This is a genomic window from Corynebacterium curieae, assembly GCF_027570035.1.
Taxonomy (GTDB): Bacteria; Actinomycetota; Actinomycetes; order Mycobacteriales; family Mycobacteriaceae; genus Corynebacterium; species Corynebacterium curieae.
Map to the genome: position 1 here is coordinate 864,451 of NZ_JAKMUU010000001.1, position 45,685 is coordinate 910,135.

The 45,685-nt window shown below is 59.0% G+C and carries 44 protein-coding genes and 2 tRNA genes; 13 read left to right on the forward strand and 33 right to left on the reverse strand.

From position 1 onward, the window contains the following. Nucleotides 1–88 precede the first annotated feature (88 nt). Genes L8V01_RS04000 through pflB form a run of 5 tightly spaced genes read right to left on the reverse strand, consistent with a single transcriptional unit; the run spans nucleotide 89 to nucleotide 5,756 of the window. Nucleotides 89–1,195: an SPFH domain-containing protein gene (locus tag L8V01_RS04000; RefSeq protein WP_269945834.1), complete on the reverse strand. Its 1,107-nt coding sequence runs from the start codon at nucleotides 1,193–1,195 to the stop codon at nucleotides 89–91. Nucleotides 1,196–1,254: 59 nt separating this feature from the next. Beyond that, on the reverse strand, nucleotides 1,255–2,493 hold the full coding sequence (locus tag L8V01_RS04005; protein ID WP_269945835.1) for an alpha/beta fold hydrolase: 1,239 nt from the start codon (nucleotides 2,491–2,493) through the stop codon (nucleotides 1,255–1,257). A gap of 11 nt (nucleotides 2,494–2,504) precedes the next feature. Next, nucleotides 2,505–3,374, reverse strand: a complete 870-nt coding sequence (gene pflA, locus L8V01_RS04010) for a pyruvate formate-lyase-activating protein (protein ID WP_269945836.1) — start codon at nucleotides 3,372–3,374, stop codon at nucleotides 2,505–2,507. A 2-nt stretch (nucleotides 3,375–3,376) separates the two neighbouring features. Next, entirely contained in the window at nucleotides 3,377–3,628 is a 252-nt protein-coding gene (grcA2, locus tag L8V01_RS04015) for an autonomous glycyl radical cofactor GrcA2 (protein WP_005323969.1), read from the reverse strand. 40 nt (nucleotides 3,629–3,668) lie between these two features. Continuing rightward, nucleotides 3,669–5,756 (reverse strand): formate C-acetyltransferase, encoded by a 2,088-nt coding sequence (pflB, locus tag L8V01_RS04020; protein ID WP_269945837.1) that lies wholly within the window; start codon nucleotides 5,754–5,756, stop codon nucleotides 3,669–3,671. Nucleotides 5,757–6,071: 315 nt separating this feature from the next. On the opposite strand from pflB, the gene L8V01_RS04025 reads away from it, so the two are divergent. Continuing rightward, the gene (locus tag L8V01_RS04025) at nucleotides 6,072–7,982 is read left to right on the forward strand and encodes a solute carrier family 23 protein (RefSeq protein ID WP_269945838.1); all 1,911 of its coding nucleotides are present in this window, start codon (nucleotides 6,072–6,074) and stop codon (nucleotides 7,980–7,982) included. Here the strand turns inward: L8V01_RS04025 and L8V01_RS04030 are convergent, their stop codons facing one another. Both L8V01_RS04030 and L8V01_RS04035 read right to left on the reverse strand, forming a co-directional pair. Beyond that, nucleotides 7,983–8,573: a hypothetical protein gene (locus L8V01_RS04030; RefSeq protein ID WP_259887675.1), complete on the reverse strand. Its 591-nt coding sequence runs from the start codon at nucleotides 8,571–8,573 to the stop codon at nucleotides 7,983–7,985. A 76-nt stretch (nucleotides 8,574–8,649) separates the two neighbouring features. Continuing rightward, nucleotides 8,650–8,731: transfer RNA gene (locus L8V01_RS04035), tRNA-Leu, on the reverse strand. A 91-nt stretch (nucleotides 8,732–8,822) separates the two neighbouring features. Here L8V01_RS04035 and L8V01_RS04040 point away from each other — a divergent pair. Then, nucleotides 8,823–9,245, forward strand: a complete 423-nt coding sequence (locus L8V01_RS04040; protein WP_269945839.1) for an SURF1 family protein — start codon at nucleotides 8,823–8,825, stop codon at nucleotides 9,243–9,245. A 2-nt stretch (nucleotides 9,246–9,247) separates the two neighbouring features. Next, nucleotides 9,248–9,592 (forward strand): DUF3817 domain-containing protein, encoded by a 345-nt coding sequence (locus L8V01_RS04045; RefSeq protein ID WP_269945840.1) that lies wholly within the window; start codon nucleotides 9,248–9,250, stop codon nucleotides 9,590–9,592. Here L8V01_RS04045 and rdgB read toward each other — a convergent pair. From rdgB to clpS, 8 genes are all read right to left on the reverse strand, one after another. Continuing rightward, entirely contained in the window at nucleotides 9,589–10,197 is a 609-nt protein-coding gene (gene rdgB, locus L8V01_RS04050) for an RdgB/HAM1 family non-canonical purine NTP pyrophosphatase (RefSeq protein ID WP_269945841.1), read from the reverse strand. The two genes, L8V01_RS04045 and rdgB, sit on opposite strands and share 4 nt — an antisense overlap. Then, nucleotides 10,191–10,919, reverse strand: a complete 729-nt coding sequence (gene rph / locus L8V01_RS04055) for a ribonuclease PH (RefSeq protein ID WP_269945842.1) — start codon at nucleotides 10,917–10,919, stop codon at nucleotides 10,191–10,193. Before rph ends, rdgB begins: the two co-directional genes overlap by 7 nt. A 15-nt stretch (nucleotides 10,920–10,934) precedes the next feature. Further along, nucleotides 10,935–11,696, reverse strand: coding sequence for an MBL fold metallo-hydrolase (locus tag L8V01_RS04060; RefSeq protein WP_269945843.1), 762 nt, complete (start codon nucleotides 11,694–11,696; stop codon nucleotides 10,935–10,937). Nucleotides 11,697–11,768: 72 nt separating this feature from the next. Continuing rightward, complete coding sequence (murI, locus tag L8V01_RS04065) at nucleotides 11,769–12,548, reverse strand: glutamate racemase (RefSeq protein ID WP_269945844.1); 780 nt, start codon at nucleotides 12,546–12,548, stop codon at nucleotides 11,769–11,771. Continuing rightward, complete coding sequence (locus L8V01_RS04070) at nucleotides 12,548–13,201, reverse strand: rhomboid family intramembrane serine protease (RefSeq protein ID WP_269945845.1); 654 nt, start codon at nucleotides 13,199–13,201, stop codon at nucleotides 12,548–12,550. The genes murI and L8V01_RS04070 overlap by 1 nt, the downstream gene beginning before the upstream one ends. 13 nt (nucleotides 13,202–13,214) lie before the next feature. Further along, nucleotides 13,215–14,141 (reverse strand): P1 family peptidase, encoded by a 927-nt coding sequence (locus L8V01_RS04075; RefSeq protein WP_269945846.1) that lies wholly within the window; start codon nucleotides 14,139–14,141, stop codon nucleotides 13,215–13,217. Further along, a complete protein-coding gene (locus L8V01_RS04080) occupies nucleotides 14,141–14,677 on the reverse strand; it encodes a DUF2017 domain-containing protein (RefSeq protein ID WP_269945847.1) in 537 nt (178 codons plus the stop codon). The genes L8V01_RS04075 and L8V01_RS04080 overlap by 1 nt, the downstream gene beginning before the upstream one ends. A 4-nt stretch (nucleotides 14,678–14,681) precedes the next feature. After that, nucleotides 14,682–15,008 carry an ATP-dependent Clp protease adapter ClpS gene (gene clpS, locus L8V01_RS04085; protein ID WP_005323948.1) on the reverse strand — a complete coding sequence of 109 codons (327 nt, stop codon included), beginning with the start codon at nucleotides 15,006–15,008 and terminating at the stop codon, nucleotides 14,682–14,684. Nucleotides 15,009–15,130: 122 nt separating this feature from the next. Between clpS and L8V01_RS04090 the strand changes: the two genes are divergently transcribed. Next, nucleotides 15,131–16,459: a nicotinate phosphoribosyltransferase gene (locus L8V01_RS04090; protein ID WP_269945848.1), complete on the forward strand. Its 1,329-nt coding sequence runs from the start codon at nucleotides 15,131–15,133 to the stop codon at nucleotides 16,457–16,459. An 18-nt stretch (nucleotides 16,460–16,477) separates the two neighbouring features. After that, complete coding sequence (locus L8V01_RS04095; RefSeq protein WP_269945849.1) at nucleotides 16,478–18,457, forward strand: ATP-dependent DNA helicase; 1,980 nt, start codon at nucleotides 16,478–16,480, stop codon at nucleotides 18,455–18,457. Here the strand turns inward: L8V01_RS04095 and L8V01_RS04100 are convergent. From L8V01_RS04100 to nrdF, 4 genes are all read right to left on the reverse strand, one after another. Further along, nucleotides 18,423–19,154: a peptidyl-tRNA hydrolase gene (locus L8V01_RS04100; protein WP_269945850.1), complete on the reverse strand. Its 732-nt coding sequence runs from the start codon at nucleotides 19,152–19,154 to the stop codon at nucleotides 18,423–18,425. The two genes, L8V01_RS04095 and L8V01_RS04100, sit on opposite strands and share 35 nt — an antisense overlap. Then, nucleotides 19,147–20,337 (reverse strand): phosphoserine phosphatase SerB, encoded by a 1,191-nt coding sequence (gene serB / locus L8V01_RS04105; RefSeq protein WP_269945851.1) that lies wholly within the window; start codon nucleotides 20,335–20,337, stop codon nucleotides 19,147–19,149. Before serB ends, L8V01_RS04100 begins: the two co-directional genes overlap by 8 nt. A gap of 101 nt (nucleotides 20,338–20,438) precedes the next feature. Further along, nucleotides 20,439–22,133 (reverse strand): aa3-type cytochrome oxidase subunit I, encoded by a 1,695-nt coding sequence (gene ctaD / locus L8V01_RS04110; protein WP_269945852.1) that lies wholly within the window; start codon nucleotides 22,131–22,133, stop codon nucleotides 20,439–20,441. A 342-nt stretch (nucleotides 22,134–22,475) separates the two neighbouring features. Continuing rightward, nucleotides 22,476–23,465 carry a class 1b ribonucleoside-diphosphate reductase subunit beta gene (gene nrdF / locus L8V01_RS04115; RefSeq protein ID WP_269945853.1) on the reverse strand — a complete coding sequence of 330 codons (990 nt, stop codon included), beginning with the start codon at nucleotides 23,463–23,465 and terminating at the stop codon, nucleotides 22,476–22,478. A 150-nt stretch (nucleotides 23,466–23,615) separates the two neighbouring features. Here nrdF and L8V01_RS04120 point away from each other — a divergent pair, with 150 nt between their 5' ends. After that, on the forward strand, nucleotides 23,616–24,311 hold the full coding sequence (locus L8V01_RS04120; protein ID WP_269945854.1) for a FadR/GntR family transcriptional regulator: 696 nt from the start codon (nucleotides 23,616–23,618) through the stop codon (nucleotides 24,309–24,311). A gap of 55 nt (nucleotides 24,312–24,366) precedes the next feature. Here L8V01_RS04120 and nrdE read toward each other — a convergent pair whose 3' ends face one another. From nrdE to L8V01_RS04150, 6 genes are all read right to left on the reverse strand, one after another. Beyond that, the gene (gene nrdE, locus L8V01_RS04125; protein WP_269945855.1) at nucleotides 24,367–26,529 is read right to left on the reverse strand and encodes a class 1b ribonucleoside-diphosphate reductase subunit alpha; all 2,163 of its coding nucleotides are present in this window, start codon (nucleotides 26,527–26,529) and stop codon (nucleotides 24,367–24,369) included. 54 nt (nucleotides 26,530–26,583) lie between these two features. Then, on the reverse strand, nucleotides 26,584–27,015 hold the full coding sequence (gene nrdI / locus L8V01_RS04130; RefSeq protein WP_269945856.1) for a class Ib ribonucleoside-diphosphate reductase assembly flavoprotein NrdI: 432 nt from the start codon (nucleotides 27,013–27,015) through the stop codon (nucleotides 26,584–26,586). A gap of 22 nt (nucleotides 27,016–27,037) precedes the next feature. Then, nucleotides 27,038–27,277 (reverse strand): glutaredoxin-like protein NrdH, encoded by a 240-nt coding sequence (gene nrdH / locus L8V01_RS04135; protein ID WP_198491999.1) that lies wholly within the window; start codon nucleotides 27,275–27,277, stop codon nucleotides 27,038–27,040. A 317-nt stretch (nucleotides 27,278–27,594) separates the two neighbouring features. Further along, the gene (locus L8V01_RS04140) at nucleotides 27,595–28,500 is read right to left on the reverse strand and encodes an esterase/lipase family protein (protein WP_269945857.1); all 906 of its coding nucleotides are present in this window, start codon (nucleotides 28,498–28,500) and stop codon (nucleotides 27,595–27,597) included. Nucleotides 28,501–28,669: 169 nt separating this feature from the next. Next, nucleotides 28,670–28,792: a type B 50S ribosomal protein L36 gene (ykgO, locus tag L8V01_RS04145; RefSeq protein ID WP_003847162.1), complete on the reverse strand. Its 123-nt coding sequence runs from the start codon at nucleotides 28,790–28,792 to the stop codon at nucleotides 28,670–28,672. Between the two features lie 120 nt (nucleotides 28,793–28,912). Then, complete coding sequence (locus tag L8V01_RS04150; RefSeq protein WP_269945858.1) at nucleotides 28,913–30,268, reverse strand: sugar porter family MFS transporter; 1,356 nt, start codon at nucleotides 30,266–30,268, stop codon at nucleotides 28,913–28,915. A 27-nt stretch (nucleotides 30,269–30,295) separates the two neighbouring features. Between L8V01_RS04150 and nadE the strand changes: the two genes are divergently transcribed. Continuing rightward, the gene (nadE, locus tag L8V01_RS04155; RefSeq protein WP_269945859.1) at nucleotides 30,296–31,117 is read left to right on the forward strand and encodes an ammonia-dependent NAD(+) synthetase; all 822 of its coding nucleotides are present in this window, start codon (nucleotides 30,296–30,298) and stop codon (nucleotides 31,115–31,117) included. On the opposite strand, the gene L8V01_RS04160 is transcribed toward nadE, so the two are convergent. Next, nucleotides 31,114–31,839: a fructosamine kinase family protein gene (locus tag L8V01_RS04160; protein WP_269945860.1), complete on the reverse strand. Its 726-nt coding sequence runs from the start codon at nucleotides 31,837–31,839 to the stop codon at nucleotides 31,114–31,116. The genes nadE and L8V01_RS04160 overlap by 4 nt on opposite strands. A 30-nt stretch (nucleotides 31,840–31,869) precedes the next feature. Continuing rightward, complete coding sequence (locus tag L8V01_RS04165) at nucleotides 31,870–32,244, reverse strand: DUF805 domain-containing protein (RefSeq protein ID WP_269945861.1); 375 nt, start codon at nucleotides 32,242–32,244, stop codon at nucleotides 31,870–31,872. An 80-nt stretch (nucleotides 32,245–32,324) separates the two neighbouring features. On the opposite strand from L8V01_RS04165, the gene L8V01_RS04170 reads away from it, so the two are divergent. Continuing rightward, complete coding sequence (locus L8V01_RS04170) at nucleotides 32,325–33,233, forward strand: NAD(P)/FAD-dependent oxidoreductase (protein ID WP_269945862.1); 909 nt, start codon at nucleotides 32,325–32,327, stop codon at nucleotides 33,231–33,233. Between the two features lie 53 nt (nucleotides 33,234–33,286). Here L8V01_RS04170 and L8V01_RS04175 read toward each other — a convergent pair. From L8V01_RS04175 to pgm, 4 genes are all read right to left on the reverse strand, one after another. Beyond that, a tRNA-Ala gene (locus tag L8V01_RS04175) sits at nucleotides 33,287–33,359 on the reverse strand. A 76-nt stretch (nucleotides 33,360–33,435) separates the two neighbouring features. Further along, nucleotides 33,436–34,185, reverse strand: a complete 750-nt coding sequence (locus tag L8V01_RS04180; protein ID WP_269945863.1) for a DsbA family protein — start codon at nucleotides 34,183–34,185, stop codon at nucleotides 33,436–33,438. Nucleotides 34,186–34,239: 54 nt separating this feature from the next. After that, a complete protein-coding gene (locus tag L8V01_RS04185; protein WP_269945906.1) occupies nucleotides 34,240–34,677 on the reverse strand; it encodes a MauE/DoxX family redox-associated membrane protein in 438 nt (145 codons plus the stop codon). A gap of 43 nt (nucleotides 34,678–34,720) precedes the next feature. Beyond that, nucleotides 34,721–36,337 carry a phosphoglucomutase (alpha-D-glucose-1,6-bisphosphate-dependent) gene (gene pgm / locus L8V01_RS04190; RefSeq protein WP_269945864.1) on the reverse strand — a complete coding sequence of 539 codons (1,617 nt, stop codon included), beginning with the start codon at nucleotides 36,335–36,337 and terminating at the stop codon, nucleotides 34,721–34,723. A 136-nt stretch (nucleotides 36,338–36,473) separates the two neighbouring features. On the opposite strand from pgm, the gene L8V01_RS04195 reads away from it, so the two are divergent. The 5 genes from L8V01_RS04195 to L8V01_RS04215 all read left to right on the forward strand — a co-directional run bounded on the left by L8V01_RS04195 (nucleotide 36,474) and on the right by L8V01_RS04215 (nucleotide 42,124). Continuing rightward, on the forward strand, nucleotides 36,474–37,895 hold the full coding sequence (locus tag L8V01_RS04195) for an alanine/glycine:cation symporter family protein (protein ID WP_269945865.1): 1,422 nt from the start codon (nucleotides 36,474–36,476) through the stop codon (nucleotides 37,893–37,895). A gap of 10 nt (nucleotides 37,896–37,905) precedes the next feature. Next, on the forward strand, nucleotides 37,906–38,208 hold the full coding sequence (locus L8V01_RS04200; protein WP_269945866.1) for a fluoride efflux transporter family protein: 303 nt from the start codon (nucleotides 37,906–37,908) through the stop codon (nucleotides 38,206–38,208). Then, entirely contained in the window at nucleotides 38,205–38,564 is a 360-nt protein-coding gene (locus L8V01_RS04205; protein ID WP_269945867.1) for a FluC/FEX family fluoride channel, read from the forward strand. Before L8V01_RS04200 ends, L8V01_RS04205 begins: the two co-directional genes overlap by 4 nt. A gap of 61 nt (nucleotides 38,565–38,625) precedes the next feature. Continuing rightward, nucleotides 38,626–39,828 carry an alpha/beta hydrolase gene (locus tag L8V01_RS04210; RefSeq protein ID WP_269945868.1) on the forward strand — a complete coding sequence of 401 codons (1,203 nt, stop codon included), beginning with the start codon at nucleotides 38,626–38,628 and terminating at the stop codon, nucleotides 39,826–39,828. Beyond that, nucleotides 39,815–42,124 carry a bifunctional lysylphosphatidylglycerol flippase/synthetase MprF gene (locus L8V01_RS04215; protein ID WP_269945869.1) on the forward strand — a complete coding sequence of 770 codons (2,310 nt, stop codon included), beginning with the start codon at nucleotides 39,815–39,817 and terminating at the stop codon, nucleotides 42,122–42,124. Before L8V01_RS04210 ends, L8V01_RS04215 begins: the two co-directional genes overlap by 14 nt. Nucleotides 42,125–42,179: 55 nt before the next feature. Here the strand turns inward: L8V01_RS04215 and L8V01_RS04220 are convergent, their stop codons facing one another. Both L8V01_RS04220 and L8V01_RS04225 read right to left on the reverse strand, forming a co-directional pair. After that, nucleotides 42,180–44,723 carry an ABC transporter permease gene (locus L8V01_RS04220; RefSeq protein ID WP_269945870.1) on the reverse strand — a complete coding sequence of 848 codons (2,544 nt, stop codon included), beginning with the start codon at nucleotides 44,721–44,723 and terminating at the stop codon, nucleotides 42,180–42,182. Next, nucleotides 44,724–45,452 carry an ABC transporter ATP-binding protein gene (locus L8V01_RS04225; protein WP_269945871.1) on the reverse strand — a complete coding sequence of 243 codons (729 nt, stop codon included), beginning with the start codon at nucleotides 45,450–45,452 and terminating at the stop codon, nucleotides 44,724–44,726. Nucleotides 45,453–45,685 lie beyond the last annotated feature (233 nt).

A 45,685-nucleotide genomic window follows, 5' to 3' on the forward strand; every position in this document is an offset into this window, starting at 1 on the left:
TGGCACTCGTGATCCGGCACAACTTCCGCGCTACGGGTAATGCCCCGCTGCGCGGTATAGGCATCAAAGAGGTTATCGATACTCAGGGCTAGTCCTCGCTTTTGAGCTGGTCGCGCAGCTGCTGGAAATACTCGCGGGCGGCCTGCGGCTGTGCGCTAGAGTCCGGTCCTTGTTGTGGCTGCTTTGACTGTTCGGAGCGTTGCTGCTCGGCGCGCTGAGAGGTCGCGGTGGCTTCGCGCTCGATTTCCTCCGCGCGGGAAGGCTTCTTTGGCTGCGGACGGCGACGCTGGCTCGACCCCTCGGCGGAATCGAGGGCGCGGTTAGCCATGAGCACGTCGCGCATTCCGCCGAAGAGATCGCCCATGCCCTGCGGATTGGAGGGCATGTAGAGCACGGAGGCTTGGCCATTGTGGGAGACGTCGACCATCGCGTCGAGGTACTGGGAGACCAGCATGAGAGCCTCTGGGGATTCTTCCACGCCGGCATCGCGCAGCATCTCGTACTGTTGGGCAATGCCTTCCACGATTTCCTTGCGCTGATCCGCAACGCCGCGGCCCTGGAGCTTCTTGGCCTCGGCGGCACCCTCGGCTTCCTTGACCACACGGATCTTTTCGGCTTCTGCCTGGGCGACGGCCGCCTCGCGCTCGCGCTGCGCTGCGTTGATGGAGTTCATAGACTCGCGCACGCGGGAATCGGGGCGGATATCGGTAACCAAGGTATTGACGAAGTTCCAGCCGTACTCGGCCATATTGTCACGCAGGGAAGCAGCAACATTGCGAGCGATGGTGTCCTTGGAAGAGAAGGAATCATCTAGGTCCATATTCGCCACGGAGGAGCGGACGTTATCCTGCACGTAGGCCACAATCTGCTGCTCATGGTTAGAAAGCATGTAGTAAGCCTCGCGCTCGCGGCCTTCGACTACCTCGTATTGCACCGCTACCGGGATTTGGACAAAGACATTATCCTTCGTCTTGGTCTCTACCATGACATCCAGCTGGCGCACCTGCAGCGAAATTTTATCGCGCACACGGTCCACCCACGGCAGCTTAAAGTGCAGGCCAGCATGCGCCACCTTCTGAAACTTGCCTAGGCGCTCCAAGATGGCGGCTTCCCGGGTGCGGACGATGAAATAGCCATCAAAAAGGGTGCCCAGGATAATCAGCACGATGAGGACTAAAACCATGGTTGCGATCATTGCTTCTCCCTAAAAATCGTATTGGTCACTAATATTTTCGCATAGGAAAAAGCGAAACGCTAGTGATCGTCGATAAGCGAAAAGAGCCTGCCCAAGATGGTTGCGCCGTCTTCTCTAATGCCGTTGTGCTGGAACTCATTGCTAATCCACGGGCGCAGGTCACCCAGGTGGGCGGCGGTGGCCAATGACTCCTCGAGTGGGACGAAAATATCATCGACGTAAATGGCTGCGGCCGTAGTCGGCACCTCGCCGAGCGCATAGGGCGGGGAGAATTCGTGGTGGGCAAGGCCGTGGGCGGCGTCGGCAAACGCGTGCAAAGCGGGGTCTTCGTCGAACTGCCAGGGAAAGATGTGCTCGCCGGTCAGCCACGTACCGGACTCGGCAAACTCGGGGAACTCCTCGCGCACGCGGTGCGCCGCCCAGTTTGTAGCGGCCTGGCCCTTGGTGCCGCCGTAGATGGATTCATGGATGGCGGCATACAGCGGGCCGTCTGCAAAGCTCACGCGCTGGCCGACGTCCGCCAAGAAATCGCCCCGCAGCCGCTTCTCCCCCGCCACGGTGCGGAAGGGCTCTTCCAGCAGATAGGCCAGCGAATCGAAGCCAGTGCCGCGGCCGAGCTCGATGCCGATGGTGCGAAAACGCAACGAGGACAGGCGCTCACCGGTGGGAAGGCGCTCGTCCGAGTTGTCTAGGTGGGAAATGATCTCCTCGATGCGACCTTGAGCCCATGGGAACTCGTGGTAGTAACGCTGCTGGCGGGACTTAAGCTTGCGAAAAGTGGCGCGGTAGAGATCGTCCGCGCCCTGCAGCGTGGGGATACCGCCGGTAAAGAAGGCATGCTCGACACGTTCAGGCGCTTGGGACAGGTAGGCGGTAATGCAAAAACCGCCGAAGGATTGGCCGAAAAGCGACCATTTCTCTACACCGAGGTGCTCGCGCAAGCGCTCGGCATCGCGGACGATATTGTCCTGACGCAGCAACGCTAGGTGAGCTGCTGTGCGCTCCGCGGCCGGGCTGAGTGCATCGATGCGGTGCGAGCGGCCGGTGCCGCGCTGGTCCATGAGGATAACGCGGTAGCGCTCTAGCGCCTTGCCGATCAGTCCCGTGGGCGCCAGCGGCCGGGGCGCTGGGAAACCGGGGCCGCCCTGCAGGTAAAGCAGCGCGGGCAAGTTTTCACCGCCCGGTGGAATGATTTCGCGTGCATAGAGCCCAAAAGTCCCGTGGGGATTGGAATAATCCCACGGGACTTCTAGGTGGTGCTGTTTAATTGTGTGGCCAAAGCGGCGGTAGTCGGTCATGCCCTCCCAGGCTAGTAGACCGTCAAGCCCTTCGAGCGGAAGACGTCGCGAATCTTTTCCACATCCTCCGGCTTTGGTGGCTTCGTATCTGCCAGCTGGTAGGTCATGTCCAGACCTTCCCACTTGTCCTTGCCCATATTGTGGAAGGGCAAGACCTCGACGCGTTCGACGTTTGACTTCCAACGCGCCACGATATTGGCCACATTTTCCACGTTCTCTGGCGAGTCCGTAAGGTCAGGCACCACAACGAAGCGGATCCACACCGGCTTGCCTATCTTGTTCAGCCTGTCGCCAAAGTCCAGCGTGGGCTGGAGCTGGCGGGAGGTGACCTTGCGATAGGTTTCCTCGTCGCCCGACTTGACGTCGAGAAGCACGAGGTCGATATTGTCCAAGTCCTCGTCCCGCAGGCGAGCTCCCAAGAACCCGGCCGTATCGATAGTGGTGTGAATACCCGCATCGTGGACTTCCTTGAGCACGCGGCGCGTGAAGGAAATCTGGAACAGGGGTTCACCACCGGAGATGGTCAGGCCGCCGCCGGAAGCTTGGAAGATGGGCTTGTAGCGCTTGATGCGCTTGACCACATCTTCAACTCGCTCCAGCGTACCGGTCTTCATTTCCCAGGTGTCTGGATTATGGCAGTACTGGCAGCGCAGTGGGCAACCGGACATGAACATCGTCATGCGGGTTCCCGGTCCGTCGACGGCGGTCACGAGCTCCCAAGAGTGCACGAGGGCGATATCGCCGGTGCGGCGCGCCTCCATGAGCTCCGGGCGGGTAATGTCATCGAGTTGTGCGTTATCCCCCAGGCCCGCAGCTACGCCGCGGACACGCTCTCCTTCTTCCGGAGAGAGGGTGACAACACCAGTAACGCCATCAGCCATGATTAAGAGCCCTGGTGGAAGGTGCGGGAGATAACGTCGAGCTGCTGCTCCTTGGTCAGCTTGACAAAGTTAACAGCGTAGCCGGAGACGCGAACGGTGAGGTTCGGGTACTTCTCTGGGTGCTCAACGGCGTCCTCGAGGGTGGACTTGTCCAGCACGTTGATGTTGGCGTGGTACAGACCAGAGTTCATCTGGTGTGCATCGCGGTTTGCCTTCATTGCTGACATGCGGTCTTCGAAAGTTGGGGTTGCCATGATTTTCTCCTTTTCGAGATGGTTGAGGGTTGAGTGGTTTTTACTTCTCCATGATGAAGCCGGCATCCAGAACGCCCACCAAGTTATTGATGCGCTCTTCTGGGGTGCGGCCCAATCCGGAAGGAGTAATGGTGTTGGTCAGCGAGATGCCGTCCAAGGCGTCCTTGTAATCCAGCTTGCCAACGGACAGCATGGAAGCAACCATGCCGTGGCTGTCGGCGCCGTTTTCAGGGTTAGCGCCTGGGGAGAACGGCGTGCCGGCCTTGTGGCCCGACGGGAAGGCACCTGTTGCCTTGCCGTAGACCACGTTCGAGGTAATGGTCAGCACGGACTGGGTCGGGATGGCATTACGGTACATCGGGATGGACTTAATCTTGTCCATCACGGTGTGGACGATGGTTGCGGCGATGTCATCGGCGCGGTCATCGTCATTGCCGTAGAACGGGAACTCGCCTTCGGTGATGTAGTCCGTAATCAGGCCGGTCTCGTCGCGTACTGGGGTGACCTTGGCGTACTTGATGGCGGACAGGGAGTCGGCAACGATGGACAGGCCAGCGATGCCGCAGCCCATGGAGCGGACGATATTGGAATCGTGCAGCGCCATCTCAACTGCCTCGTAGGCGTACTTATCGTGGGAGTAGTGGATGATGTTGAGGGCCTCAACGTAAGTGCCAACAACCCAGTCCAGCATCTCCTCGTACTTCTGCCAGACCTCATCGAAGTCCAGCGGGCCATCGCCCTTGATGGGCTCGTAGCCTTCCACGACCTGCTTGCCGGTGACCTCATCGCGGCCGCCGTTCATGGCGTAAAGCAGGGCCTTTGCGGCGTTGACGCGGGCGCCGAAGAACTGCATCTGCTTGCCCACTTCCATCGGGGAAACACAGCAGGCAATTGCGGCGTCATCGCCCCACTGCTCACGGATCTGGCGGTCAGACTCGTACTGAATGGACGAGGTCTCGATCGAGATGTGAGCGCAGAATTCCTTGTAGCCCTTTGGCAGCTTCGGATCCCAGAAGATGGTGATGTTGGGCTCCGGTGATGGGCCGAGGTTTACCAGGGTCTGCAGCAGACGGAAGGAGGTCTTGGTGACCATGTGGCGGCCGTCGTTGCCAAAGCCGGCATCGGACCAGGTTGCCCAGTACGGGTCACCAGAGAAGATCTGGTCGTAGTCGATGGTGCGCAGGAAGCGAACGATGCGCAGCTTCAGAACCAGGGAGTCGATGATTTCCTGGGCGTCTTCCTCGGTGATGATGCCAGCGGCGAGGTCGCGCTCGAAGTAGCAATCGAAGAAAGCGGACAGGCGGCCGATGGACATTGCGGCGCCATCCTGGGACTTAATGGATGCCAGGTAGCCGAAGTAGGTCCACTGTACGGCCTCGTGAGCGGTCTTGGCCGGCTGGGAGATGTCGAAGCCGTAGGACTCCGCCATCTTCTTGAGCTTCTTCAGGGCCTTAATCTGCTCGGAGTGCTCCTCGCGGAAGCGTGCCCAGTGCTCAGAGAAGCCAGCATCTGCGACGGAATCGCGGGAAGCCTGCTTTTCCTCGATCAGGTAATCCACACCATAAAGTGCGACACGGCGGTAGTCGCCGATGATGCGGCCACGGCCGTAAGCATCCGGCAGGCCGGTAATGATGTGTGATGAACGAGCAGCGCGGATGCGCGGGGTGTAGATATCGAAGACCGCATCGTTGTGGGTCTTGCGGTAACGGGTGAAGATCTTCTCCACCTCAGGGTCTACTTCCTTACCCGCTTCGCCAATGGCCTGCTTGACCATGCGCCAGCCACCGAACGGCATCATGGCGCGCTTCAGCGGGGTATCAGTCTGCAGACCGACGATAACGTCGTCGTCCTCTGAGATGTAACCGGCCGGGAAGGCGTCGATGTCGGTGGGGGTGTGAGTGTCAACGTCGTAGACGCGCTGCTTGCGCTCGACGGACAGGTAGTTCTTTTCCAGGGTGTCCCAGACGCGCTTGGTCTTTTCGGTCGGACCCGCCAGGAAGCTGGAATCGCCGTCGTACGGCGTGTAGTTACGCTGAATGAAGTCGCGAACGTTGATTCCTTCGGTCCATGGACCGGACTCAAATCCTTTCCACGCTTCAAACTGTTGAGGCTGCGTTGCGGTAGTCATAATTCCCTTCTCTCGGGCGAATTTCTAGCAGGGGATAAATGCCGCTTTTTCGAGCCACAGCACCAAGCCCCTCTGTCCCCAATTGTTGACCACTTTCGCGGGTTTAACAACTCTCGCAATCGTTTGAAACCCTAGTTATAAACCGGTCGTGTTGTTTAGCTGGTTAGTGATTTCATGCAGTACGCACGTACGTCTTTTATCGGGGGTGAACTAGCCCCGAACGTGTCCCTCATCACCTTAAGATTTTGGCCCCTACCTGCACGAACCTCTACTGTTATTCTCGTTCAGCTTCGCTTCCGCACAAAGGAGGACTTCGTGGCTTCCCAGCCCAAGCATCCAGTAGATACCGTCCCACCCACCCCCAAACTAGCTGCCCTAGGCTTGCAGCACGTGTTGGCGTTTTATGCCGGCGCGGTCATTGTCCCGCTACTTATCGCCAGCTCGCTCAACCTGGATGCGGAAACCACCATCCACCTCATCAATGCGGACCTATTGACCTGTGGCATTGCAACGATCATTCAGTCCATGGGCGTCGGCAAGCGCATTGGCGTGCGCCTGCCCATCGTGCAGGGCGTGACTACTACGGCGGTCTCCCCGATTATCGCCATTGGTCTAGGCGCGACCGACGGTGCAGGCGGGGTGGCCTCGCTGCCGACCATTTACGGCGCTATTATCGTCGCCGGCATTTTTACCTTCTTTGCCGCGCCAGTCTTTGGCAAGGTATTGCGCTTCTTCCCTCCGGTGGTCACCGGATCGGTCCTGCTGGTCATGGGCACTTCACTTTTGGGGGTTTCGGCCAATGACTTTGTCAATTACGCCGAGGGCCAGCCAGCCACCCGCGACCTGCTCTACGGCTTTGGCACGCTCGCCGTCATCATCTTGGTGCAGCGTTTTTCCTCTGGCTTCTTGGGAACCCTAGCCGTGCTCATCGGCTTGGTTTTGGGCACAGGCGTGGCGCTCGTGCTTGGCGACGCCTCCTTTAGCGAAGTCTCTTCCGCCCCCGCCCTTGGTATCACAACCCCGTTCTACTTCGGCATGCCAAAGTTCGACTTGGTGGCCATATTCTCGCTCATCATCGTCATGATTATCACCATGGTGGAAACCACCGGCGATGTCTTTGCCACCGGCGAGATTGTAAAAAAGCGCATCCGCCGCGATGACGTCGTACGCGCCATCCGCGCCGATGGCCTGTCGACCCTAGTGGGCGGCGTGATGAACTCCTTCCCCTATACCTGCTTTGCCCAAAACGTTGGCCTGGTGCGCCTGACCAGCGTGAAATCGCGCTGGGTGGCCGTTGCCGCCGCCGGGTTCATGATGGTGCTGGGAATTTTGCCCAAGGCCGGCGCGGTCGTGGCCTCCATCCCCTCCCCGGTTCTCGGCGGCGCGTCCTTGGCGCTTTTTGCCAACGTGGCGTGGGTGGGCCTGCAGACCATCGCCAAGTCCGATCTTTCCGATGGCCGCAACTCCGTCATCGTTACCTCCGCGCTGGGGCTGGCCATGCTGGTGACCTTCAAGCCAGATATCGCCACCGCCTTCCCGAAGTGGGCGCAAACCTTCGTCTCCTCTGGCATGTCCATCGGCGCGATTACCGCCATCGCGCTCAACCTGCTGTTCTTCCACACAGGGGGCAAGCAGGGAACGCAGGTGTCCAGGGTCGTCGGCAAGAGCGTGAGCTTGCAGCAGCTCAACGGCGCCTCCCGCGAAGAGTTTGTCTCCGCGCTGCGCCCGCTGTTTAATAACGAGACTTGGCCGCTGGAGCTGGCGTGGGAGTCGCGGCCCTTCGGCGATGTTAATGAGCTGCGCGCCGCCATTCAGGTAGCCGTGCTGACCGCGGATGATTCCCGCCGCGCCGCGCTCATCCACGACTACCCGGCCATGGATAAGCTGCTGCTTGCCGACGCCGACGAGGCCGCCACCATCTCCGCCGACCGCGGCTCCCTAGGGTTGACCGACTTGGATGATGTGCAAACCGAGCGCATCACCGAGCTTTCTGCCGCCTACCGCGAGCGTTTTGATATGCCGTTTGTGGCTTATTTGGATACCAATGACACCGTCGACCGCGTCATTGATGCCGGCGTGCGCCGCCTAGCCAACTCCCCGGAACAGGAATACCGCACGGCGCTGGGCGAAATCGTAGAAATTGCCAACGACCGCTTCGATATTTTGCTGGCAGATGCCAATCCGGTCCGCTCCTCATGGGACCGCAAGTTCACCGAGGTGGACTAGCTAGCGAAAGGAAAAGTCCACCTCGGCTTCTGGATCCACGCCGGAGATAATGCCGGTGTAGAACTGCTTGGCCTGGGATTGGAGGACATCGCGATTATCCGCGATGTCCTCTTTCTTTTTATCCTCATTGAGAATCTTGGTGATGGTTTCCGCCTTATCGATATCCGGGGTAATCCAGCTCAGCGCGCCATTATCTTCCACCGCGGTTTCGAAGTTCTCATCCGAGTGTCCGATGAAAATAAATTCCGGGATCTGCACGCGGAAATGGTGCGGAGATTCTTCTTCCACCTGAACCTGCGATCCCTCGATGCCCAGCTTCGCGCGGTAGGAGTACTTGATGTACTGGGTGCGCTCGCTGCCTGGGACCTGCCAATTCCACAGCTTGCTAGTAGCGGATTCCTCCGAAAGCCCCTCCATCCCCAGCGAGACGAGCACCACCTGTTCTTCCCGTTCTACGGCCTTGATGACCTTGGTATTGCTCGATTCCGTCTCCACGTCCACTGGATCTTTTACCTGCCAGACCACCACCGCGGTGGCAGCCACGGCGGCAATAAGAATGACGGCGATAAGGGTGGAAAGCAGCTTTTTCATGATGACCATCATAGGGCGGATATGAAGTGGGGTACGCGAAAGCGCCGCCGGCCACAAGGGCCGACGGCGCCGATTGTGCGCCCGGTGAGACTTGAACTCACACGTCCTAAGACACTAGAACCTAAATCTAGCGCGTCTGCCAATTCCGCCACGGGCGCGGGGGACTTGCCATAGTGTACACGGCGCACGAATAAACAAGAAACCAGGGGGTGTTCTGTTTTTCGGTGCCGGGTGGGTAGGGTGGAATTCGTGAGCACTCATGAGGAAAAGAAGAACAGGCGCGTACAGGTGCGATGGTGGCACATCCTCCTGATCGTGTTTTTCGTCGTGCTCTTCCTATTCCTAGCCTACTGGCAGTGGACGCGCTTCCGCTCCGGCTCGGGCACCTTCCAGAACTTGGGCTACGCCTTCCAGTGGCCATTGTTTGCCGTGTTCGTGGTCTATGCCTATCGCACCACGCTGCGCTATGAAAACGAGCGCCTCGCGGCCGAGGAAGAAGCCCGCGACATGGATGACAAGGACGCGAATGCCCCGGCCGAGTCTCGCGCGACGCCGCAGGAAGAAACCAAGATAGATGAGGACTTCCTGCCCCAGCGGCCGCAGATAGACGTGGAGACGTTCAACGCCATGAATACCCCGCGCCGCCGGCGCGGCGAGAATGAAGAAAGCTGATTATGCCCAATAAAGTTCACCCAGCCCGCCAGGCCCGCATCCGCGGACCCTTGAAGTTTTTCTCCATTGCGGCCACCGTCACCGGTATCTTCCTGATCATTCTGGTCATCCGCATGGTGTGCCAATACATCATTGGCATGGAAATCCCCGAGTGGGCCACCTATATCGCGATTGTCCACGGCATCGCGTACATGACCTACCTGCTGTCCATCCTCATCCTCGGCCCGCGCGCGCTGTGGCCGGTGGGCAAGCTCTTTACCACCGCCCTCGCCGGCGTTGTGCCCTTCTTGTCCTTCTGGATGGAGCACAAGCGCCGCAAGGAAATCGAGGAAGAGTTCCAACTTTAGGAACTGCGAACCAGCTCCGCGATGGCGGGGACAAGTTGAGTAAGAGCGCGGCCGCGATGCGAGACCGCGTTCTTTTCTTCTGGCGACATTTCGGCCGCGGAGCGGGACTCGCCTTCTGGTTGGAAGAGCGGGTCATAGCCAAAGCCGTTTTCCCCGCGCGGCTCGCGCAGGAATTGGCCTTCCCAGCGTCCTTCGGCCACATGCTCGGTACCGTCTGGGGTAACGAGCGCACAGACGGAAACGAAGGCTGCAGCGCGGCGTTCATCGGGAACATCGGCCATCTGCGCCAAGACTAGGTCATTATTGGCTTGGTCATTGCCGTGTTGGCCGGACCACCGGGCGGAAAGCACGCCGGGCATGCCGTTGAGCTCCTCGATTGCCAGGCCAGAGTCATCCGCGACGGTGGCAAAGCCGGTAGCGGCTACGCCGGCGCGGGCCTTAATGAGCGCGTTATCGGCAAAGGTGCGGCCATCTTCCACCGGCTCCGGGTAGGACTCCACGGCGGAAAGCGGGCGCAGCTCGACGCCTTCGATACCGGCATCAGACAGGATGCGCTCCAGCTCCGCGAGCTTCTTCGGGTTATTGGACGCGACGAGAATTACCACCCCAGCGCCGCCTTCTGTGCGGCGATGAGCTCGCGGCAGCCCTTCTGGGCTACGTCGAGCATCTCGTTGAGTTCCTCGCGGCCAAAAAGGCCGTGCTCGCCGGTGCCCTGGATTTCTACGAAGTCACCGGATTCCTGCATCACTACGTTGAAGTCAACCTCGGCGCGGGAGTCTTCCTCATAGGGCAAGTCGAGGCAGATTTCGCCATCAATAATGCCTACCGAGACCGCAGCGATGGGATCGAGCAGCGGCTCACCGGGGACTACGCCTTCGGCCTTGAGGTGTGCGATGGCGTCGGCAAGCGCAACATAGGCGCCGGTGATAGAAGCAGTGCGGGTGCCGCCATCGGCCTGGAGGACGTCGCAGTCGAGCTGGATGGTATTCTCCCCCAGCTCTTCCAGGTCCACAGCGGCGCGCAGGGAGCGGCCGACGAGGCGGGAAATCTCATGGGTACGCCCCTTGACCTTGCCCTTCATGGATTCGCGCGGCATGCGATCGTGGGTGGCAGAAGGCAACATGGCGTACTCGGCGGTAAGCCAGCCTTCACCGGAATCGCGCTTAAAACGCGGCACGCCATATTCCACCGATGCGGTGCACATGACGCGGGTATTGCCAAACTCCACCAGCACCGAACCAGCCGGGTTGGTGGTGAAATTGCGGGTAATACGAACGCTGCGTATCTGATCGAGCGCGCGCCCATCGGCACGAGTAAATTCAGTCATGCCGTCCAGCGTATCTTAGAACTCCATCCCCGCGGCGCCGAGGACGATCTCGCCATCAAATTCGGAGCGGGCGGCCTCCAAGGTCGCTTGGGCATCGCCCCAAGGCTGGATGTGGATGAGCACAAGCTTGCCTACACCTGCCTCGCGCGCCACCCTGCCGGCTTCCGCGCCCGACATGTGCATATCCGGGGCCTTATCCTCCGAGGTCTCGCCCCACGCGGCCTCGCAGAGGAAGATATCGGCGCCCCGTGCGGCGTCGACAAGCGTGGGCGTATAAGAAGAATCGCCGGAGTAGGTGATGGTCTGCCCAGTCTTGGTGTGCTCCACGCGCAAAGCATAGGCCTCTACCGGGTGGTTTACCGGGAAGGGAGTGATATACGCATCGTCTACCAGCTGACGCTCGCCCGGCTGCCAGGGGCTAAAGGCAAAGGTATCGGACATGTCATCGATGCCATCGACCTCATCGGACGACAGGCGCCCCAGGTGTGTGGGCGTAGCCTTCGGCCCGAAGCACATATTGCGCGAGGCTGCAGGCGCCGTGGGGTGAAAGCGGCGCCACACCATCAGGGAGGGAAAATCCAGGCAGTGATCGGCATGCAGATGGCTAAAGGCCACGTGCGCATCACAAGGATCCTGCTGCTGTTCCAGCTGCGCCAAGGTACCAGGGCCCATATCGAGGACGATGGACGGCGCATTATCGAAGGACAGCAAGTAGCCGGAGGCGGGATTTTGGGCGGTGGGGACGCTACCGGAGCAGCCTAGGATGGTCAGCTTCATGGGCTCAATAGTTCCATGAAATCACCCCGCGTGCGTACTCAACGTGCAAAACGGGGGAGAAATTATGCCTACTTAAACAATCTGCGGGCCGAGAAAGCGCGTGGCCAGCCGCGCAAAGACCTCCGGATCGCCCGTGGATTCAAAGGTGTGGGCGGGCTGATTATCCGCAGGCGCCAACATATCCATCTCCGTAAGAATCCGCATAACATCCTTAGTGGTCTCTTCTGAGGAGGTCACCAACGAAACATTTTCCCCCATTGCCAATTGGATAATGCCGGTCAAAAGCGGATAGTGCGTACAGCCCAAGACCAGCGTGTCTACCCCCTGGGCCTGCAACGGGGCTAGGTAGCCCTCGGCCACACCGAGAATTTGGCGGCCGGCGGTAATGCCGCGTTCGACAAAGGGAACAAAATCCGGGCAGGCGGTGGCAAAGGCCTGCACCTTGGGGTTGAGCGCGAATAAGTCTTGGTAGGCGCCAGACTTGATGGTGCCCTCAGTGCCGATGACGCCGATTTTTCCATTGCGCGTGGTGGACATGGCGCGGCGCACAGCGGGCCGGATGACCTCCACGATCGGGATATCGTAGCGTTCGCGTGCATCGTGCAGGAAGGCGGCGGTTGCGGTATTGCACGCAATCACCAGCATCTTGCAGCCACGCTCCACGAGCTTATCGGCTACGTCCTGGGAAAAAGCGCGCACCTCGGAGATAGGCCGCGGGCCGTATGGGCTATGGGCGGTATCGCCGGTATAGATGACGGATTCGTGCGGCAGCTGTTCCATCACCGCGCGTGCCACGGTGAGTCCGCCCACGCCGGAATCAAAGATGCCGATGGGAGAGGTTGCGGTAGGCATTAACGCTTCACTGCCTTGACTGGATCATCCGAGGTAATGGTCATGCCGGCGAGGACGCCGCCGATGGCGCCGAAAAGGTGGCCTTGCCAGCTCACGCCTTCATAGACGGGCAGCACACCCGACACCAAGCCGGAGTAGGCGAAGCCGAGCACGATGCCCAGGATGGTCTGAATGAGCGAGCGGTTAAATATGCCGCGCACAATCAGATACGCCAGCCATCCATAGACCAAGCTGGAAGCGCCGATATGGGAGGTGCCGGGGCCACCAAGGAACCAGGTACCGAGGCCGGCCACCAGCGTGGTAATCAGCGTGACCTCCCACCAAGCCTTTCTACCAGATAGGCCGATAAGAAAACAGAAGATGGCGCCAGGCACCGAGTTGGACATCAAGTGCTCAAAATTCGCATGCAGCAGCGGGGCGGTAAAAATCCCCCAAATGCCGTTGAAATCTAACGGGCGGATGCCGTAATTGGATAACTGGCCGCCAAAGAGGAAGGCGTTGACAATGTGGACTGCCCACTCCACGACGAGGAAACCAAAGGCTATGGAAAAGCCGGTGGTGATGCGGCCGCTGCGGGTGTAATTCTTGGAATCGCCGCGATTGACCGGCCCCGAAGGCGCCGGCCGGTAGTTTGATATTCCACCTGAATTCATAATGCGCTATATCTTAGTCCAGCAGATCGCGGTACGCGCTCAAGCCTAGGCCGGATTCGGCGGCGGTAACCGCGTTGGCGATAGCCTCCTCCACGGCATCGGCGGCCGCGGCGCATAACTGGGTGATCACCTGCGTACTGAGTTCAGCTGGGCGTTGCGCAGTGGACAAGGCAAAGATGGTGTCGCCGTCTAGCGGTGAATGGGCAGGTCGCACCGCACGAGCGATGCCATCGTGAGCAGTCATTGCTAAGCGCTGGGCTTGGGCGGTGGTTACGGGGGCGTCGGTAAGCACGGCGCCAATCGTGGTGTTGAGCTTTGCTTCTGCAGGATGCGGCAGGGCGCGGTAGGCGGCCGCATTGACCGGGGTGCGACCCGGCGCGCCGTACAGACGGCCGGACTGCGGATCGATGACCTCGCCCACAGGGTTGGCGACCATCGCGGCGGAAACCTCATACTCACCCACCCGGCGCGAAGCGAAACCAAACCCGCCGCGCAGCTTACCAGCGGTAGCCCCCACGCCGGCTCCCACCGAACCCATGGATTCATCGCTGCCGGCGAACGCGGCGCGAAGCGCCGCCGCGCCCTCTTCCGGCCCGGGGCGAGAAGGCCCGACCAAGAGGTCAAAAATGACGGCTCCGGGAACGATGGGCACGCGCGGACCGGGCTTATCCTCGCCAAAGACAGGGAAGCCAATCCCCTGCTGGGCCAGCTCATTCATCACGCCGTCGGCAGCCGCCAAGCCAAAGGCGGAGCCGCCTGCCAACACCACGGCGTGGACACGTTCGACCGTATTATGCGGCTGCAAAAGGTCTGTTTCGCGGGTGCCAGGGCCGCCGCCGCGCACGTCGACGCTGCCAAGCGCGCCGCCCGGCCCGCAGTAGAGCACCGTGACCCCGGTATCGGCACCGCTATAGTGCCCGATGCTAATGCCGTCTAGCATTAGTCCATCAGCACCTGCAGCAGCGAATCTTGGCAGAAAGCCAACCATTCCACGAGGCTGTCGCGGTCCAACATCAGGTTTTCATCGGAAACGTCGCCTGCCGCAACATAGAGGCGCAAATCATTAAGGCCGGCAACGAAGGCTTGGGCCTCCTGTTCACTAATGGTGACCTCTACCCCGCCGGTGGGGCCAAGGGCCGAACCGATGACCTGAAGGTTTTCTAGCTTGGCGCGCGCAATGTCGTTCTCGTGCAGCGAGCGCAGCAAAGAAGCATCGCCTTCGTATTCCTCGTCGCCGGGCATTTCAAAGTCCGGGAACAGGCGGGCCAGTGAAGGATCTTCTGGGGCTTCCGTATGCCCAGTAGGCATGTCCAGCATCTCTGCTAGCTCATCCTTGGGTGCGGACTGCGCGCGCCCGATGATCGCCTCGGAGACGGTAGCGGTGAGATCACCTAATACCTCGCGCTCCATTGGCTCAAAGACGGCCGTTATCTTCGGCGCGCGCATGAGGGACTTCTTTTTCTTCCACGGTTGCATATATTTAACCTGCCTGCTGCATCGTTGCCCACAGACCCGCGATCTGGAGCTTTTTCACGTCTGCCTCTATTTTGTCGCGCTCGCCGCTGGAGACGGCGGCCTTGCCCTCAGTATGGACCTGCATCATGAGTTCATTGGCTCGCTTCTTGTCATATCCCAAAACGGTTTGGAATACGTAGGACACGTAGCTCATTAGGTTGACTGGGTCATCCCACACGATGCACATCCACGGGAGGTTCTCACTCGTGGCCACATCTACGTCGAGTTCTTCATCCAATTCGGGCGTAGCCATAGGAGAGCTCATGCGGACTACGGGAAATTGCGCCTTCATGCTTTCTAGCCTAACCACTTTTGGGGATTTATTGTGGGCCAGCCCAATCTAGCTGCGGACAATCTAGTCCCAAAGAATCTAAACCTCTGAAAAACACCTAGTCAGTGGGTATTATCACTCCCGTGAATGACAAAGCTATCCCCAATGATCGCTCCACTGCTCTACTGACGGATAAATACGAGCTCACTATGCTCCAGGCCGCGCTGCGAGACGGCTCGGCAAACCGCCAGGTCACCTGCGAGGTATTCGGCCGCCGTCTGCCCAATGAGCGCCGCTACGGCGTGGTTGCCGGCACCGAGCGGGTCCTGCGTGCGGTGGAGGATTTTCGCTTTTCGGCCAATCAGCTAGCAGAGATGGACTTCCTGGATGACAAAACCAAGGAATACCTGCGCCACTACCGCTTTTCTGGGCAAATTGACGGCTACCGCGAGGGCGAGCTGTATTTCCCTAACTCCCCTATCCTGACGGTGCGCGGCACTTTTGGAGAATGCCTAGTCCTTGAGACCGTCATTTTGTCCATCATGAATGCCGATTCCGCGGTGGCCTCGGCCGCCTCCCGCATGGTCACGGCTGCCGATGGCCGCCCGATTATCGAGATGGGCTCGCGCCGCACCCACGAGTATGCGGCGGTAACCTCCGCCCGCGCGGCCTACCTGGCCGGCTTCGATGCCACCTCCAATCTGGAGGCGGGCTACTGCTACGGCATTCCGGTCTCCGGCACTGCCGCCCACTCCTGGACCTTGGCGCATACCAACCCGGATGGTACCCCGAACGAAGAAGCCGCCTTCCGCTCCCAGATCGACACCCTTGGCGTAGACACCACGCTGTTGGTTGATACCTATGACATCACCAAGGGCGTCGAGACCGCAGTGAAGGTAGGTGGCCCGAAGCTCGGCGGCGTTCGCATCGATTCCGGTGACTTGGGTGCGGTCACCCGCCGAGTGCGCAAGAAGCTGGATGATTTGGGCAATCACAACACCAATATCGTGGTCTCCTCCGACCTCGACGAGTTCGCCATCGCTGGCCTGCGCGGCGATCCGGTAGACGCCTACGGCGTCGGCACGTCCGTAGTAACCGGCTCCGGTGCGCCCACCGCCGGCATGGTCTACAAGGTCGTAGAGGTAGACGGCATCCCGGTGGCAAAGCGCTCTTCCTCCAAGCAATCCGTCGGCGGTGCCAAGCGTGCGCTGCGCACCTACCGTTCCTCGGGCGTGGCGGTAGAAGAGATCGTCTACCCCTTTGAGGCAGCAGCGCCGGATACCGGCCAGCTCGATACCCGCGAGATGACCATTCCGCTCATGCGCGATGGCCACATCGTCGACGGACTGCCGGATCTGCATGCCTCCCGCGAGTATTTAGCTAAGGCCCGCAAGACCCTGCCATGGGAAGGCCTAGCGCTCTCCCGCGATGAAGCGGCCGTGCCTACGCGGATGGTGGGCTTTAAAAAGTAGGCCGCTAGACTGTGTGGGGTGAGTGAGCACGCAGATGAGCCCTTAAACCTCGACACGGAAACGCTGCTGGGCAAGGCCGTTGACGCGCTGGGCGGCAGCCGGCGCGAAGGCCAGGTGCGCATGGCCACGGCCGTCTCAGCCGCGCTCGACAAGGAGCGCCACCTGGCAGTGCAGGCCGGTACCGGTACCGGTAAATCCCTGGCCTACTTGGTCCCGGCTATCCGGCATGCGATGAACTCGGGGTCCACCGTCATCGTCTCCACCGCGACGTTAGCCTTGCAGCGCCAGCTGGTGGAGCGCGATCTGCCGCGGCTTACTGAGGCGCTCGCCCCTGTCATGGAGCGTACGCCCACCTTCGCCATCATGAAGGGCCGCAATAACTACCTGTGCATGAATAAGATTGCGGCTACCCCGGATGACCCGGAAGCTCTTATCGACGAATCCGAGATCTCCCACCGCGGCAAAGCCGTGCGCCGTATCCACGAGTGGGCGCAGGAAACCGACACCGGCGACCGCGATGATCTAGAGCCGGGCGTGCCGGACTTGGTGTGGCGGGCGGTATCGGTAACCTCCAACGAGTGCTTGGGCGCGTCGCGCTGCCCGCACGGGCCGGATTGCTTTGCAGAAGAGGCTCGCAGGGCGGCTGCCGACGTTGACATCGTGGTCACCAACCACGCAATGCTCGCCATCGACGCGGTTTCTGAGGCAAATATCTTGCCGGAACACGACGTCGCCATTATCGATGAGGCCCACGAGCTCGACGGCCGCATCACCTCTGTATCTACCGCGGAGATTACTACCCGCGCTATCAAGATGGCCGCCAACCGCGCGAAGTCGCTGGGTAATGCCGGCAGCCTCTCGGACTTGGCCGAGGAATTCGATGACCTGATGAAAATCCAAGAGCCAGGCCGTTGGACCGACTTAGATGAAACCTCACAGGGCCACCTGCGCGCGCTTGCCGACGAATTCCTGCGCGTTAAGTCCCTCATTTCTCGCGCGCCAGAGGGCGAAGCCACCGACGACCCGGAGAAAAACGCCGAACGCCAAAACTTGAGCAACCACCTCTCTGACCTAGCGCAGGCCGTGGCGCGCATGCTGGAGGTTTTTGCCACCGATGACCCGGCCAAGCAAGACGACGTCGTCTGGCTCGAGCGCGATCCGCGCAGCGACGCCGAGACCCTCGCCGTGGCGCCCCTCTCCATCGCCCACATGCTGCGCGAGAACCTCTTTGGGGAGCAGACGGTGGTGCTGACCTCAGCCACCCTCGCCCTCGGCGGCCGCTTCGATGCCATGGCTGCCCAGTGGGGCATGCCGAGTGGTACCTATGACACCTTGGACGCGGGCACGCCTTTCGACCCAGCCAAATCCGGCATCCTGTACACCGCCAAACACCTGCCCGCGCCGGGCCGCGATGGCCTGCCCAAAGAAACCATCGATGAGATCTACGAGCTCATTATGGCCGCCGGCGGGCGCACGCTTGGCCTGTTTTCCTCTCGCCGCGCCGCGGAAGAGGCGGCCACCGCCCTCAAGCCGCGCATCCCCTTTGACCTCTTCGTGCAAGGCGAGGATTCCATCGGCGCGCTGGTAGAGAAATTCTCCCAGAAGGAAAACTCCTGTCTCTTCGGCACGCTTACCCTGTGGCAGGGCGTGGACGTGCCGGGGCCGGCGTGCTCGCTGGTCATCATCGACCGCATTCCGTTCCCCCGGCCGGACGATCCCCTGATGCAGGCGCGCGCCCAAGCGGCCGATGCTGCGGGCCGCTCGGGGTTCATGGAGGTTTCCGCCAACCACGCCGCCTTGCTCATGGCACAGGGCGCAGGCCGCCTCCTGCGCCACGTGACCGACCGCGGCGTGGTGGCCGTGCTCGATAACCGCTTAGAATATAAGCGCTACGGCAGCTTCCTCAAGGCCTCCATGCCGCGCTTTTGGCAAACCACCGACGCGGATACGGTGCGCGGCGCGCTTAAGCGATTGGTCGCCGCAGGGCGCACACGGTAGCCGAGTCCGGCGCAATCTCCGTGAACCCGGCGTCCACGATCACCACGGCGCCGTCCTGCGCACAGGCGGTGCGAAAATCTTCGCCGGACACCTCGCGCACCGACAGCTCAAAACCGGTATCGGCCCAGGCACGGGCCTCGTCCACCGACATCGCCGCGGCGAGCATCATCGAACCGTGGCCCACCTCTGCCGCGGCCTTGCCCGCAGACATGTTGAGGCTGCGGTCGACGTAGATAACGGGGGCATCGCCAAGCGGGGCTCCCGGCTCATCATAGGCAAGGTCGGTGTGACCGATTTGCAGCTTGGCAATGAGCGGATCCACCTCGCCCACTGCCGAGGGTGCGAAGGCACGGGCGCGGTCCGCAATAGTCACGCCAGGCAGGCTCTGCACATCGCGCCAGGCCTTATTGCGCGAACGGCGGGCAATCTTGCGGATGCGGTGGCCGTACCACTGGCCCAGCGCTTGGGCGAAGGCACCGTCTTCGCCCGCGCGCTCATCGAGGCACACTGCCACTACGGCGCGAGCGGCCGCCTCTAGCACCTCCGTGCGGGCCGGCGGCTCCTGCTTGGGCAGGTTAAGCGCAATCTGCATGGCTTGGATGGTGGCGGGCTCATCCGGGTTCTCTGGGTCATCACGCCAGGAGCGCGAATCACATGCCTCCACCAACCGCTGGTGGGCGGTCTCAAAGTTATCCACGAATAACCTCCTCGGCCGGAATTCCCAAGATTTGCAGTACCTCATCCAGCCGCCGGTGATTCACCGAGGTATCCGCCACTTCTTGCAGCGCCGGCTTTGCGTTAAAGGCAATGCCCAGCCCAGCAGCGGTAATCATATCGATGTCATTGGCGCCATCGCCCACGGCGACCGTCTGCCGCATGCCTACCCCGGAATCCGCGGCGAACTCCCGCAGGAATTCCTCCTTGGCCTTGCGGTCAACCACCTTGCCGGTTACCCGGCCGGTGAGCTTGCCGTCGGCGATTTCCAAGGTATTTGCGCGGACGTAGTCCAGCTCCATCTCTGCGGCGAGGCCCTCTAGAACTTGGATGAACCCGCCGGAGACCACAGCGGTGCGGTAGCCAATATGGTTCAAAGTGGCGATGGTTTCGCGGGCGCCAGGAGTCAATTGAATATCGCGGGCCACCTCATCGATGATGGCGGCATCCAACCCGGCCAGCACCGCGACGCGCTCGCGCAGGGACTCCTCAAAGTCCAATTCACCGCGCATTGCCCGGGCCGTCACTGCGGCAACCTCTTCCTCTTTGCCAGCATGGGCGGCCAGCATCTCGATGACCTCGCCTTGAATGAGGGTGCTATCGCAGTCGAAGCACACCAAACGCTTAGAACGCCGGCCGAGGCCCGCGCGCTCAATGGCAATATCGATTCCAATCTGCTTTGCTAGCTCCGCTAATGCCTGACGCACGGGCGCCGCTGGGCCGTCCAGAGTCAAAAAGAGCTCCAGCCCAGTCAACGGGGAGGTAGAAAGGCCACGGATGCGATCAATATTGGCATCAAAATTGGCCAATACGCGTGCCACTTCCTCTACGTGATGAGCCGTTACTTCGGCACCCATGAGACCCACCACATGCGTCGAGCGAGCACGTGCGGCAGATTCTTCCTCCCTCAAGTTCACGGAGACCTGCTGGCCATAAATGCTCAAGGTATTGCGCAGTCCCTGCTCGATCTGCTCGGCCCGCGCCTCGGGGATTCGGGTATGGGCGGCGAGGGTGATGCGGCCGGAAAAGATGGCCTGTTCGACGTCGACAAGCGTGGCGTTATAGGACGCCAGCACGCGGAAGAAGGCCGCCGAAACCCCAGGCTTGTCCGGCCCACTGGTGGTAATGACTGCGTTGGTATCAGCTTGAGTACTCACGCCGCCCATTATCGCACGCGGTCAAGTGAGATACGCCAAAGCCGCCCCCACGGCCCGAAATGGGCTGGGAGGCGGCTTAAGTCAGGAGTGCTTTAGCGAGTTAATTCGCTTTAGTGGCTACCCACGTGTGCTTCCTCGCGCATGCGCTGAACCATGTGCGGGTAGTGCAGCTCGAACGCTGGGCGCTCGGAGCGGATGCGCGGCAGGGACACGAAGTTGTGGCGTGGCGGCGGGCAGGAGGTTGCCCACTCGAGGGAGTTGCCGTAGCCCCATGGGTCATCCACGGTAACAATCTCGCCATAGCGCCAAGACTTGAAGACGTTCCAAATCAGCGGGATAACGGAAGCGCCCAAGACGAAGGAGAAGATGGTGGAAATCTGGTTGAAGACCGTGAAGCCATCGGACTCTAGGTAGTCAGCGTAGCGACGCGGCATACCCATGTTGCCTACCCAGTGCTGAACCAAGAAGGTGCCGTGGAAGCCGATGAAGGTCAGCCAGAAGTGAATCTTGCCCAGACGCTCATCCAGCATGCGGCCGGTCATCTTCGGGAACCAGAAGTACAGGCCAGCGAATGCGGAGAACACAACCGTACCGAACAGGGTGTAGTGGAAGTGCGCAATCAGGAAGTAGGACTCAGCCAAGTGGAAGTCCAGTGCCGGGGATGCCAGCATAACGCCGGTCATGCCGCCGAAGAGGAAGGTTGCCATGAAGCCCATAGCGAAGATCATCGGGGTGTCCCAGGTAATGTGGCCCTTCCACATGGTGCCGACCCAGTTGAAGAACTTAACGCCGGTAGGCACTGCAATCAGGAACGTCATGAAGGAGAAGAACGGCAGCAGGATAGCGCCGGTGACGAACATGTGGTGTGCCCACACAGCCATGGATAGGGCACCGATGGCCAACAGTGCGAAAACCAAGCCGATGTAGCCGAATACCGGCTTACGAGCGAATACCGGCACAACCTCAGAAACAACGCCGAAGAACGGCAGCGCCAAGACGTAGACCTCAGGGTGGCCGAAGAACCAGAACAGGTGCTGCCACAGGATGCCGCCACCATTAGCGGAATCGTAGATGTGGCCGCCCAGCTTGCGGTCATACAGCACGCCCAGTGCGGCAGCGGTCAGCAGCGGGAAAATCATCAGCACGATGGCGGATGCAGTGAATACTGCCCAGCTGAAGACCGGCAGGCGGAACATGGTCATGCCCGGTGCGCGCAGGGTCAAAATGGTGGTGATCATGTTGATAGCGGAGGCAATGGTGCCCACGCCGGTAGCGCCCACGCCAACGATCCACATATCCGCACCAATGCCCGGGGTGTGGATACCATCAGCCAGCGGCATGTACATGGTCCAACCGAAGTCGGCCGCGCCACCAGGGGTGACGAAGCCAAGCAGCATCACGATGCCGCCCAGCAGGGTAACCCAGAAGCCGAAAGCGTTTAGACGCGGGAAGGCCACGTCCGGTGCACCAATCTGCAGCGGCAGAATATAGTTACCAAAGCCCCACACGACTGGGGTAGCAAAGAGCAGCAGCATCACAGTGCCGTGCATGGTAAACAGCTGGTTGAACTGCTCGTTGGACAAGAACTGGAGACCCGGGGTGAACAGCTCCGCGCGGATCAACAGTGCCATAAAGCCACCGAGGAAGAAGAAGCTGAAGGACATGATCAAGTACATGATGCCCAGCTGCTTGTGGTCGGTGGTGGTTAGAAATACCCAAGCCTTTGAACCGGTCTTCGCGTTGCCGGTTGGCTCTGGACGTGTGGGGGCGACGTAATCGTCGACCCGTGGCGCCACAGCGGTCATAAAATCCTCCTGAATAACAAAGTGTCTGTGAACAGAGTCCACCTACACCTAGGTTTACTCGCCTTATATTAGGCCATTTTCCCCTGTTCTTTCCAGCTTGCCCCAATACTGGACCACTTAGCCTCCCCTGCGCGCTAACCTCATCTGTCACATACCCCCTGCACGTAGCGCAGCCACTATTTCCGACGAAATTTTTCGACCCAAAATTTACGTGCTATATGTCACACTAAACCCGCATTGTGCACCCCAAAAACGCGAAAACACACCCCCGCTCGTTATCAACCTTTCGGTTGAGTTTGAGCAGAAGGTGTGCCGCTAGACCACGCTGATCAGCGGGAATGCTTAGAAATCCCAGTCGTCATCCGTAGTGTCCTCGGCCTTGCCAATGACATAGGAAGAACCGGATCCGGAGAAGAAGTCATGGTTCTCATCCGCATTCGGCGACAACGAGGACAAGATAGCCGGGGAAACACGCGTCTCATCGGCTGGGAAGAGGCCTTCAAAGCCTAGGTTATTCAGCGCCTTATTCGCGTTATAGCGCAGGAAGCGCTTGACGTCCTCAGTCCACCCAAGTTCGTCATAGAGGTCCTCAGTGTAGTCAATCTCGTTGTCATAAAGATCGTAGACCAAGTCGAAGGTGTATTCCTTCAGCTCCGCCTGGCGTTCTTCATCTAGCTGCTTATATGCCTGCTGGAACTTATAGCCGATGTAGTAGCCATGCACCGCCTCATCGCGAATGATGAGACGAATGATATCGGCAGTATTGGTCAGCTTTGCGCGAGACGAGAAGTACATCGGCAGGTAGAAGCCGGAATAGAACAAGAAGGACTCCAGCAGCGTGGAGGCCACCTTCTTCTTCAGCGGATCCTCACCCTTGTAGTAGGACAAGATGATCTTGGCCTTCTTCTGCAGGTTCTCGTTTTCTTCAGACCAGCGGAAGGCATCATTGATCATCGGCGTGGACGCCAGAGTCATGAAGATATTGGAATAGGACTTGGCATGCACGGACTCCATGAAGGCGATATTGGTATACACCGCTTCTTCGTGCAGGGTCTGGGAATCCGGCAGGAGGGAAATCGCGCCGACGGTGCCTTGGATGGTATCCAGCAGGGTCAGGCCGGTAAAGACCCGCATGGTGGTTTCCTTTTCCTGCTCCGTCAGCGTCTTCCAGCTGGGAAGGTCATTGGAGACTGGTACCTTTTCCGGCAACCAGAAATTGCCGGTGAGACGGTCCCACACTTCAAGGTCCTTTTCATCCGGGATGCTATTCCAGTTAATGGCTTCAACTGGCTTTTCATGACTAGAAAGATAGTCATCGTACTCGTGCGACACGCGGCGTCACTCCAATACTAAAAACGGACAAATTCAGGTCTCCAGCATACCCAATTTGGCCCACCTTTAATCCATTGTGCCGTATACCTCACGCCTATACTGATCCCATCTGCACCGGAAGGAAAAGCAGTGCCAGAAGAAAGGATTTCCATGAGCGCGACCCCTCCCCTACTGGGCTCCGTGGTTGATAGGCTCGGCGCCGAAATCGTGTGCGGAGACATCGCGGAGGGCGAGCGGTTCCGATTGGGGGACATCGAAAAGCGCTTTGGCATCTCCCGCACCGTAGCCCGCGAGGCGATGCGCACCCTAGAGCACCTAGGCATGGTCACCTCTGGGCGTCGAGTGGGCATCACGGTGCTGCCCATGGAGAAGTGGGCGGTTTATGACCCAGCTATCATCGGTTGGCGTTTAGCCAGCGATAAAACCCGCGGACAGCAAGTTGCCCGCCTCAACGAGCTGCGGCTAGGCATCGAACCAGTGGCGGCTCGACTTGCCGCGCGCAATGCCAGTGCCCAACAGCGCTCGGAATTGCTCTGCCTTGCTGCTCGGCTGGCAGAGCTAGAGACTACCCCTTCTCCCCGCGTGGGAGAGGAATTGGAAACCGATTTGCACTTCCACACTTTGATCTTGCGCGCCTCTGGCAATGAGATGCTGGCCGCGCTCGCCCCTTCCTTGGTAGCCATGCTCAAGGGAAAATCCGTCTTTGGTTCTCGCAAGCGCAATCCCATCGGCGGCACGACGCAGCTGCACATGGAGTTGGCGCGCGCCATTGATGCCGGGCTTGCCGACGCCGCCGAAACCGCCTCCCGCACCATCCTCGACCGCACTAGGGCCGAAAACGGCTAAACGCCTCGATGCACGTCCTTCCCCGCGACGTGCATCGAGGCGCCCTAGCTACGGTTTAAAGCATGCAGGATACGCAGCCCTCGACCTCAGTGCCTTCCAGCGCCATCTGGCGCAAGCGGATGTAGTACAAGGTCTTAATGCCCTTGCGCCACGCATAAATCTGTGCGCGGTTGACCTCGCGGGTGGTCGCGGTGTCCTTAAAGAAGAGCGTGAGCGATAGACCCTGGTCCACGTATTTGGTAGCTACGGCGTAGGTATCAACAATCTTCTCGTAGCCGATCTCGTAGGCGTCCTTGAAGTACTCCAGGTTCTCGTTATCCATATGCGGCGCCGGGTAGTAGACGCGGCCGATCTTGCCTTCCTTGCGGATCTCAATCTTGGAGGCAATTGGGTGGATGGACGAGGTGGAGTTATTGATATAAGAAATCGAGCCCGTCGGTGGCACCGCCTGCAGGTTGCGGTTGTACAGGCCATACTTGGCCACGTCCTGTTTCAGATCCTCCCAATCTTGGGCGGACGGGGTGTGGATCGAAGAGGCGTCGAAAAGCGCCTGCACCTTCTTGGTCTTCGGCTTAAACTCTTCCGGATCGTAGCGGTCAAAGAATTCGCCCGAGGCATACTCGGACTGCGGGAATTCCTTGAAGTACTCCCCGCGCTCACGGGCAATCTTATTGGAAGCACGCAGCGCCGCATACAAAATTGCGGCAAAGTAAGCATTGGTAAAGTCCAAGCCCTCTTCCGAGCCGTACTCGATGTGCTCGCGGCCCAAATAACCATGCAGGTTCATCTGTCCCAAGCCGATGGCATGTGACTCATCATTGCCGCGGCGCACAGACGGTACGGAATCGATGGAGGTCTTATCCGCCACGGCGGTCAGGCCACGGATGGCCGTTTCCACCGTATTGGCAAAGTCCGGCGAATCCATGGTCATCGCAATATTCAGCGAGCCCAAGTTGCAAGAAATATCGCTGCCCAGCTCCTCGTAGGTCAGGTCCGCATTGAACTCGGATGGGGAGTTGACCTGCAAGATCTCCGAGCACAGGTTAGACATATTGATCCACGAGGTCTTTACCGGGTTGGCGCGATTCACGGTGTCCTCGAACATGATGTACGGGTAGCCGGATTCGAACTGCAGCTCTGCCACGGTTTGGAAGAAGTGACGGGCGTTGATCTTCTTTTTACGGATGCGTGGGTCTTCCACCATCTCTTCGTAGTGCTCGGTCACGGAGATGTCACCGAAAGCCTTGCCATAGACCCGCTCGACGTCGTACGGCGAGAAGAGGTACATATCGTCATTGCGCTTAGCCAGCTCGAAGGTAATATCCGGCACGACGATACCCAGCGAGAGGGTCTTAATGCGGATCTTTTCATCCGCATTCTCGCGCTTGGTATCTAGGAAGTTCATGATGTCCGGGTGGTGCGCGTTGAGGTAGACCGCACCGGCACCCTGGCGGGCGCCGAGCTGGTTAGCGTAGGAGAAAGAATCCTCCAAGAGCTTCATCACCGGAATAACGCCGGAGGACTGATTCTCAATGTGCTTAATCGGCGCACCGGACTCGCGGATATTAGACAGCAACAGCGCTACGCCGCCGCCGCGCTTGGATAGCTGCAATGCGGAGTTGATGGAGCGGCCGATGGACTCCATATTGTCCTCTATGCGCAGCAAGAAGCAGGAAACGAGCTCGCCGCGCTGGGCCTTGCCAGCATTGAGGAAGGTCGGGGTAGCCGGCTGGAAACGGCCGGTCATAATCTCATCGACAAGGTGCTCTGCGAGGCCGGTATCGCCATCCGCCAAAAATAGAGCCGTCATGGAGACCCGGTCTTCAAAACGCTCCAAGTAGCGGCGGCCATCAAAGGTCTTCAGCGTGTAGCTCGTGTAGTACTTATACGCGCCCAGGAAGGACTTGAAACGGAATTTATAGGCGTAGGCCCGCTTGAACAATTCCTTGATGAAGGAGAAATCGTACTGCTCAATGACCTGTGGGTCGTAATACTTGTTATTGATCAGGTAGTCGATCTTTTCTTCCAGATCGTGGAAGTAGACCGTGTTCTGGTTTACGTGCTGCAGGAAGAATTGGTTAGCGGCCTCGCGGTCTTTATCGAACTGAATCTTGCCATTTGCATCGTAGAGATTCAGCATCGCGTTCAGAGCGTGGTAATCCAACTGCTCCTCTGGCTTTACTGGCTCGGCGACGGTCTTCCCCAATTGCGTACTCACAGCTGACAAGGCCTTTCTTAAAAATCAGGATCTGTATTGAAGTCGCAGAAGGCGCTAGGCGGCAGCTTCGAGCCTGAGCTCGGCTGCGTTGGCCAATAAGCCTTCACGACAAATTTTTATATCGTCTTCGTTTCCCAGCAACTCGAAACGATAAACATAGGGCACCTTGCATTTGGCACTGATGACATCACCAGCTTTGCCAAAATCGGCACCGAAATTGCTATTACCACCAGAAATTACCGCGCGAATGAGGCTGCGGTTGTGCTCATCATTGAGGAACTTAATAACCTGCTTGGGCACGGGCCGGGAGTTTTGGTGGCTGATGGAAGCGCCCCCGCCATAGGTGGGGCACACCAAGACATAGGGTTCGTTTACTTGCAGTGGCTCTTCCGTGCGGCGCAGCGGGATGCGCGCACTGGGAAAGCCCAGTTTCTGCACGAACCGGTGCGTATTTTCCGTCGCGGAGGAAAAATACACGACCAACATGGCTACTGGCCTCCCTTACCCCTTAAGCGGATGCCGCTACGGAAGCCAAGCCCTTGATGCGGTCAGGGCGGAAACCGGACCAGTGCTCGCCATTAGCTTCAACTACTGGTGCCTGAACGTAGCCCAATGCCATGACATAGTCACGGGCTTCATCATCAACAGAAATATCAACCAAATTGTAATCGAGACCGGCGCGGTCGAGGGCCTTCTTGGTGGCGTTGCACTGAACACAAGCTGGCTTGGTGTAAACGGTGATAGACATATAGATCCTTTAAAGCTCCTTCATCGAGAATTCGTTAGAGCGGGGTGCAACGCGCGACGAAAATTCCGCCTAACCGGGCGCTTCCTGCGCCGCTCTGAACAACACCAACGACACTATACTTTGGGGGAAATGCCCGCAACCAACACAACATGTAGTAGTTACAGGCATGGTATTCCCAGGATGAGACACCCCCAGGCCCCACATGTTGACCACACCCAAGGACAGCCATGAAACTACACCAATGAGATTCCTGCAGGTTTACCTGGAGTTCACCATTTTGTGTGTCAAAGTTCACATTTCGCACCCGGTCCAGAACTTTAAGAGTTGATCACCAACGACTCCCCGGAAGCGCAGGTCGCAGGATCCGGCCCCTGCCCCGGGGCGCGCTTCAAACCGAAAATCGCCTGGCTCAACGCCGCCTTGTCGGCCGGCAACCTATCGTGCCGAGGAGCCACGCCGCAGACCTCGCCAAGGTCAAGGTTGACCACATCGGCGCCGTCGACAGCCACGAGCCGGGACGAACTATTCGGGGTCACCGTCTTATCTGCCGGCGAGTAAATGGAGGTATAGCTCACGCCAGGAGCGGTGTCCGGCAAGGCGTTAAGCCGCTGCATAAACTCCGAGCCCACCACCTGCTGTATGCCTGCCGTGCTAGCAAGGAATGCGGCAAGACGGGGCGCGGTGCCGATGAACTTGGAGAGGCCCTCACCTTGCCCATTAAGTGTGGTGCCATGGAAGTTACCACCCAAGGCAACAGCCCGTGCCACATGCTGAGCTCCACCGTGCATCTGGGTATAGGTCTTGATGTGGGTACCTCCTTGCGAGTGCCCCACCAGGTCCACCTTTTCCGCGCCGGTTACCGCGCGGACATAGTCCACCTGTTCTGCGATCTCATTGGCGGCAACATCTAAGTCCGCAATGGCCTTAGTGGAAGGAGAGGCATTCTGCAGGGAAACGTCCTCCGCCCCATAGTCAAAGGCCCAGACACACGCACCCTCTTCCTGAAGGAGTGGTATCAAGTCTTTCCACACGCCGGCATTGTTATAGGTGCCGTGTAGAAGCACCACAGGCTCGGCAATCTCACCAGAAGGAACGCAGGATTGGTCATTGATACCAAAGGACGCCGGAACCGAGGATTCCCACTGTGGTTCGCCTGCATGAGCAACTGGGATAGAAAATCCTAGGGCGGCAGCAACAAGTGCAGTCACAATTCGCTTAGACACTTTTTCTTCTTTCTTACGGCATTGACAGATAATATAATTATATTCATATATTAAGATTGTCGCTTACCTAAGCTTAGAAATTATTATATTTGTGCCAAAACTCACGCACTTGTGCATAAAAAATCCGCCCCGCCCGGAAACCGGGGAGGCGGATGGAATAGCGCTTCAATTAGCCCTGACGAGCCTTGAAACGGGGATCCTTCTTGTTGATCACGAAGACCTTACCGTGGCGGCGAATAACCTGGGCGCCCGGCTTCTTCTTCAGCGACCGAAGGGACTTACGGACCTTCATCGGGCGCTCCTTTCGTTATGCGCAATCTACATGCGGTTGAATAAGTAAAGCACGGACTGGGAATCCCCAGCCATGACACGAGGAAAAATGTTACCTCACACGGCCGTCAATACCAAAACACTAAGGCTCAACAGCTGCGGACTCGCGCCCAAAGCGCGACTTCATCTCCTCGCCTACCTCATCCAGGCTACGTCCCATAGTCTCTGGAACCAAAACCTTGGTGTAGCCGATGGCGATGAGACCAAAGACTCCAAAGACGATAAACGCCACTGGGCCGGTCAGCCACTCCACCAATGGCAGGAAGTACTGTGCCACAGCCCAGTTGGTAGCCCATAGCGAGAGCCCCGCAATGCCCATACCTAGGCCTCGCACCTGCAGCGGCACCAGCTCGGAGATGAGCAGCCACGTGGTGGGTGAGACCGCCGCCTGTTGGAAGGCGATAAATAGCGCCATAAATACCAACGAGACCATCGCCATGGCAGTGGAGTCCTGCGCGTGGGAATAGGCAAAGGAGAGGATAAAGAGCGAGACCACGTTGCCGGTCAGGCCGATCAGCAACAAACGCTTGCGCCCGATGCGGTCCACAACCTTCAGCCCCACCCAGCAGGCCAGCACGGAAACTGCGCCAATGACGATGGAGGTATAGACCGAATTGGCCGTAGAAATCCCCACCTGGTTCATCATGGTCGGTGCAAAATACACGATTGCATTGACGCCGGTAATCTGCTGCGTCAGGCCCATCAGCATGGCAAGTAGCACCGTAATTTGCATCCACCGATTAGCTTTCAGGGCCTTCCACTCAGATCCGCTGGACTTTCGCGCGGTCTCCTGCGAGGTCAGCTCCGAGATATCCATCCCGGCGCGCCCGGCAATCTCCTGGGCGCGGGGCATGCGCCCGTTGGTTGCCAGCCATACTGGCGTCTCTGGCAGGAAAGCCATTCCGAGAGCCAACGCTAGGCCCGGCACGGCGGCTAGGCCCAGCATCCACTCCCAGCTGCCGGTAGAGGCCAGAGCAGAGTTGACCAGATAAGCCATCAACTGGCCCACCACAATTGCGAGGGTATTGAGCGAGACCATGCGCCCGCGCACCTTTGCGGGCACTATCTCCGCGATGTACATGGGGGACACGATGGAGACTGCACCCACGGCAAAGCCCAAGAAGGTACGCGCGGTGGCCAACATCCCCACTGAACCGGACAGGGCACACCAGATGGAGCCCACCACGAAAATAATGCCGCCTGCAATCAGCGTGAAGCGGCGCCCATACCTATCGGCGATGCGCCCAGCCGTCAGCGCACCAACGGTCGCGCCCACCAGCAGCATCGAGGTCACCCAGCCTTCCTGGTGGGCGCTCATATCGAATGCAGGGCTAATAAAAAGCAAGGCACCGGACATCACTCCGGTGTCGTATCCAAATAGCAGCCCGCCTAGGGCCGCTATGCCAGCTACTACCTTGACATAACCTTCCTTATTCACAGCACAATATTGTGTCAGGCGGCTACCATGAACGTCATGTCGAATGATGCCGAAAACTTGCAGCAAACCATCATAAAAGCCCTGGGTGTGCGCCCCTTTATCGATCCAGAAGCCGAAGTGCGACGCCGCGTGGATTTCCTTGTTGATTACCTGCGCACCACCGGCGCTAAAGGCTACGTGCTGGGTATCTCTGGCGGCCAAGATTCCACCTTGGCGGGAAAGCTTGCGCAGCTGGCGGTGGAGCGCGTCGACGGCGCGGAGTTTTGGGCCGTGCGCTTACCCCACGGCGTGCAGGCCGATGAGGACGATGCCCAGATTGCCTTGGATTTCATCCAGCCCGATCACCGCCCCACCGTCGATATCAAGCCGGCCACCTTGGCCCTCAACGAACAGGTGGCGGATGCGCTGCAGCTTGCCGACGTCACCGATTTCAACCGCGGCAATACCAAAGCGCGCCTGCGCATGACCACCCAATACGCCATCGCCGGCGAGGTCGGCGCGCTAGTAATCGGCACTGATCATGCGGCAGAGAACGTTACCGCCTTCTTTACCAAGTGGGGCGATGGCGCGGCAGACCTACTCCCCCTAGCCGGGCTCAATAAGCGCCAAGGTGCCGCCCTCCTAGAGCACCTCGGTGCCCCGCGCTCTACCTGGGAGAAGGTCCCCACCGCGGACTTGGAGGACGATAAGCCACAGCTGCCGGACGAAGAGGCTCTCGGCGTCACCTACGCCCACATCGATGACTATCTGGAGGGCAAGGCGGTTCCCGACGCCGCCCGCGAGCGCATCGAAACCTTATGGCACCGCGGTGCTCACAAGCGCATCATGCCGCAGGGACCGAACCTTTAGCCCAGGGCCTCCAAGGTAGCGGCCGCCGCGCGCTCCAGCGGTCGGTTATAGCTGGCACCGTGCGTAAGCGCATGCACCGCCAACGGGTGTAGCTGGTGCATGGGAATCCACTTCTCAATGTCCTTCGGCGCACCATAACCCTGAAAGATTTCCTCGAGGTATGGCGCCCCGAAAAGCGCCAACATTCCCAAATCCGTATGCGGGTGCCCACCATGGGCGGCAGGGTCAATCATGATGCCGCCGTCGGACCCAAAAAGCAGGTTGCCCGCCCACAGATCACCGTGGATGCGAGCCGGTGTCACATCCCAACTGCGCGCGGCGATGGCGTCGCAGGCACGCCTTACCAAGTCCAGCTGCGCCGCACTTATCCCCGCCAGTTCCGCGAAGGGCAGCACGCGCTGGTTAACGTAGAACTCGCCCCAATTATCCGTCGGGATGCAGTCTTGCTCGATGCTGCCGATGAAGTTCTTTCCCTCCCAACCGGTAGGAGGCGCGCCAAACGCCTCAGCTCCGGCGCGGTGCATGCGCGCCAGCTCCGCACCAAACTTGCGGGCCGCCTCCGGCGTGGGCATGACCTCGTCCACGCGCTCGGTAACTATTTCCTGTTCGTCGGCGCTTACGACATTGACTACCGCGTCGGTGGCTTCCCCGAGCCACCGCAATCCAGCCGCCTCGGCTCCTGCTTGATCCGTGTCGCGTACTCGCTTTGAAAAAGTCTGCATGCCGCCCAGCCTAATCAAGCAAGGAAATTCTTAAAGCGCCGCGCAGTCCCTCGTGGGCAGGGCCATCATAAAGAGCAACGCGATTCCACCAAACACGGGAATGAACCCGATCAGGCATAACAACCCCGTCCGCCCGGAATCGTGCAGCCGCCGGCACATCAAGGAAACGACTGGAATTACCAGTACCGCCTCTGCAATAGTCTCAATATCCACGCCAAAGTGCCGGTCAATAATGCCAATTGACACAGAAATCAGCACGAGGAAGCCAAAGACCCACCAAAACTCACTCATGGACGCCCGGCCACGAAAGTTGAAGTATTTCGCGAAGAACCTGCCCACCGCCTGCACAGGAGACGCCCCATAAAGCGCTTCGCGTGTAAAGAACCCTGTGGCTTCATCAGTCATTCTGCGCGCGAGACCCTTCGACGTTGACTGCATATACTCGGCTGCGAACCATGCTACCCACTTCCTATAAAGGAGGAGCAATGCAACCAGACGTCATCATTATCGGCGGTGGCTTTGCCGGCACCGCTGCGGCCATCACGTTAGCCCGCGCCAACCGCAATGTTCAGGTTATCGATTCCGGTGCTCCCCGCAATCGTTTCAGCGAACATTCCCATGGCATCCTTGGCCTCGACGGCGCGGCCCCTACCGAACTGCTCCAGCGCGGTCACGCGGAGGTGAAGAAATTCGGCGGTGCCATTTCCCACGGCTCGGTGGATAAACTCACCCGCACTTCCGAGCACGGGCCTTGGCAGGTAAAACTTGCCGGCGGCGAGGTTCTCGAGTCCCGCCACGTTCTCGTCGCTACAGGGCTCAAAGATAAGCTTCCCGCGGTCCCTGGACTCAACGACTTGTGGGGCACACGGGTCTTTCACTGCCCGTACTGCCACGGCTACGAGGTCACTGGGAAGAAGGTTGCGCTCATCGGCGGAGTGAACCTGCCTTTTACCATCCGCATTAGCAAACTGCTGTCCAAGTGGTCAGACACACTGACCTTCTACCCCAACGGCCTTGAGCTCACCGATCTTGATCACTCTCAACTCACCAGATTGGGCGTAGAGGTAAACGATGCGCAAGTGACACAAGTCCGTCCAGAGGAGACATCTCCGACCGGCGTAGTAGTGCAAAGCTCCACTGAAGAAGACACCTACGAAGCATGCTTTACGGGGCCTGATTTTCTGCCCAACGACGCACTGCTGCGGGATGTCGGCTGCGAATTGGCCAATGGGTGGGTCAGCGTAGAGCATGGCCAGACCTCGGTATCGCGCCTGTGGGCAGCAGGCAATGTGGTCAGCTCGCCAGACCAAGTCTCGCAAGCGATGGGAAGTGGTGCGGCTGTCGGTATCGCCATCGATCAGCGCATGCTCGATGAGGATCTCGCGGAGCTCTAGCCCACCGCAACAAAGAAAAAGGAGAGGAACTAATGTTCCTCTCCTTTATATTGTGGAGCTAACGGGATTCGAACCCGTGACCCCCACACTGCCAGTGTGGTGCGCTACCAGCTGCGCCATAGCCCCTCAAACGAGGTGCAACCCTGTGGGCTGCAACTCGCTTAAATATACATGGAGGGTATTTAACTCTCCAAATCGCCTGCTACTTGGTGACGATCTCTACCCAGTCACCCAGGTTCTTGCCCGCCTTCTTATCCTTTTCGGATGGAACATCCTTGCCATCCTTGACAATACGCGGCGAGGAGACAGAGCCGGTTTCCTTATCCAGCTTGTCGTAGTTGATTTTCGCCACCTTATTGCCCTGCTTGATGTCCACGTCCTTCATGGACTTGACGACATCATCGTCGGCACGAAGTTCCTTGGCCGCGTCCGCAATGTCCTCAATCTCCCAAGAAGTAGCCACCTTCTGCTGATTCTGCAGCATGTAATCGCGCAGGTTCCAGTAGGTCTTAACGTCGCCCGACTTAGACAGCTCGGACATAGCGGCTACCGCCTTAGTGGAGTAGCCTTCCTGGGTTTCGATTTCTTTGCCATCCAGGAAGTTGAGGGTACGCACGTGGACGATGAGCTTGCCGTCTTCGATGGCCTTCTTCATGTCCCCGTCCGTAGCCTGAGCCAACTCAGCACAGTGAGGGCAGGAGAAGTCCTCATATAGATCCACCTCAGGGGTACCCTTCTTGGCGCTCTCGGACTTGAGGGTGATGGCACCGTCGTTGTATTCCATGGACATATTTACGTCCTGGACATCAACATCACCAAGAGTATTAGGGGAAGACTGCTTACCGTTCCACACGATGTAGCCAATGACAACGGCAATGATGACGAGGAGTACGCCGACTCCCCAAATAAATCCGTTGCCACCCTTGGCGTTCGGGTCAGTTACTTTGCTCATTTGAACCTTGCCTTCGAAAATTTCCGGACTAATTCAGCCTACCTTGCCCACCTATTAGGGGTGAAGGGCAAACTTGGTGAAAGGGCGTTTGATAGTCCATACAGTGAAGAATAAATATGCGGCATCGCGCAACAGCGTCTTCGCATAGTCCATTCCTCGGTCAGGGTTTTGGGCGTCATAGCCAAAGCAGCCGCAGTCAATATCCAGTCCACGGACCCAGGCTTGTGCGATGCCCACCATAAATAGCAGCAACACGATGGTGGCCACGATGGAGGACTTTCGCAAAAACAGCCCGAGCAGCAAGAGCACGCCACCAATAACCTCTAGCGGGCCAATGATAGTGGCGAGGTAGCCAGCCCAATCAGGCGTAAAAATGTCATAGCCCTTAATGGCCTGGGTCATGTCTAGGGTTTTGCCGAGCTTGTGCACGCCGGCGTCAATCCACACCCAGGCCATGCCAAAGCGGGCGATGAAGCTGATGACATCAAGCATCAGCTTCCCATTAATCTTGCTACTCACGAGGATGAGTTTAGCGTTAACCCTTTAAAACATTGGCAACAACTGCCTGTGCTTCTGCTTGCACCTGTCTGAGATGTTCCTCACCCAAGAAAGACTCGGCATAGATTTTGTACTTATCTTCCGTGCCGGAAGGTCGGGCGGCAAACCAGGCATTTTCCGTCGCTACCTTCAGGCCGCCAATGGCCGCACCGTTGCCGGGCGCCTCCGTCAGCTTGGCCACGATTTCCTCGCCCGCCAGCTCCGTGGCGGATACTTTTTCAGGAGACAGCTTCTTAAGGATGGCCTTCTGCTCGCGGTTAGCGGGGGCGTCGGTGCGGGCATAGGCTGAGGCGCCGAATTTCTGCGCCAGTTCTGCGTAGCGCTGGGACGGAGTCTTGCCGGTGACGGCGGTGATCTCCGCGGCGAGGAGATCCATAATGATGCCATCCTTATCGGTGGACCACACGGAGCCATCGAGGCGCAGGAAGGATGCGCCGGCGGATTCTTCACCACCGAAGCCAATAGTGCCTTCGAGCAGCCCCGGGACAAACCACTTGAAGCCGACGGGAACCTCCACCAGGTCGCGACCCAGGCTTTCTACCACGCGGTCGATCATGGAGGAGGACACCAAAGTCTTGCCCACACCGGCGCTCCCCCACTGCGGGCGGTGACTAAAGAGGTACTCGATGGCCACTGCGAGGTAGTGATTGGGGTTCATCAGGCCGGCATCGGGCGTAACTATGCCATGGCGGTCTGCATCGGCATCGTTGCCGGTGGCAAGTTCGAAGTTAGAGCGGGCGTCGATAAGCGAGGCCATGGCATCCGGCGAGGAACAATCCATGCGGATCTTGCCATCCGTATCCAAGGTCATAAAGCGGAACGTGGAATCCACCTCTGGGTTTACCACGGTCATATTGAGCTCATAATGGTCCGCGATGGCCTGCCAATAATCCACGGAGGCACCGCCCATGGGATCGGCACCGATGCGCAGACTGGAATCTTTAATGGCCTGCATATCCACCACATTCTTAAGGTCAGCCACGTAGTTTTGCACGTAGTCGTGCTTCACGCAGCGCTCGTCCAGCACGCCCGCGACAGACGTCCGCTTCACGCCCTCCAACCCGGCGCGCAGGTATTCGTTCGCGCGGCCCGCAATCCAATCGGTGGCCTGAGCGTCGGCCGGTCCACCGGTAGGCGGGTTGTATTTGAAACCGCCATCGCGGGGAGGATTATGGGACGGGGTAATCACGATGCCATCGGTGCCGGGGTTAGTCAGGATGGCGTGGGAAACCGCTGGGGTCGGCGTGTAGCGGCCGCGCTCGTCGACGCGAACCTCCACCCCATTGGCCAGCAGCACCTCGAGGGCGGAGACCATGGCAGGCTCGGACAACGCGTGGGTATCGCGGCCGATGAAAATCGCCCCAGCAACGCCTTGTTCCGCGCGGTAATCCACAATGGCTTGGGTAATCGCTAGGATATGAGCCTCATTAAAGGCGCAATCGAGCGCTGAGCCGCGGTGGCCTGAGGTACCGAAGGACACCTGCTGATCCGGGTCCTCCGCATCCGGGGTGCGGGTGTAGTAGGCGGTGACCAATTCTGCAATATCAATAAGATCCGTGGGCTGTGCCAGCGTGCCGGCGCGCTCGTGGGCCATGGCGTGCTCCTTGAAGGGTTGGGGTGGTATGCCATTCCAGCTTGCCTGCTCTCCCGTGGTTGCGCAGGACGAACATTCCCCCGGCTGGGGGTATGGACGAATTTACTCTATTTCTATAGTTCGCTAGGTTTGCAGAATGGACTCGCTTAATTCCATCCTCTCCGCCATCAGCACCGTGGTCTGGGGGCCATTCATCCTCATTCCCCTCCTGCTGGGAACCGGCCTATGGCTGACAATTCGTTTGGGCGGAATCCAATTCCGCGCGCTGGGCCGCGCAACGCGCCACGTCTTTGCCAAAGATTCTGATAATGAGTCCACCGCAGGCGATATTTCCAATTACCAGGCGCTGACCACCGCACTTGCCGCCACCGTGGGCGTGGGAAATATCGTGGGCGTGGCCACCGCGCTGTCCATCGGCGGTCCTGGCGCGCTGGTATGGATTTGGATTACCGGCCTAGTGGGCATGGCTTCCAAGTACACCGAGGCCTACCTGGGCGTGCGTTTCCGAACCACGGATTCCAAGGGCGAGATGTCCGGCGGACCGCAGCAGTACCTGAAGCGTGGCCTCCCCGGACCGCTCGGCTCGGTACTCGCAGTTTTCTTTGCCATCTTTGCAATCTGCGCGTCCTTTGGCATCGGCAACCTCGCCCAAGCTAATGCTGTGGCCACCAATATGGAATCGACCTTCGGTATCGCCCCGGCGGCCACCGGTGCGATCCTGTTCGTCTTGGTGGGCTCCGTGCTCCTTGGTGGAATCCAGGCCATCGGCCGCATTACCGCCGCCTTCGTGCCGTTGATGATCATCGTCTACGTATTGGGCGGACTGTATGTGATCTTCTCGCATGCCACGGAGATCCCCGCAGCCTTCGCCATGATCTTCAGCGATGCCTTTACCGGTACCGCCGCCGGCGGCGGGTTCGTGGGCTCTACCATCATGATGGCCATTCAATACGGCGTCGCCCGCGGCATCTTCTCCAATGAATCCGGCATGGGCTCCGCCGCCATCGCCGCTGCGGCCGCCAAGACCCCGCACCCGGCGCGCCAGGGGTTGGTGTCGATGACACAGACCTTCATCGATACCATCATCGTGGTCACCATCACCGGCTTGGTCATCGTAGTGGGCGGTACCTGGGATATGGGCCGCGATGAAGCTGGAATCATGACGGCCGAGGCCTTCTCCCGCGTACTGCCGGGAGACTGGGGCGGCACTATCGTTTCCCTCTCCATTATTTTCTTCGCCTTTTCCACCATCATGGCCTGGGCGTATTACGGCGAGCGCTCTTTGGAGTCCCTCTGCGGCCGCAAGGCCTCTATCCCCTACCGCATGTTCTTTGCCTGTCTCCTTTTTGTCGGTTCCGTCTCGGAGCTCGAGCTCGCCTGGACATTCTCCGACCTGGCCAATGGCCTTATCGCTATCCCGAACCTCATTGGGTTGCTCCTTCTTTCGGGCCTCGTAGCGCGCGAGACCAAGGCGTACCTAGCCTTCGACCCCAAGCTCAATAAACCGGTAGAAGAGGTCCGCGCGTTCGTAGAGTCCCAGGGGATGGACTGGAAGTAACATAGGCCGCATGCCTCAATTCCTCGTCGTGGGTGCTGGCGCTGCGCTCGGCGCGGCGGCCCGGTACTTGCTTTCCGCAGCGCTCGGCGGCGGCATGATCCCGTTGCTCGTCATCAATATCCTTGGCAGCGCGCTCATGGGCTACTTCCGCCCCGGCCCCTTTTGGGGCACCGGCGTGCTCGGCGGTTTCACCAGCTTTGCCACCTTCGCCTTCCTGACTTCCGAGGCCCATTGGACTACCGCCCTAGCCTATGTCCTGGCCACCATCGTCGGCTGCGTGGGCGGCTACCTGGCAGGTGACAAACTGCGATGAATCTTATCTGGGTCCTTCTCGGCGGCTTCGTTGGTGGCAGCCTGCGCTATGGCTTTACCCGGCTTGTACCCGCCCCCTATTGCACCTTCGTAGCGAATATCTTGGGCTCCCTTGCTTTAGGCTTGGCCTATGGTTTTGCCCAGCTTACCGACGCCTCCCTTATTCACCCCTTCCTCGCCCTCGGCCTAGCCGGCGGCCTATCCACCTGGTCCACGTTGGCGAAGGAACTGGGAGAAATGATCAAACGCAAGCGGTGGTGGCGGCTTAGCAAATATCTCTTCTGGACCATCGGCCTCGGCATCGTTCTAGCCTGGCGCGGCACCATCTGGGCGGCACGCATTTATCACGGGGTTTAAGGGGCAAACTCCCAGCTAACTAGCAGTTACTTTTGTCCTGCACAGGCCTAATGTTTTCCGCGTGAGTTTCCTTTTGAATCTGCCTTTGGCGGATCCCATCAACGGCGTGATCTTCTACGCCATCCTCGCGATTGCAGGAATCATCGTTCTCCTTCAACGCAAGGTGTGGCCGCTGGTTATCGCGGCCCTGCTGTGCGTCATCACTTGGTACTTTCTCCGACACTGGCAAGTGCCGTGGTATATCTTCCTCGCAGCTTTCGTTCCCGTAGCGGCAATGGTTCGCAAACCCAAGATTATTACGGTTACCGCCGGAATCTTCTCCCTTTTGGCCACGGTTGGCATCATCAACATGGAGTACCAAACCTATCCAGATATTGCCTCCCTGGACCCACGCCCCGTGGCAAAAGAGATGAGCTACGAGGAGTTTTCCCACACCAATTCCGGTGCGGCGATCGTCCACGTCGATCTTCCAGGCACCACCTCCCATTTCTCCGCCCGCCAAGCTACGGCGTATATCCCGCCTGCCTACTGGACGGACCACACCCTGCCCGTCATCGTCCTCCTGCACGGCAACCCAGGTGGCCCGGAGCAGTGGTTCGGTTCTGGAGAGGCGGCTGAAACCGCGGACCAGTTCCAGGCGGCGAATGGAGGCCGCAGCCCCATCGTCGTTGCCGTAGACGCCACCGGCTCTGAAACTGCCAATCCCATCTGCGCCGATAGTACCCAGGCCAAGGTCATGACCTACCTCAGCCAAGACGTGCCGCAGGCTATCAAGCAGAAGTTCAAGGTTAACCCGGATCAGCGCACTTGGACCGTCGGTGGACTAAGCTACGGCGGCACCTGCTCCCTGCAGATCGCCACCAACCGCCCCGAAGCCTATGGCTCTATCATCGACATTTCCGGCGAGGCCGAACCCACCATTGGCAACCACGCGGCCACGGTGAAGAAATTCTTCGCTGGCGACGAGTCCGCCTTCAATGACCAGGACCCCGCCCACTTGCTTGCCCGCAAGCGCAACTCCGCCCAAGCCATCTTCATCGCTGGCGATAAGGACACAGCTTCCGTCAATGCCCTGCGCTCGCTTTCCGACGCCGCCCGCAACGCCGGCATGAAAACCTACTTCGGCACCCGCCCTGGCGGCCACTCCTTTCAAGTGTGGCGCCCAGCCCTGCGCGAATCTTTCGCTTGGGCTGCCCGTCGCGGTGGCATGAACGCGATTAAAGATCCCTTCGACGGAATTGGAGCCAATGATGTCCGTTCTTAAAACCATCCTGACCAGGTTTCCTGTTTCCCTAGCCGTCTTAGTCGTTATGTGGGCGCTCCACCTAGTGGACTTCCCCACCTCTCACTGGTTGGCGCTGACTACCGCTCACCCTGGCGGCGCCATCATCTTGTCGGTCCTTATCCTGTTCTGGCTCGTACCCGCAGAATGGCGCTTGGGCTCCCTGCGCACGTTGGCGGTGGGAATTATCTCCCAGCTCATTTCTGTGCCCCTATCCATCGTCCTTGCCCGCGGCATCGAGACCGTAGGCCTGAACCGGTGGGGCAATGATCTCCTTAGCGATACCTTCCTCACTCCAATCGGGTTTATCGCCGGTACCGCCGGTTTTGCTTCCGCCCTCCTACCCCGCCTGTGGCGCCGCCGGCTACGCATCTCGCTTATCGTGCTTACCGCTACTTTTGTGCTCTATTCCGGCACCATGTCCGATGTCCTCGGCATCGTTGCCGCCGCACTTTCCATTACGGCGGGCCAACTTCTCTTTAAACCCGAACCCGCACCGCCTTCCATCAGGGAGCGCCGCGTACTCCTCGCCGTTGGCGTCGCCTGCGTAGCCATCGGGCCCGCCTTCGTGGCGCTCGACCCCATGGCAGAGGGCCCCTTTTCCCAGATTACGCAGCTCCTTTGGGCCCCACATCTTTCCGCTTTGGAGGCCACCCAATCCTGCGCGGATTCGGTCACTTCTGCCAACTGCACCGCGGCAGTCGACCTCGCCCGCGCCCAAGGCATCGGTGCCGTGGTAGCCAATATCCTGCCATTTATCATCCAACTAGTGGTGTGCTTTGGCCTTACCCGCGGCCGCGTGCTCGCGTGGTGGATGGCGGTTATTACCCAGATACTTGCCATCGCCCTGTTGACCTACCAGCTTTGGGATGACGCCCGCCTGAGCTATCTCCTGCCCAACCTCGTGCTCGTCCTCTTGCCTTGGCTGCTGGCACTGTTCATGCTGCTAATTAATCGATCGCTGTTTCACACCCACGAAAACCACGCATTTTTCATCCGCACGGTCGCCTTTGCCGGACTCGCCGGCGTCTTTGGCGCAGGCCTGTGGGTCTTGACCGCCTCGCTGCACAACACCGTACCTCCAGCGAACCTAGCAGCGATCCTTGCAGAAACCCCACTGCGCTTCGTACCGGCCGTCGTCGCGCTCATCCTCCCCCACCACGTCGCACCAGCAACCATGATTTCTTGGTTCATCTACGAGTGGGTAGGAAATGCTTTCTGGATCCTTGTAGCTATTCGGCTCTACCTCGGTTTTTCCCGTCCTGTTGACCCGGCCCAAGAGTCCGACCGCGACACCGCGCGCCGCTTACTCGAAGCCGGTACCGGCGATCACCTATCTTTTATGACCCTGTGGAAATCGAACCGGTATTTCTTCCACGGTGATTCCTACGTGGCTTATCGCGTTTCCAATGGCATTGCCCTCACGCTGGGCGCCCCCGTCGGCCGCGATATAAGTTCCGAATTTGAACAATTCGCCGCCGAGCAAGGCTGGGCCGTCGCGTGGTATTCCGTCAATGCACAATTCGCCGACGCGCACCCGCAGCTAAAGCGCCTCCAAGTCGCAGAAGAAGCCGTACTCAACTGCGAATCCGTAGAGTTCAAGGGAAAGAAATTCCAAAACGTGCGCACCGCGCGCAATAAAGCCGCGAAGGATGGCGTTAGCACTCGTTGGACCACGTGGGGCGAGCTGGATATCGCCTCCATCGCCCGCATCACCGCGCTGAGCGAGGACTGGGTCTCTGACAAAGCCCTCCCTGAAATGGGCTTTACCCTCGGCGGTCTTGAGGAAATGATGGTGGATGGCACCCGGCTCTTGCTGGCTGAGTCCGCCGACGGCACTCTACACGGTGTCACCAGCTGGATGCCGGTATACGAAAATGGTGCCATTGTCGGCTACGTTCTCGACGTCATGCGCCGCAATGAGCACGGCTTCAAAGGCGTCATCGAGCTCCTCATCTCAGAAGCGATGCTCATCGCTCATGACGAAGGCCTCGCCTGGATCTCCCTTTCCGGCGCCCCATTGGCCGGACAACCAGACGAACCTAATTGGCTCGACGTCGCCCTCAACCGCATTGGCGAGGAAGTCGAACCGCTCTATGGCTTCCGCACCCTAGCGGCCAGCAAGCGCAAATTCCAGCCCGAGGAGCACCCGTGGTACCTCTGTTACCACGATGAACTGAAACTTCCTTCCATCGCGCTGGCCACCATGCATGCCTACCTGCCGGATATGAAAACAAAGGATGCGGTATCGGCGGTCGGGGCTTGGATGGCCGCGTAAATACAATAAGGTCTCCCTTCTTTGTGCGAAGAAGGGAGACCTTAGGCTTATAAGGCTAGTCCGCGATTGCTTCCAATGGCGGCGTCTTCGCCGCGCGTTGCGACGGCCATACTGCCGCAATAATGCCCACGATGGCCGAGCCCACCAGCATGATGAGCACCATCGCCCACGGAATCTGCGCAGAGTCCAGTCCCTCATCACCAAGGATCTCGATGAAGGACCAACCGAGGCCCAAGCCAATGAGGATGCCCATGACCGCGCCGAAGAGCGCGATTTGCACCGACTCCAGCGTAATCATCGTGCGGATCTGGCGGCGCTGCGTACCCACCGCACGCAACATGCCGATCTCCTGGCGGCGCTCAATGACACCCAAGGTCAGGGTATTGACAATGCCCAGCACGGCAATAATCACTGCTAGGGCAAGCAGGCCATACAGGATGGAAAGCATCTGGTCGATGAATCCGGCGGCTTGGCCCGCATATTCCTCGCCAGAATTAACCTGAACCACGACCAAATCCTTGACCGCATCCTCCAGATTATGGCGCAGTTCTTCCTTGTCATAGCCTTCTTGTCCCAAGACACCTACCATCTGCACGGTAAAGGACCTCTCCGGTGCAACCTTCTCAGCCACATCCTGCGAGAGCACCATGTTCTGCACCACTTCAGTCGGCTTAAAGGTGCCCACAAGCTTGGCTTCGGCTTTCTTATCATTTGCGGCAGAAGCCACCTTGTAGGTCTCTCCTACCTTCCAACCGTGTTCCTTGGCAAACTCATCGGTAGCAATAAAGCCCTTATCCAAGTTGGCGTCGCCCTCGACCATGTCGAGCGCAATCATCGAGGATGGATCACTATCCGCAGTCATTGTCTGCTTGTATTGCGGGCCATAATCCATCGAAGCCTGATCATCCACAGTTACCGGAGCCATACCGATGGTAATGACCTTATCGACGCCCTCGGCTTCGGCCGCACGCTTACCAGTGTCCTTCGGCGTCGGGAACTCACCGGAGCTAGGGCCGGAAAGCAGGTAATCAGAGGTGATGTTTTGCTCGACGGTATCGGCCACGGAGGACTTCATCGTTGCGCCAAGCATGCCAATGGCGGTCACTAGGGCCACGCCCAAAGTCAGCGCGAAGGCAGTGGCGGCGGTGCGGCGCGGATTGCGTCGCGAGTTCGTCGCCGCCAGTGAACCAATAGCGCCAAACGGTGCACCGATTGCCTTGCCCACCGTGGGAACCAGAGGTAGCGACAGGGCCGGACCGGCCAAGAAGAATCCAACGATTACGCCGAACGCGCCGATGCCAACGAGGATGGCGCGGATGTTCGTCTCGGCGTCGGAAAGCACGCCTGCCAACGCCGCCGCAATGCCCACCAGCAGGATAATGGTGCCGAAAATCGTGCGTACCTTTAGCGAAGTAGCCGAGGCAGACTCGGTGGTGCGCATAGCCTCTACCGGCTGGACGCGACCCGCGCGCCGTGCTGGGGCCCACGCAGAAACCACCGTGACGATGGTGCCCAAAATAATCGGGACCACAATGGCCGACACACTCAAGCCCAAGCCGCCATCGAACGGCATGCCTTTCGCGCTCATAACCGCCTTGATAATGGCAACCAAGCCCATGCCTGCAACCACGCCAACGATAGAGCCCAAAAGGCCCACAATGGCGGATTCCACTACCACCGAGTTCGTAATCTGGCGGCGAGAAGCACCCAGGGCACGCAGGAGCGCAAATTCCTTGGTGCGCTGCGCGACAATCATCGAGAAAGTATTGGCGATGATAAACGTGCCCACCAGCAGCGCGATAAGGCCGAATGCAATGAGGAAATAATTGATGAACTTCAGGGCAGAAGACATCATCTCGGAGGTTTCCTCCGCCAGGCGCTCGCCCGACTCCGCCTTGACCTCGTACTTCTCATTGAGGTGATCCACCAAAGAATTTGCATCTACACCATCGGCCGCAGAAACTTTAAGCTGGCTCGGATCGCCGTAGCGCTCAAGGTAGTCCTTTTCAGCCATGCTCAGCACGATGCTATCGCCCTGGTCCACGGCCAACTCAGAAATACCGGAAACGGTCACTGTGTCTTGTTCATCTGGGTGAACCACAATGAGCTTCTGCCCCACGGAGATGTCATACTTCTCCGCGGCGGTCGAATTGATGAGGACCTCGTCCTTGCCGCTCGGCTCTTCACCTTCCTTCAGCTCGTCGGCTCCACCAACGACCTTATCCTCGGGGTAGAAAGGAACGACATTGGCGGTGCCGCCCTGCGTCTGATAAGCCTCCGAATTCTCGTTTGCGGCGACGACGGTTTCCGAATCCGCGATGTTGATATTCTTTACATCTTCATCGTCGGCCAACTGCTGGCGAAGCTTCTCATCAAGCTTCGGGCCGTTGTCGTCCTTTTGGCTCACCACCGCGTCCACACCGCGGAACTGATTATCCACCGCGGAGTCAAAAGTAGACTTCAGAGAATTGGTGAACATGAAAGAACCGGCAATAAACGCGGTGCCCAAAACCACCGCAAGAATCGTCAGCCCTAGGCGCAGTTTATGCGCCACGATATTGCGCAGGGACACCCTACGCATTGCGCTTCCGCGTGCCATTTAGCCCTCAATCTCCGCCATTACTTGGTGAATGGCCTCCATCGTTGGATTGTGCAACTCGTTCACAAGCTTTCCATCAGCAAGGAAAACCACACGGTCAGCGTACGACGCTGCCTTGGCATCATGCGTCACGATGACCACAGTCTGATCGTCCTTATCTACAGCGGTGCGAAGAATATCAAGCACCTCAGCCGAAGAGTTGGAGTCCAGATTGCCGGTGGGCTCATCGCCAAAAATGATTTCCGGACGAGAAACCAAAGCGCGAGCACAGGCCACGCGCTGCTGCTGACCGCCGGACAGTTCAGCCGGGCGGTGCTCCAAGCGCTCCGCTAGGCCCAGCCTGCGAGTAACCTCTTCAAACCATTGCTTGTCGACATCCTTGCCCGCAATGTCCGTTGGCAGCGTAATGTTTTCCGCGGCGGTCAGGGTCGGCACTAGATTAAAAGACTGGAAAATGAATCCTAGGCGATCACGACGAAGCGCCGTAATATCTTTGTCATTAAGCGCAGACATATCGGTTTCGCCGATAAATGCCGAGCCGGAAGTCGCCGAATCCAGACCAGCCATGGTGTGCATCAGCGTCGACTTACCAGAGCCCGATGGGCCCATAATCGCAGTGAATTCGTTCTTTCCGAATTCAATGGATACGTGGTCCAAGGCAATAACGGCTGTGTCATCGCTTCCGTATTGCTTAAACAAGTCAACGGCGCGTGCCGCAGCATTAGTCATGAGACAAATTCTCCTTGTAAATGGGAAATTACCTCTTTTAGTCTAGCGACCGTAATCTCAGGCCAACATCATCCCAGAGGAGGAAACCGGCATGCCAGAGCGCGGCATGACCGTTTGCTCGGTCATGCTTCGTAGGTTCAGGCCACTCCCTAGCCCTACCTTCTATCAGCCCGCTTTTTAGAAAGCTCGAGGTATTGTGCCCAGGTGTGGTTCCAGTGGGTTTGGTGTGTGGT

Excerpts from the sequence above, each read along its gene's own strand:
- L8V01_RS04000 (WP_269945834.1), bottom strand. The coding sequence starts at position 1,195 with ATGATCGCAACCATGGTTTTAGTCCTCATCGTGCTGATTATCCTGGGC.
- L8V01_RS04005 (WP_269945835.1), bottom strand. The coding sequence starts at position 2,493 with ATGACCGACTACCGCCGCTTTGGCCACACAATTAAACAGCACCACCTA.
- pflA (WP_269945836.1), bottom strand. The coding sequence starts at position 3,374 with ATGGCTGATGGCGTTACTGGTGTTGTCACCCTCTCTCCGGAAGAAGGA.
- grcA2 (WP_005323969.1), bottom strand. The coding sequence starts at position 3,628 with ATGGCAACCCCAACTTTCGAAGACCGCATGTCAGCAATGAAGGCAAAC.
- pflB (WP_269945837.1), bottom strand. The coding sequence starts at position 5,756 with ATGACTACCGCAACGCAGCCTCAACAGTTTGAAGCGTGGAAAGGATTT.
- L8V01_RS04030 (WP_259887675.1), bottom strand. The coding sequence starts at position 8,573 with ATGAAAAAGCTGCTTTCCACCCTTATCGCCGTCATTCTTATTGCCGCC.
- L8V01_RS04045 (WP_269945840.1), top strand. The coding sequence starts at position 9,248 with ATGCCCAATAAAGTTCACCCAGCCCGCCAGGCCCGCATCCGCGGACCC.
- rph (WP_269945842.1), bottom strand. The coding sequence starts at position 10,919 with ATGACTGAATTTACTCGTGCCGATGGGCGCGCGCTCGATCAGATACGC.
- L8V01_RS04060 (WP_269945843.1), bottom strand. The coding sequence starts at position 11,696 with ATGAAGCTGACCATCCTAGGCTGCTCCGGTAGCGTCCCCACCGCCCAA.
- murI (WP_269945844.1), bottom strand. The coding sequence starts at position 12,548 with ATGCCTACCGCAACCTCTCCCATCGGCATCTTTGATTCCGGCGTGGGC.
- L8V01_RS04070 (WP_269945845.1), bottom strand. The coding sequence starts at position 13,201 with ATGAATTCAGGTGGAATATCAAACTACCGGCCGGCGCCTTCGGGGCCG.
- L8V01_RS04075 (WP_269945846.1), bottom strand. The coding sequence starts at position 14,141 with ATGCTAGACGGCATTAGCATCGGGCACTATAGCGGTGCCGATACCGGG.
- L8V01_RS04080 (WP_269945847.1), bottom strand. The coding sequence starts at position 14,677 with ATGCAACCGTGGAAGAAAAAGAAGTCCCTCATGCGCGCGCCGAAGATA.
- clpS (WP_005323948.1), bottom strand. The coding sequence starts at position 15,008 with ATGAAGGCGCAATTTCCCGTAGTCCGCATGAGCTCTCCTATGGCTACG.
- serB (WP_269945851.1), bottom strand. The coding sequence starts at position 20,337 with ATGGGCGGCGTGAGTACTCAAGCTGATACCAACGCAGTCATTACCACC.
- ctaD (WP_269945852.1), bottom strand. The coding sequence starts at position 22,133 with ATGACCGCTGTGGCGCCACGGGTCGACGATTACGTCGCCCCCACACGT.
- L8V01_RS04120 (WP_269945854.1), top strand. The coding sequence starts at position 23,616 with ATGAGCGCGACCCCTCCCCTACTGGGCTCCGTGGTTGATAGGCTCGGC.
- nrdI (WP_269945856.1), bottom strand. The coding sequence starts at position 27,015 with ATGTTGGTCGTGTATTTTTCCTCCGCGACGGAAAATACGCACCGGTTC.
- nrdH (WP_198491999.1), bottom strand. The coding sequence starts at position 27,277 with ATGTCTATCACCGTTTACACCAAGCCAGCTTGTGTTCAGTGCAACGCC.
- ykgO (WP_003847162.1), bottom strand. The coding sequence starts at position 28,792 with ATGAAGGTCCGTAAGTCCCTTCGGTCGCTGAAGAAGAAGCCGGGCGCC.
- nadE (WP_269945859.1), top strand. The coding sequence starts at position 30,296 with ATGAACGTCATGTCGAATGATGCCGAAAACTTGCAGCAAACCATCATA.
- L8V01_RS04160 (WP_269945860.1), bottom strand. The coding sequence starts at position 31,839 with ATGCAGACTTTTTCAAAGCGAGTACGCGACACGGATCAAGCAGGAGCC.
- L8V01_RS04165 (WP_269945861.1), bottom strand. The coding sequence starts at position 32,244 with ATGACTGATGAAGCCACAGGGTTCTTTACACGCGAAGCGCTTTATGGG.
- L8V01_RS04170 (WP_269945862.1), top strand. The coding sequence starts at position 32,325 with ATGCAACCAGACGTCATCATTATCGGCGGTGGCTTTGCCGGCACCGCT.
- L8V01_RS04180 (WP_269945863.1), bottom strand. The coding sequence starts at position 34,185 with ATGAGCAAAGTAACTGACCCGAACGCCAAGGGTGGCAACGGATTTATT.
- L8V01_RS04185 (WP_269945906.1), bottom strand. The coding sequence starts at position 34,677 with ATGCTTGATGTCATCAGCTTCATCGCCCGCTTTGGCATGGCCTGGGTG.
- pgm (WP_269945864.1), bottom strand. The coding sequence starts at position 36,337 with ATGGCCCACGAGCGCGCCGGCACGCTGGCACAGCCCACGGATCTTATT.
- L8V01_RS04195 (WP_269945865.1), top strand. The coding sequence starts at position 36,474 with ATGGACTCGCTTAATTCCATCCTCTCCGCCATCAGCACCGTGGTCTGG.
- L8V01_RS04200 (WP_269945866.1), top strand. The coding sequence starts at position 37,906 with ATGCCTCAATTCCTCGTCGTGGGTGCTGGCGCTGCGCTCGGCGCGGCG.
- L8V01_RS04205 (WP_269945867.1), top strand. The coding sequence starts at position 38,205 with ATGAATCTTATCTGGGTCCTTCTCGGCGGCTTCGTTGGTGGCAGCCTG.
- L8V01_RS04215 (WP_269945869.1), top strand. The coding sequence starts at position 39,815 with ATGTCCGTTCTTAAAACCATCCTGACCAGGTTTCCTGTTTCCCTAGCC.
- L8V01_RS04220 (WP_269945870.1), bottom strand. The coding sequence starts at position 44,723 with ATGGCACGCGGAAGCGCAATGCGTAGGGTGTCCCTGCGCAATATCGTG.
- L8V01_RS04225 (WP_269945871.1), bottom strand. The coding sequence starts at position 45,452 with ATGACTAATGCTGCGGCACGCGCCGTTGACTTGTTTAAGCAATACGGA.